General features: G+C 70.6%; 53 protein-coding genes, 1 tRNA gene and 2 pseudogenes (2 of these 56 only partly in view). 25 read left to right on the top strand and 31 right to left on the bottom strand.

From position 1 onward, the window contains the following. From D466_RS0106935 to D466_RS0106905, 7 genes are all read left to right on the top strand, one after another. On the top strand, positions 1 to 370 hold the 3' portion of the coding sequence (locus D466_RS0106935) for an SDR family NAD(P)-dependent oxidoreductase (protein ID WP_018912989.1). The gene continues 329 nt to the left of window position 1, outside the view; only the last 370 of its 699 coding nucleotides appear in the window; the start codon falls outside the window, past its left edge; it ends in the stop codon at positions 368 to 370. A gap of 148 nt (positions 371 to 518) precedes the next feature. Then, positions 519 to 1,493, top strand: coding sequence for a hypothetical protein (locus tag D466_RS22715; RefSeq protein WP_018912988.1), 975 nt, complete (start codon positions 519 to 521; stop codon positions 1,491 to 1,493). 82 nt (positions 1,494 to 1,575) lie between these two features. Beyond that, positions 1,576 to 2,667, top strand: a complete 1,092-nt coding sequence (locus D466_RS0106925; protein WP_018912987.1) for a low specificity L-threonine aldolase — start codon at positions 1,576 to 1,578, stop codon at positions 2,665 to 2,667. Between the two features lie 167 nt (positions 2,668 to 2,834). Then, positions 2,835 to 5,459, top strand: coding sequence for a hypothetical protein (locus D466_RS0106920; protein WP_018912986.1), 2,625 nt, complete (start codon positions 2,835 to 2,837; stop codon positions 5,457 to 5,459). Positions 5,460 to 5,594: 135 nt separating this feature from the next. Beyond that, positions 5,595 to 6,977, top strand: a complete 1,383-nt coding sequence (locus D466_RS0106915) for an L-serine ammonia-lyase (protein WP_018912985.1) — start codon at positions 5,595 to 5,597, stop codon at positions 6,975 to 6,977. Positions 6,978 to 7,083: 106 nt separating this feature from the next. Next, a complete protein-coding gene (locus D466_RS0106910; protein ID WP_018912984.1) occupies positions 7,084 to 8,325 on the top strand; it encodes an FAD-binding oxidoreductase in 1,242 nt (413 codons plus the stop codon). Between the two features lie 22 nt (positions 8,326 to 8,347). After that, positions 8,348 to 8,797: a GNAT family N-acetyltransferase gene (locus D466_RS0106905; protein WP_018912983.1), complete on the top strand. Its 450-nt coding sequence runs from the start codon at positions 8,348 to 8,350 to the stop codon at positions 8,795 to 8,797. A 25-nt stretch (positions 8,798 to 8,822) separates the two neighbouring features. On the opposite strand, the gene D466_RS0106900 is transcribed toward D466_RS0106905, so the two are convergent. From D466_RS0106900 to D466_RS0106890, 3 genes are all read right to left on the bottom strand, one after another. Next, entirely contained in the window at positions 8,823 to 9,653 is an 831-nt protein-coding gene (locus tag D466_RS0106900; protein WP_018912982.1) for an alpha/beta fold hydrolase, read from the bottom strand. Between the two features lie 41 nt (positions 9,654 to 9,694). Beyond that, on the bottom strand, positions 9,695 to 11,230 hold the full coding sequence (locus tag D466_RS0106895; protein WP_018912981.1) for an aldehyde dehydrogenase: 1,536 nt from the start codon (positions 11,228 to 11,230) through the stop codon (positions 9,695 to 9,697). A gap of 71 nt (positions 11,231 to 11,301) precedes the next feature. Further along, complete coding sequence (locus tag D466_RS0106890) at positions 11,302 to 11,988, bottom strand: GntR family transcriptional regulator (protein ID WP_018912980.1); 687 nt, start codon at positions 11,986 to 11,988, stop codon at positions 11,302 to 11,304. A gap of 262 nt (positions 11,989 to 12,250) precedes the next feature. On the opposite strand from D466_RS0106890, the gene D466_RS0106885 reads away from it, so the two are divergent. The 7 genes from D466_RS0106885 to D466_RS0106855 all read left to right on the top strand — a co-directional run bounded on the left by D466_RS0106885 (position 12,251) and on the right by D466_RS0106855 (position 17,561). Next, positions 12,251 to 13,498 (top strand): ABC transporter substrate-binding protein, encoded by a 1,248-nt coding sequence (locus D466_RS0106885; protein WP_018912979.1) that lies wholly within the window; start codon positions 12,251 to 12,253, stop codon positions 13,496 to 13,498. Between the two features lie 13 nt (positions 13,499 to 13,511). Next, positions 13,512 to 14,372 carry a branched-chain amino acid ABC transporter permease gene (locus D466_RS0106880; protein ID WP_018912978.1) on the top strand — a complete coding sequence of 287 codons (861 nt, stop codon included), beginning with the start codon at positions 13,512 to 13,514 and terminating at the stop codon, positions 14,370 to 14,372. Further along, positions 14,372 to 15,394 (top strand): branched-chain amino acid ABC transporter permease, encoded by a 1,023-nt coding sequence (locus D466_RS0106875; RefSeq protein WP_018912977.1) that lies wholly within the window; start codon positions 14,372 to 14,374, stop codon positions 15,392 to 15,394. The genes D466_RS0106880 and D466_RS0106875 overlap by 1 nt, the downstream gene beginning before the upstream one ends. Then, positions 15,391 to 16,131 carry an ABC transporter ATP-binding protein gene (locus D466_RS0106870; RefSeq protein ID WP_026284986.1) on the top strand — a complete coding sequence of 247 codons (741 nt, stop codon included), beginning with the start codon at positions 15,391 to 15,393 and terminating at the stop codon, positions 16,129 to 16,131. Before D466_RS0106875 ends, D466_RS0106870 begins: the two co-directional genes overlap by 4 nt. Further along, on the top strand, positions 16,121 to 16,840 hold the full coding sequence (locus D466_RS0106865; protein WP_038165512.1) for an ABC transporter ATP-binding protein: 720 nt from the start codon (positions 16,121 to 16,123) through the stop codon (positions 16,838 to 16,840). The genes D466_RS0106870 and D466_RS0106865 overlap by 11 nt, the downstream gene beginning before the upstream one ends. A gap of 183 nt (positions 16,841 to 17,023) precedes the next feature. Further along, positions 17,024 to 17,293, top strand: coding sequence for a type II toxin-antitoxin system RelB/DinJ family antitoxin (locus D466_RS0106860; RefSeq protein ID WP_018912974.1), 270 nt, complete (start codon positions 17,024 to 17,026; stop codon positions 17,291 to 17,293). Further along, positions 17,280 to 17,561 (top strand): type II toxin-antitoxin system YafQ family toxin, encoded by a 282-nt coding sequence (locus D466_RS0106855; RefSeq protein ID WP_018912973.1) that lies wholly within the window; start codon positions 17,280 to 17,282, stop codon positions 17,559 to 17,561. The genes D466_RS0106860 and D466_RS0106855 overlap by 14 nt, the downstream gene beginning before the upstream one ends. A gap of 38 nt (positions 17,562 to 17,599) precedes the next feature. On the opposite strand, the gene D466_RS0106850 is transcribed toward D466_RS0106855, so the two are convergent. Further along, on the bottom strand, positions 17,600 to 19,330 hold the full coding sequence (locus D466_RS0106850; protein WP_018912972.1) for a GMC family oxidoreductase: 1,731 nt from the start codon (positions 19,328 to 19,330) through the stop codon (positions 17,600 to 17,602). A 188-nt stretch (positions 19,331 to 19,518) separates the two neighbouring features. Next, a complete protein-coding gene (locus D466_RS0106845; RefSeq protein ID WP_156004095.1) occupies positions 19,519 to 21,075 on the bottom strand; it encodes a CoA-acylating methylmalonate-semialdehyde dehydrogenase in 1,557 nt (518 codons plus the stop codon). A gap of 148 nt (positions 21,076 to 21,223) precedes the next feature. On the opposite strand from D466_RS0106845, the gene D466_RS0106840 reads away from it, so the two are divergent. After that, positions 21,224 to 22,144: a LysR family transcriptional regulator gene (locus tag D466_RS0106840; RefSeq protein WP_196803439.1), complete on the top strand. Its 921-nt coding sequence runs from the start codon at positions 21,224 to 21,226 to the stop codon at positions 22,142 to 22,144. Positions 22,145 to 22,201: 57 nt separating this feature from the next. On the opposite strand, the gene D466_RS0106835 is transcribed toward D466_RS0106840, so the two are convergent. Beyond that, complete coding sequence (locus D466_RS0106835) at positions 22,202 to 23,377, bottom strand: acetyl-CoA C-acetyltransferase (protein WP_018912969.1); 1,176 nt, start codon at positions 23,375 to 23,377, stop codon at positions 22,202 to 22,204. Positions 23,378 to 23,399: 22 nt separating this feature from the next. Continuing rightward, entirely contained in the window at positions 23,400 to 24,194 is a 795-nt protein-coding gene (locus D466_RS0106830) for an enoyl-CoA hydratase/isomerase family protein (protein WP_018912968.1), read from the bottom strand. A gap of 279 nt (positions 24,195 to 24,473) precedes the next feature. On the opposite strand from D466_RS0106830, the gene D466_RS0106825 reads away from it, so the two are divergent. Both D466_RS0106825 and D466_RS0106820 read left to right on the top strand, forming a co-directional pair. Beyond that, the gene (locus tag D466_RS0106825) at positions 24,474 to 24,893 is read left to right on the top strand and encodes a VOC family protein (protein ID WP_018912967.1); all 420 of its coding nucleotides are present in this window, start codon (positions 24,474 to 24,476) and stop codon (positions 24,891 to 24,893) included. A 54-nt stretch (positions 24,894 to 24,947) separates the two neighbouring features. Then, a complete protein-coding gene (locus D466_RS0106820) occupies positions 24,948 to 25,835 on the top strand; it encodes an oxygenase MpaB family protein (RefSeq protein ID WP_018912966.1) in 888 nt (295 codons plus the stop codon). Positions 25,836 to 25,886: 51 nt separating this feature from the next. Here D466_RS0106820 and D466_RS0106815 read toward each other — a convergent pair whose 3' ends face one another. From D466_RS0106815 to D466_RS0106810, 3 genes are read right to left on the bottom strand one after another with little or no spacing between them, the layout of a single operon-like run. Then, a complete protein-coding gene (locus D466_RS0106815) occupies positions 25,887 to 26,261 on the bottom strand; it encodes a hypothetical protein (RefSeq protein ID WP_018912965.1) in 375 nt (124 codons plus the stop codon). Continuing rightward, positions 26,258 to 26,410 (bottom strand): hypothetical protein, encoded by a 153-nt coding sequence (locus tag D466_RS24430; RefSeq protein WP_196803438.1) that lies wholly within the window; start codon positions 26,408 to 26,410, stop codon positions 26,258 to 26,260. The genes D466_RS0106815 and D466_RS24430 overlap by 4 nt, the downstream gene beginning before the upstream one ends. Continuing rightward, positions 26,404 to 27,246, bottom strand: a complete 843-nt coding sequence (locus D466_RS0106810; RefSeq protein WP_018912964.1) for a hypothetical protein — start codon at positions 27,244 to 27,246, stop codon at positions 26,404 to 26,406. The genes D466_RS24430 and D466_RS0106810 overlap by 7 nt, the downstream gene beginning before the upstream one ends. A gap of 82 nt (positions 27,247 to 27,328) precedes the next feature. Between D466_RS0106810 and D466_RS25095 the strand changes: the two are divergent. Together D466_RS25095 and D466_RS24695 are read left to right on the top strand one after the other, a co-directional pair. After that, a pseudogene (locus D466_RS25095) lies at positions 27,329 to 27,565 on the top strand (type II toxin-antitoxin system Phd/YefM family antitoxin); the annotation flags it as partial. Between the two features lie 130 nt (positions 27,566 to 27,695). Then, entirely contained in the window at positions 27,696 to 27,986 is a 291-nt protein-coding gene (locus D466_RS24695) for a PIN domain-containing protein (RefSeq protein WP_018912963.1), read from the top strand. A gap of 70 nt (positions 27,987 to 28,056) precedes the next feature. Here the strand turns inward: D466_RS24695 and D466_RS0106800 are convergent, their stop codons facing one another. From D466_RS0106800 to D466_RS22705, 8 genes are all read right to left on the bottom strand, one after another. After that, positions 28,057 to 28,368, bottom strand: coding sequence for an MTH1187 family thiamine-binding protein (locus tag D466_RS0106800; protein ID WP_018912962.1), 312 nt, complete (start codon positions 28,366 to 28,368; stop codon positions 28,057 to 28,059). 95 nt (positions 28,369 to 28,463) lie between these two features. Beyond that, positions 28,464 to 28,979 (bottom strand): DsrE family protein, encoded by a 516-nt coding sequence (locus D466_RS0106795; RefSeq protein ID WP_018912961.1) that lies wholly within the window; start codon positions 28,977 to 28,979, stop codon positions 28,464 to 28,466. Positions 28,980 to 29,166: 187 nt separating this feature from the next. Then, positions 29,167 to 30,522, bottom strand: coding sequence for a hypothetical protein (locus tag D466_RS0106790; RefSeq protein WP_026284982.1), 1,356 nt, complete (start codon positions 30,520 to 30,522; stop codon positions 29,167 to 29,169). A 251-nt stretch (positions 30,523 to 30,773) separates the two neighbouring features. Beyond that, positions 30,774 to 34,169: a hypothetical protein gene (locus D466_RS20900; protein ID WP_156004091.1), complete on the bottom strand. Its 3,396-nt coding sequence runs from the start codon at positions 34,167 to 34,169 to the stop codon at positions 30,774 to 30,776. 21 nt (positions 34,170 to 34,190) lie between these two features. After that, complete coding sequence (locus D466_RS0106780; protein ID WP_018912958.1) at positions 34,191 to 34,733, bottom strand: hypothetical protein; 543 nt, start codon at positions 34,731 to 34,733, stop codon at positions 34,191 to 34,193. Further along, positions 34,733 to 35,926 (bottom strand): PilW family protein, encoded by a 1,194-nt coding sequence (locus tag D466_RS0106775; RefSeq protein ID WP_018912957.1) that lies wholly within the window; start codon positions 35,924 to 35,926, stop codon positions 34,733 to 34,735. The genes D466_RS0106780 and D466_RS0106775 overlap by 1 nt, the downstream gene beginning before the upstream one ends. Position 35,927: 1 nt before the next feature. Then, positions 35,928 to 36,425 carry a prepilin-type N-terminal cleavage/methylation domain-containing protein gene (locus D466_RS0106770; protein WP_018912956.1) on the bottom strand — a complete coding sequence of 166 codons (498 nt, stop codon included), beginning with the start codon at positions 36,423 to 36,425 and terminating at the stop codon, positions 35,928 to 35,930. Then, the gene (locus tag D466_RS22705) at positions 36,422 to 36,907 is read right to left on the bottom strand and encodes a Tfp pilus assembly protein FimT/FimU (RefSeq protein ID WP_018912955.1); all 486 of its coding nucleotides are present in this window, start codon (positions 36,905 to 36,907) and stop codon (positions 36,422 to 36,424) included. Before D466_RS22705 ends, D466_RS0106770 begins: the two co-directional genes overlap by 4 nt. A 186-nt stretch (positions 36,908 to 37,093) precedes the next feature. Here D466_RS22705 and D466_RS22700 point away from each other — a divergent pair, with 186 nt between their 5' ends. Beyond that, entirely contained in the window at positions 37,094 to 38,296 is a 1,203-nt protein-coding gene (locus D466_RS22700; protein WP_026284980.1) for a GGDEF domain-containing protein, read from the top strand. On the opposite strand, the gene D466_RS0106755 is transcribed toward D466_RS22700, so the two are convergent. The 3 genes from D466_RS0106755 to D466_RS0106745 are packed head-to-tail and all read right to left on the bottom strand — an operon-like array spanning position 38,253 to position 40,659. Beyond that, on the bottom strand, positions 38,253 to 39,497 hold the full coding sequence (locus tag D466_RS0106755; RefSeq protein ID WP_018912954.1) for a hypothetical protein: 1,245 nt from the start codon (positions 39,495 to 39,497) through the stop codon (positions 38,253 to 38,255). The two genes, D466_RS22700 and D466_RS0106755, sit on opposite strands and share 44 nt — an antisense overlap. 6 nt (positions 39,498 to 39,503) lie before the next feature. After that, a complete protein-coding gene (locus tag D466_RS0106750) occupies positions 39,504 to 40,142 on the bottom strand; it encodes a LysE family transporter (RefSeq protein ID WP_018912953.1) in 639 nt (212 codons plus the stop codon). 1 nt (position 40,143) lies between these two features. After that, the gene (locus D466_RS0106745) at positions 40,144 to 40,659 is read right to left on the bottom strand and encodes a DUF2889 domain-containing protein (RefSeq protein WP_369759406.1); all 516 of its coding nucleotides are present in this window, start codon (positions 40,657 to 40,659) and stop codon (positions 40,144 to 40,146) included. A gap of 215 nt (positions 40,660 to 40,874) precedes the next feature. On the opposite strand from D466_RS0106745, the gene D466_RS20885 reads away from it, so the two are divergent. Beyond that, a complete protein-coding gene (locus D466_RS20885; RefSeq protein WP_038165575.1) occupies positions 40,875 to 41,753 on the top strand; it encodes a DMT family transporter in 879 nt (292 codons plus the stop codon). Positions 41,754 to 41,806: 53 nt separating this feature from the next. Here the strand turns inward: D466_RS20885 and D466_RS24690 are convergent. Beyond that, positions 41,807 to 42,484: pseudogene (locus tag D466_RS24690) on the bottom strand (sulfite exporter TauE/SafE family protein); the annotation flags it as partial. A gap of 92 nt (positions 42,485 to 42,576) precedes the next feature. Between D466_RS24690 and D466_RS0106725 the strand changes: the two are divergent. Continuing rightward, on the top strand, positions 42,577 to 43,617 hold the full coding sequence (locus tag D466_RS0106725) for a zinc-dependent alcohol dehydrogenase family protein (RefSeq protein WP_018912950.1): 1,041 nt from the start codon (positions 42,577 to 42,579) through the stop codon (positions 43,615 to 43,617). Positions 43,618 to 43,666: 49 nt separating this feature from the next. Here the strand turns inward: D466_RS0106725 and D466_RS0106720 are convergent, their stop codons facing one another. The 3 genes from D466_RS0106720 to D466_RS0106710 all read right to left on the bottom strand — a co-directional run bounded on the left by D466_RS0106720 (position 43,667) and on the right by D466_RS0106710 (position 47,068). Beyond that, the gene (locus D466_RS0106720; protein WP_018912949.1) at positions 43,667 to 44,002 is read right to left on the bottom strand and encodes a hypothetical protein; all 336 of its coding nucleotides are present in this window, start codon (positions 44,000 to 44,002) and stop codon (positions 43,667 to 43,669) included. A 179-nt stretch (positions 44,003 to 44,181) separates the two neighbouring features. Beyond that, positions 44,182 to 45,393: a DUF1501 domain-containing protein gene (locus tag D466_RS0106715; protein WP_018912948.1), complete on the bottom strand. Its 1,212-nt coding sequence runs from the start codon at positions 45,391 to 45,393 to the stop codon at positions 44,182 to 44,184. 58 nt (positions 45,394 to 45,451) lie between these two features. Beyond that, positions 45,452 to 47,068, bottom strand: coding sequence for a DUF1800 domain-containing protein (locus D466_RS0106710; RefSeq protein ID WP_018912947.1), 1,617 nt, complete (start codon positions 47,066 to 47,068; stop codon positions 45,452 to 45,454). 189 nt (positions 47,069 to 47,257) lie between these two features. Between D466_RS0106710 and D466_RS20880 the strand changes: the two genes are divergently transcribed. Continuing rightward, positions 47,258 to 47,896, top strand: a complete 639-nt coding sequence (locus tag D466_RS20880) for a YecA family protein (protein WP_018912946.1) — start codon at positions 47,258 to 47,260, stop codon at positions 47,894 to 47,896. A gap of 34 nt (positions 47,897 to 47,930) precedes the next feature. On the opposite strand, the gene D466_RS0106700 is transcribed toward D466_RS20880, so the two are convergent. Further along, positions 47,931 to 48,989, bottom strand: a complete 1,059-nt coding sequence (locus D466_RS0106700; protein WP_026284975.1) for an asparaginase — start codon at positions 48,987 to 48,989, stop codon at positions 47,931 to 47,933. A 154-nt stretch (positions 48,990 to 49,143) separates the two neighbouring features. Between D466_RS0106700 and D466_RS0106695 the strand changes: the two genes are divergently transcribed. After that, positions 49,144 to 50,454, top strand: a complete 1,311-nt coding sequence (locus D466_RS0106695; protein WP_018912944.1) for a hypothetical protein — start codon at positions 49,144 to 49,146, stop codon at positions 50,452 to 50,454. Here the strand turns inward: D466_RS0106695 and istB are convergent. Both istB and istA read right to left on the bottom strand, forming a co-directional pair. Further along, entirely contained in the window at positions 50,432 to 51,199 is a 768-nt protein-coding gene (istB, locus tag D466_RS0106690; RefSeq protein ID WP_018912943.1) for an IS21-like element helper ATPase IstB, read from the bottom strand. The genes D466_RS0106695 and istB overlap by 23 nt on opposite strands. Beyond that, positions 51,186 to 52,775 (bottom strand): IS21 family transposase, encoded by a 1,590-nt coding sequence (gene istA / locus D466_RS0106685; protein ID WP_026284974.1) that lies wholly within the window; start codon positions 52,773 to 52,775, stop codon positions 51,186 to 51,188. Before istA ends, istB begins: the two co-directional genes overlap by 14 nt. Before the next feature lie 96 nt (positions 52,776 to 52,871). Here istA and D466_RS0106680 point away from each other — a divergent pair, with 96 nt between their 5' ends. Then, positions 52,872 to 53,234: a Fic family protein gene (locus D466_RS0106680; protein ID WP_231385673.1), complete on the top strand. Its 363-nt coding sequence runs from the start codon at positions 52,872 to 52,874 to the stop codon at positions 53,232 to 53,234. 184 nt (positions 53,235 to 53,418) lie between these two features. Here the strand turns inward: D466_RS0106680 and D466_RS0106675 are convergent. From D466_RS0106675 to D466_RS0106665, 3 genes are all read right to left on the bottom strand, one after another. After that, a tRNA-Asp gene (locus D466_RS0106675) sits at positions 53,419 to 53,495 on the bottom strand. Between the two features lie 43 nt (positions 53,496 to 53,538). After that, a complete protein-coding gene (locus tag D466_RS20875) occupies positions 53,539 to 54,816 on the bottom strand; it encodes a DUF4010 domain-containing protein (RefSeq protein ID WP_018912940.1) in 1,278 nt (425 codons plus the stop codon). 43 nt (positions 54,817 to 54,859) lie between these two features. Beyond that, on the bottom strand, positions 54,860 to 55,200 hold the 3' portion of the coding sequence (locus tag D466_RS0106665; RefSeq protein WP_018912939.1) for a DUF6691 family protein. 139 nt of this gene lie beyond the right edge of the window; the window shows 341 of its 480 coding nt (coding positions 140-480); its start codon lies off the right edge, out of view; it ends in the stop codon at positions 54,860 to 54,862.

The following is a 55,200-nucleotide window of genomic DNA, read 5'->3' as shown; positions in this document are numbered from 1 at the left end:
CCATGGCGCGATGCTGGTGGCGCAACAGGCGGCACGACGCATGCTGGCGCGCGGCCACGGCACGCTGCTGTTCACCGGAGCCTCGGCCAGCGTCAAGGGCTTCGCCGGCTCCAGCGCCTTCGCGATGGGCAAGTTCGCGCTTCGCGGCCTGGCGCAGGCGCTGGCGCGCGAACTCGCGCCGCAGGGCGTGCACGTGGCGCACGTGGTCATCGACGGCGGCATCGCCCACCCCGATCGCGCACCCGCCGCGCAACCCGACGGGCAACTCGACCCCGAATCCATCGCGCGCAACTATCTGCACCTGATCCGCCAGGAACGCAGCGCATGGAGTTGGGAAATCGAGCTGCGCCCGTGGGTGGAGAGGTTCTGATTCAGCTTCAAATGCAAGTTGTTGCATCCGGAATGCGACACAATCCGGATTTTCCCGATGCCTCGGACCCGGGGGCACCGTTAGGGTTTGCACCACGCTCCGGCCCAGGGGTCGGAGCCCGCCCCATCCCGCGACCGCCGGACACCGCATGCCCCAGACCTATCGCAAGACCGACAACGGACGCCAGGCCCTGAGCACCCGCCAGCCCCCGCTGAGCAGGCCGGTACGCAACCTTCTGCTGCTGATCGACGGCCAGCGCAGCGACGAAGCATTGCTGTCGATGCTCAGTTCCCCCGATCTCAAGCCGGACTCCTTCGGGCAACTGCTCGAACTCGGACTGATCGAGGCGGTGCCGGAAGGCGCGCCCGGCGCCACGGCGCCGGCGCCCGCCGCCCCGTTCGAGGCGCCGTCCGCGCCCCAGGCCGCGGCCCCGGCGGGCGACGCAGCCGCCACGCCGGCCGCACCCGGCGGCTCGGCGCAGGAGCGGCGGCCCTCGGCCTTCGCGCGCCTGGGCCAGGGCGTGCGTGCGATGCTGCAGGGCCAGCAGGAATCCCCGCGCGAGGTCTCGGCCGGACTGGCCGAGGTCATCAAGTGCGCGGCGGTGGGCGACGCCGAATTCTTCGCCTGGCTGGAAAACCAGCTCGACGCCTTGCGCGCGCGCGAGTCCGCCGCCGTGGCCCATGCGGTGCAGCGCTTCCCCGAGTTGCGCGCGCAGATCGAGGCCCAGGACCGCCAGCTGCAGCGCGCGCCCTCGCCGCTGAGCTTCGGCACGCGCCTGGGCGGGGTCATCGAATCCCTGGTCGGCTACGGCCAGTACCTGCACGGCGAGACGGTCGGGCTGGGCATGTGGCTGAGTACCGCGCTGGGCGAGGACCTCGGGGTGCAAAGCCCCGCCAGCGCCGCGCGCCTGCGCGACGTGCTGGTCCGCGCCGGCCTGCCCACGCGCCTGCCGCGGGTCGCCGCCGCGCGCTGGCTGGAACTGCTGCCGGTGGACCGCGACGGCCCGCAGGGCATGCTCGAACTCGTGCTGCTGGAGGAAGTGGGGCGCCCGCAGGTGCGCCGCGTACCGCCCAGCGCCGTGCTAGAGGCGCTGGACAAGGCCGGCGCGCTGAGCAGCGGTTGAACCCGCGGCCGAGGGCCGGCCGCAACGACAATACAGGGATTTGCCGCGTTGCATCGGGCAGCGCGGTCGTGACCACGAAGCCATGACCTCCTCCGCCTCCCCCGCCCAGATCCCCGAACCGCGCCAGCATTTCGCCAGCGACAACCTGGCGGGCATCTGCCCGCAGGCCCTGCAGTCCCTGCTCGACGCCAACGCCTGCGGGCATCAGCCCGGCTACGGCAACGACGTGTGGACCCAGCGCTCCACCGACATGCTGCGCGAGCTGTTCCAGACCGACTGCGACGTCTACTACGTGTTCAACGGCACCGCCGCCAATTCGCTGGCGCTGGCCGCCATGTGCCAGAGCTACCACAGCGTGGTGTGCTCGCCGTACGCGCACATCGAGACCGACGAATGCGGCGGCCCCGAGTTCTTCTCCAACGGCTCCAAGCTGATGGTGGGCGAAAGCGAGAGCCCCTCGGCGCGCCTGGGCAAGCTGACCCCGGATGCCATCGAGCACCTGGTGACCCGGCGCAGCGACATCCACTACCCCAAGCCCAAGGTCGTCTCGCTGACCCAGGCCACCGAACTGGGCACCGTCTACAGCGTGGAGGAAGTGCGCGCCATCGCCGCCATCGCCAAGCGCCGGCAGCTCAAGGTGCACATGGACGGCGCGCGCTTCGCCAACGCCGTGGCCACGCTGGACGTGCATCCGTCGGAGATCACCTGGCGCGCCGGCGTGGACGTGCTGTGCTTCGGCGGCACCAAGAATGGCCTGCCGGTGGGCGAGGCCGTGGTGTTCTTCGACCGCGAGCTCTCGCAGGACTTCGCCTGGCGCCTGAAGCAGGCCGGCCAGCTGGCCTCGAAGATGCGCTTCATCTCCGCGCCCTGGGTGGGCATGCTGGAGAACGACACCTGGCTGCACAACGCGCGCCACGCCAACGCCATGGCCCAGCGCCTGCACGCGGCCATCCGCGAACTGCCGGGCGTGCAGGTGCTGCACCCGCCGCAGGCCAACGCCGTGTTCGCGCAACTGCCGCGCCGGGTCATCGACACCATGCACGCGCGCGGCTGGCAGTTCTACGAGTTCATCGCCGGCGGCGGCTGCCGCCTGATGTGCGCCTGGGACACCGCGCCGCAGACCGTCGACGCCTTCGCCGCGGACCTCGCCGGGGCATGCGCCCAGGCCTCGTGAAGCCCGCGTGAGCGGCTCGTCGAAGCCGCCGTGAAACAGGCTCCGGAACGCCGCGCCGGGCTTCCGCACACGCCCGGCCGACCCTAGACTTCGCGCTTCCACAGAGGCCGAAGGCCCGTTCCGACAAGGGGGTGCAAGTTCCGCGACACGGCGGATGGAGACCTCTCATGAAACGGATCGTAGGCACCTGGCGTGCCCTGCGCGGCTTGCCGCGCGCCTTGCGCAGGATGTTCATCGCCTGCGCGCTGCTGGTGTCCAAGGCTGCCTCCGCGGCCTGGTTCCTGTTCAGCGCCGCGATGCTCGGCAGCAAGGCCTGGCTGAGCACCGCCGCCGGGAGCCTGGGCTCCAGCGTGCTGACCGGCGTGATGGTGGTCGGCGGCGCCTACGTCGGCTACAAGCTGCTGCACGCCGAGGACCCCGCCAGGCGCGCCGTCGAATTCGTGGCTCCGGCCCATGGCGGAGGCGTCACGAAAACCGTGGTGAAACTGGGCGCCTCCGGGGAGAACAACACGGCCCTGGCACACTACGAAGGACTTCCCGCAACTCCGTCGTCGCAGCCGGCCCCCGGCGTGGCCTCGATGCCCGCGGCGAACGCTTCGGCGCCCGCGGCATCGGCCCCCGGCGAGTCGGCCGGCGCGCTGCTTGCCTGCGGCGCGGCCTGCAAGAGTCCCGCGTCGCTGTACCAGCAGGCGCTGGCCCTGAGTGCCATGGTGCACTGGGACGACCGCGTGAACCGCCTGATGGGCTGGCCGGTGGTGAGCTACTGCCGCAAAGGCGTGCAATCGCTGAATTGCGGGCACAACGACCTGTGGTTGCGCAACGACGCCCCGGTGGCCATCCACGGCGCCCGCATCTGCGTGGCGCGGGACCAGAAGGTCGACTTCGTCATCGCCGGCGCGGGCGCCGGCGGCTGCCTGCGCGCCGACATCCCCGCCAGGCGCGACCTGCACATCGCCATCACGCAACGCTACAGGAACGACGACTATCCCTCCTACCCCGAGCTGTTCCTGGACTTGTCGCTGCCCGAATGGAACATGGGCGCCACGCTCAAGCGCCTGCCGCTGCCGGTGCTGCGACCGCTGAGCTTTTTTCCGCTGAGCGCGCCGACCCCCGGCGACAGCGAGCACGAGATCGGCGTGCAGGCGCGGCGCGTGAACCTGCTGGCGCAAATGATCGTGTTCACCTACCACGGCTCCGGCGACGGCTACCTGGAGATCGTCTCGCGCAAGCTCGGCGACCCGAAGCACGCGATGCACATCGTCGACGCGCGCGAGCATCCCGCCGCGTACCGGGCCTTGCATCTGACCGAATGCCTGCCCGGCGCCGGCATGACGGTGCTGTCGAGTTCCCGGCTCGCCGCCGGCGAGTCCTGCGGCGTGCTGGTGCACGCCGAGGACGTGCACCAGGCCCCCTACACCCAGGACACGGCCCGAAGCCTCGAGGCGCAACTGCGCATGAAGTTCCTGCAAAGCGGCCAGACGGGCACGAAGGCCGTCGTGCGCAAGCTGCGCATCGTCATGCAGCACGAATTCCTGGCCGGCGGGGACTTCCGTTCCGGAGGGTCCATGACGAATCCGCACCTGGTGGCACTTCCCCACGTGGCGCGCATTTCCGGCAGCATCCTGCAGCCGCTGCCGGGCCTGTTCCTCGCGGAGCAAGGTTCGGTGCGCGCGCTCGGCCTGACACCCGACGCCACCCGCCTGTGCATCGGCGGGCGCTTCGCCAGCTTCACCGGGGCCGGCGGGCAGGCGGCGCAGACCTACCTGGCCTGCCAGTCGGGCGGCGACACCTGGAGCTACGCCGAGCCGGAGAACGGCCCGGACGCCATGGTGCGGGCCTTGACCCCCGATGCGGCCAACGGCATGCTGTACGTGGGCGGGTCCTTCGAGCAGGCCGCCGGCATCGCGGCGCCGGGCATCGCCGCCTTGCAGGTGCCCGACGAGGACCACCCCGTGCTGGCGGCGGAGAACTGGCGGCCGCTCGGCGGCGGCGTGATGGACGATGCCGATCTGCACGCCGCGGGCACGGTCGACGCGATGCTGGTGCAGCCGGACGGACGCCTCGTGGTCGGCGGCTCGTTCTACGAAGTCGTACCCGGCGAGGCCCACGCACAGGCGCAGCAACAAGCCGAGCCGGAACCGCTGGAGAGCAGCATGCTGGCCTGGTGGAACCCGCAGACCCAGCTGTGGGAACCCGGCGGCGAGGTCGGCACGCTGGGCAACCTGCAGCATGCCCAGCCCGCGGTGCGCGCGCTGGCGTGGTACCACGGCGCGCTGATGGTGGGCGGACTGTTCAGCTTCGCCAACCACGCGCCGGAGGCCGGTGTGCCCCAGCATATCGCCGTGGCCGGCTGGGCCCGCTTCGACGCCCAGCAGCCCGAGCAGCCCTGGACCCGCGTGGCCCCCGCCACCCAGGGCAAGGTGCTGGCCTTCACGCATTTCGGGCAAGGCCTGGTCGCGGGCGGACAATTCCGCATCACCGGCGCCCCCCGCAGCACGCTGTTGCGCGTGGGGGACGACCTGGCGCACGAAGACCTCCAGCCCCAGCTGCTGCCGCCGCCGCCCGAGGTCCCGGCAAGCGCCCTGCAGGTTCGGGCTCTGGCGGCGTCCTATCCCATGCTGTGCATGGGGGGTCACTTCGCGTATACCAGCGGCGGCGTGCTGGGTGGGAACCTGGCCTGCCGCGACGTGCTCACCGGACAGGATCAGCTGGCCGGCCGCGCGGTGAACGGCGACGTGCGCGCGCTGCTGCCCTACTGGGAGATGGAGGTGGACACGCAGCCGGCGCCCTGAGCCCGGCGGCCGGGCCCGCGGCCCCAGGAGATTGCCCACACGCTCCACGCGGGCTCGGCGCCCCGGCTCCCTGAGCGCCTACCATGGAGACGCACGTGCCGAGCGCGGACACGCGCGCACGAGCAGGGAGCTGGCATGGTGGTCTCGGTATTCGAACTGTTCCGCATCGGCATCGGCCCTTCGAGTTCGCACACGGTGGGCCCGATGCGCGCTGCGCGCGCCTTCGCCTGCGCGCTCGCCGACCAGGGCCTGCTGGAGCGCACCGCGCGCGTGAGCTGCCGGCTCTACGGCTCGCTGTCGGCCACCGGCCGCGGCCACGGCAGCGACCGCGCGGTGCTGCTGGGCTTCATGGGCGAGACCCCGGACGGCATCGATCCCGACCGCATCCCCCAGCTGCTGCAGGCGCTGCAGGACTCCGGTTCGCTGCCGCTGCTGGGGCGCCACGCGGTGCCCTTCGACGCGCGCCGCGATCTGGTGCTCGAACGCGGCCGCGGCCTGTCGCTGCATCCCAACGGCATGCGCTTCGAAGCCCACGACGCGGCCGGCGCGCTGCTGCTGCAACAGGACATGTATTCCATCGGCGGCGGATTCGTGGTGGACGCGCGGACCCTGGCCGCCGGCCAGCATGCCGAGCCCGGCCCGGCGCTGCCGCTGCCCTTCCACAGCGCCGAGGAACTGCTGGGCCACTGCGCGCGGCTGCGCTGCTCCATCGGCGACGTGATGCGCCTGAACGAGCGCTGCTGGCGCGGCGACGAAGCCATCGACTCCGGCCTGCTGGGCATCTGGCACGCGATGCGCGACTGCGCCGCGCGCGGCTGCCGCGCCGACGAAGGCGAGCTTCCCGGGGGATTTCGCGTGCGCCTGCGCGCGCCGGCGCTGTGGCGCTCGCTGCAGCAGCACGGCAGCGCGGGGCAGCAGGACCCGCTGCGCGCCCTCGACTGGGTGAACCTGTGGGCGCTGGCCGTCAACGAACAGAACGCCAGCGGCGGCCGCGTGGTCACCGCGCCGACCAACGGCGCCGCCGGCATCGTGCCGGCCGTGCTGCACTACTACGTCGAGCTGTGCCCCGGCGCCGACGAGGCCGGCGTGGTCGAGTTCCTGCTCACCGCCGGCGCCATCGGCGTGCTGTACAAGGAGAACGCGTCGATCTCCGGCGCCGAGGTGGGTTGCCAGGGGGAGGTCGGCGTGGCCTGCAGCATGGCCGCCGCCGGCCTGTGCGCGGTGCTCGGCGGCAGCCCCGCGCAAGTGGAGAACGCGGCCGAGATCGGCATGGAACACCACCTCGGCCTGACCTGCGACCCGGTGGGCGGGCTGGTGCAGGTGCCTTGCATCGAGCGCAACGCCATGGGCGCGGTGCAGGCCATCAACTCCGCGCGCATGGCCCTGCACGGCAGCGGGCACCACCTGGTCTCGCTGGACCAGGTCATCAAGACCATGCGCGAGACCGGCGCCGACATGCGCAGCAAGTACAAGGAAACCTCGCGCGGCGGCCTGGCGGTGAACATCATCGAGTGCTGAGGGCGACGCGCGGCGCCGCGCGTGGCGCCGGCGAACCGAGGCCGGCAGCAGCGTTTATGCTGTGCGCTGGCGCCGGCATGGCGCCGCCCGTCCCCTCGCGCACCCGATGCAAAACCGTTTCGATGTCCTCGTGCTCGGCGCCGGCATGGTCGGCGTGTGCGTGGCCCTGCACCTGCAGCAGCGCGGGCGCGCGGTGGCGCTGATCGACCGGCGCGAACCCGGCGGCGAGACCTCGATGGGCAACGCCGGGCTGATCCAGCGCGAAGGCGCCGTGCCCTACGCCTTTCCGCGCGACGCCGGCACGCTGCTGCGCTACGCGCGCAATACGGCGCCGGAACTACGCTACCACCCGCGCGACCTTCCCGCGCTGCTGCCTTTCCTGTGGCGCTACTGGCGCAACTCCGCGCCCGCGCGCCACCAGGCCATCGCGCGCCGCTACGAGCCGCTGATCCGGCATTGCCTGGACGAACACCAGGCACTGGCCGCGCAGGCCGGCGCGCAGGACCTGTTGCGCCCCGCGGGCTGGATGCGCATTTACCGCAGCGAGGCGAAGTGGCAGGCCGAGATCCGCGCAGCCGAGGCCTGCCAGCGCGAGTTCGACGTACCCTTCGAGGCGCTGGACGCCGCGGCGCTGCGCCGCGCCGAGCCCGCCCTGAACCCGCACCTGGCCGGCGCCGTGCGCTACCCGCAGCCGGTCCCCTGCTCGGACCCGCAAGGCCTGGTGCAGGCCTACGCGGCGCTGTTCCAGCGCCTGGGCGGCACGCTGCTGCGCGGCGATGCCGCCAGCCTGCGCGAAGCCTGGCGGGTGCAGGGCGAGAGCGGCGAGATCCAGGCCCCGCAGGCCGTGGTCGCGCTGGGCCCGTGGGCCCAGCCGCTGACCCGGCGCCTGGGCCTGCGCCTGCCGCTGGCGGTCAAGCGGGGCTACCACATGCACTACGCGCCGCGCGCCGAGGCCGCGCTGGGCCAGCCGGTGCTGGACGCCGAGGTGGGCTACCTGCTCGCGCCCATGCGCCGCGGCATCCGCCTGACCACGGGTGCCGAACTCGCGCACCTGGACGCCCCACCCACGCCGCGCCAGCTCGACGCCGTGGAGCCGCGCGCGCGCGAACTGCTCGACTTCGGCCAGCGCCTGGACCCCGTGCCGTGGATGGGCCAGCGCCCCTGCACCCCGGACATGATGCCCCTCATCGGCCCCGCGCCGCGCCTGCCCGGGCTGTGGCTGGCCCACGGCCACGCCCACCACGGATTCACGCTGGGCCCGGTCACCGGACGCCTGCTGGCCGAGATGATGTGCGGCCAGCAGCCGCTGCTGGACCCCGCCCCCTTCGCCCCTTCGCGCTTCGCCTGAACGCCGCCCGGCCCCTTCCCGCATGAACGACGCTTCCACCCCCGCCCCGCGCGACGCCGTCGACATCCGCATCAACGCGCCCGTCAGCGTCGAGCAGTTCCTCGGCGTGCTGCGCGCCTCCACGCTGGCCGAGCGCCGCCCGGTGGACGATCGCGCGTGCATCGAAGGCATGCTGCGCCACGCCAATCTCACGGTCAGCGCCTGGCAGGGCGAGCGCCTGGTGGGCATCGCCCGCAGCGTGACGGATTTCCACTATGCCTGCTACCTCAGCGACCTGGCGGTGGAACGCGCGTTGCAGGGCCAGGGCATCGGCCGCGCGCTGATCGAGGCCACGCGCGCGCAGCTCGGCCCCAAGGCCAAGCTGATCCTGCTGGCCGCGCCGGCCGCCGACCGCTACTACGAGCGCATCGGCATGACCCGCCACCCCCGCGCCTGGCTGCTCGACCGCGAGCAGCCGCTGGCCGGCGCCTGAGGCAGCGCGCCGCGCGCTCGGGGTCTCAGCCCGCGGCCACCGGCTCGCGCAGGAAGGCCAGCACCTCGGCGAGAAAGGCCTCCGGCGCCTGCAATTGCGGCACATGGGCACAGCCCTCGAGCACGTGCAGGCGCGCATGGGGAAGCAAGGCGGCGAGCTCGTGCGCCATGGGCGGCGGCGTGGCCTCGTCGCGCTCGCCCACGAGCACCAGCGCGGGCAGCTTCAGGCTTGCCGCGCCCGCCCGCAGATCCAGCGTGGACAGCGCCGCGCAAGCTTCCTGGAAGGTCTGCGCCGGGGTGGCGAGGAAGCGGCCCTTGCAGGCCTCGATGAGATCCGGATGGCGCGCCTGGAAGTCCGGCGCGAACAAGCGGCGCATGGCCACGTCGGCCACGGCCGCCAGGCCCGAGGCCGATGCGGCGCGCGCCATGCCCACGAAGGCCGCGCGCCCCGGTTCGTCGAAGGCCGCGCCACAGTCGGCCAGCACCAGGCGCGAGAACTGCCCGGGATGGCGGATGGCCATGAGCAGCGTGACAAAGCCCCCATAGCCATTGCCCAGCAAAGCCGGACGCACATCGCCCAGGGCCTGCAGCAGCCCTGCCGCGACACGATCCGCGACCGCGTGCAAGCCGCCGGGCGCCGGATCGGAGGCGCCGAAGCCGGGCAGGTCGACCAGCACCACGCGGAACTCCCGCGCCAGGGGCTGCACGACGCGCTCGAAGCTGGCGCGGTCCGCCAGCAGAGAGTGCAGCAGCACGAGGGGCGGCCCGTCGCCGCAGACGTGCAGGCACAAAGCCGCGCCGTCGGCGCCGATGCGGAAGGTCTGCAGGCTGCAGCCGCCGAAGGTGGTTTGGGACATTGCGTGGACCTTTCGCAAGTTCTCGCGGGGACGCGCCGGATTCAGTTCAGGCGCGCCTGACCGGCCGTGTCGCGGTACCAGTCGAAGGGCGCGTCGCTCAAGCGCAGCATCACGCTCTTGGTTTCGAAGTGCTGGTCGAAGGACTCCGTGCCGCATTCACGCCCGATGCCCGAATCCTTCACCCCGCCCCAGGGCGAGGCCGGGTCCAGGCGGTGGTGGTCGTTGATCCAGACGATGCCGCAGTGCAGCCTGGCCGCCACGCGATGCGCGCGCACCACGTCGCGCGTGCGTACCGCACCGGCCAGCCCGAAGGCCGAATCGTTGGCCATGCGCAAGCCCTCCTCCTCGGTCTCGAAGCGACTGACCGACACGAAGGGTCCGAACACCTCCTCCTGGAAGATGCGCATGGAGGGGGTGACGTCGGCGAACACCGTGGGCTCGACGAAAAAGCCTCCGGCCAGCGCGGGGTCCGGGGGCACGCGCCCGCCGGCGACCAGGCGGGCGCCGTCCTCTTCCAGCCCGATGCGGATGTAGCGCAGCACCCGTTCCTGCTGGCGCCTGGAGATGACCGGGCCGAGCTGCACGGATGCGTCCGCCGGGTTCCCGATGCGAATGCTGCGTGCCTTCGCCGCCAGGCGCTCGACGAATTCGTCGTAGATGCTCGCCTGCACGATCTGGCGGCTGCCGCAGATGCAGGTCTGCCCGGCGCCGATGAAGGCGCCGAAGGCCGCGTAGTTGACCGCCTGCTCGAGGTCGAAGTCCTCGAACACGAGCACCGGTGTCTTGCCCCCCAGCTCCAGGGTCTGGTGCGCGAAATTGCGCCCTGCCGCCGAACCCGTGATGCGCCCGGCCTCGGTGCCGCCCGTGAGCACCCACTTGGCCAGGCCCGGATGCTCGGCCAGCGCCTTGCCGGTGGTCGGGCCCAGGCCCGTGACCACGTTGAACACCCCCGGCGGCAATCCGGCCTCGGCGAACATCTGCGCCAGGCGCAAGGTGGTCAACGGCGTGTACTCCGAGGGTTTGACCACGGTGGTGCACCCCGAAGCCAGCGTCGGCGCGAGGCTTTTGATCATGATCATCAGCGGGTGGTTGAAGGGCGTGGAATTGCCCACCACGCCGATCGGGGTGCGGATGGTGTAGTTCAGGTAGTCGCCCTCCACCGGGATCACCGAATCCCGGCGCGCGATCGCCAGCCCGGCGTTGTAGCGAAGAAAGTCGGGCAGCCGGGAGATCTGGGCGCGGGTCTCGTTCACGGAGCGGCCGTTGTTCATGGTCTCCAGCTGGTACAACTCGTCCAGGTTGGCCTCGAACACGTCGGCCAGCTTGTTGATCAGCCGGGCGCGGGTGCGATTGGACATGCCGCTCCAATCCGGGCCGTGGAACGCGGCGGATGCGCTCATCACCGCGCGATCCACGTCCGAGTCGTCGGCGTGGGCGATGCGCGCGATCACCGCGCCGGTGGCGGGATTGAGCACGTCCAGCAGCTCGGGCTGCGAGGCCGGCACCTGCCGCCCGTCGATGAACAAGCCGTGGACCGGGATCACACCGGTGGCGGATGGAACGGCAACGCTGGCCATGGGTTCTGCTCCTTGGTAGGGGCCGCCGCGCGGCGGCGGAGAATGGATCGGAAGAACTCGGGACTTCCTGTTCAGGGAGCGATCACCGCGTGGGTCATCGCCCGCAACACGCGCTTGCCGGCGCTTTGCACGTGGCGCGCGCTGATGCGCTGCGCCACGGCGGTCTGGCGCGCCTGCAGCGCATCGATCAATGCGTTGTGTTCGTCGATCACGGTTTGCGGATTGCCCCGCTTGAGGCTGTTGACGCTGAGCTGCACGGCGCGCTCCATCTGGTCCATCAGATCGAACAGATGGTCTCGCATGCGGGCGTTGCCCGAGATCGCGGCCAGTTCGCGGTGGAAGCTGCGGTTGTAGGCCACGAAGCCGCCTTCCCACGCGCCCGGATCGAAGCGGCGGAAGCGCTCCAGCGACGCCAGCTGCGTGTCGCTGGCGCGACGCGTGATGCGTTCGATGCACGCGCGCTCGAGCACCTCGCGCAGCTGGAACATGTCCTGCACGTCGTTGAGCGAAACCGGGGCCACGCGATAGCCCTGCCGCGGCAGCGTGATCACCAGGTTCTCGCGCTCCAGGCGCATCAGGGCATCGCGCACCGGCGACTTGCTGACCCCGAAGCGCTCGGCGAGTTCGCTCTCGCGGATTTCCGCGCCCGGCGCCAGCCGGCAACTGATCAGGTCGGCGCGCAACTGGTCGTAGACCTGTTCCCGCAACAGCTTGGCGCTGGCGTTCTCCGGGGCGTGGGCAGGCAGGGTCTGGCTCATGGCGCAAAGAATATCACTTCGCCTTTTCCCGCACAATCGTGATACATCACGAACCCAAAGGCCAGAAGCACCAGGACTTCCGGACAGCTTGTTTTTAACGTTTCATATCAACGTCTTATAAACCTTCAAGCGCATGAATCGCTGAAGAATCCGCCCCGCTCCAGGCCGTTCTTACGAAATTTATGTTTGACTTCGCATCTGATGTGATACATCATGCCATCCACAATTCGACAGTCTGAACAGACCGCAGGAGGAGACAAGCATGGACACAACCCGTCGTTCGTTCACCCTCGGGCTCGCCGCCCTGGCAGCGGGCTCATCCCTGCCCCGCACGGCCGGCGCCGCCGAGCCCATCCGCGTGGGCTTTCTCACCGTGAAGTCCGGCGCGCTGGCCGCCGGCGGTCTGCAGATGGAGCAGGGCCTGCGCTATTTCCTGCAGCAGAACCACAACACCATCGCCGGGCGCCCGGTGCAGCTGTTCGTGGCGGACACCGCGGGGCAGCCGGCGCTGACCAAGGCCAAGGCCCAGGAACTGGTGGAAAAGGACAAGGTGCAGGTGATCATCGGCCCGCTCGCGGCCTTCGAGGCCCTCGCCATCAACGACTACATCCGCCAGGCCCAGGTGCCGATCATCTCCCCGTCGGCGGCGGCCGAGGACCTGACCCAGCGCAAGGACAACCCGTGGTTCGTGCGCGCCGTGGGCACCTCCGCGCAGCCCATGCATCCGCTGGGGGACTACGCCGCGAAGGTGCTCAAGTACAAGCGCATCGCGATCATCGCCGACGACTTCGCCTTCGGCTACGAGATCTCGGCCGGATTCCAGCGAGCCTTCGAGGACGGCGGAGGCGAGATCGTGCAAAAGCTGTGGTCGCCGCTGAACGTGGCCGACTACGGCTCCTACATCGGCCAGCTCGACACCAAGGTGGACGCGGTGTTCGCCGCCTTCGCCGGCGGCAACGGCATCAAGTTCATCAAGCAGTACAGCGACTACGGCCTCAAGGGCAAGATCCCGCTGCTGGGCTCGATGACCACGGTCGACGAGGGCGTGCTGCCGGCCATGGGCGACGACGCGCTGGGCATCATCTCGGGCGGCTGGTACACGGCGGAACTCGACAACCCCTACAACAAGGCCTTCGTCGCCGGCATCGAGCACGACTACCACCGCCGGCCGGGCTACTACACGGTGGGCGCCTACGGGGCGGCGTTGATGCTCAAGCATGCCCTCGAGGCCGTGCATGGCAACATCGAGAACCGCGACGCCTTCATGCAGGCGCTGCGCCACGTCGTCGTCCCGGACGACCCGCGCGGCCCGATCCGGCTGGACGATCTCGGCAACCCGATCATGAACGTCTACATCCGCAAGGTCGAGCGCAAGCACGGCCAGCTGGTGAACTCCGTGCTCAAGGTCTACCCGAACGTGTCGCAGTTCTGGACCTACAACGAGAAGGCCTTCCTGGCCGAGCCCGTGTATTCGCGCGACTACCCGCCCGCGCGCTTCCTGGGACGCTGAGCCGGAGCGCGGCATGCACTTCTGGATGGTCCAGAGCCTGAACAGCCTGGCGCTGGGCGCCGTGCTGTTCACGCTCGCCGCCGGGTTCTCGCTGATCTTCGGCCTCATGCGCGTGGCCAACCTCTCGCACGGCGCGTATTTCATGCTGGGGGCCTACCTCGGCTACAGCGCGCTTGAGCACGGCTGGGGTTTCGGCGGGGCGCTGCTGCTGTCGGCCGGCGTGGTCGGCGTGCTCGGCGTGGTGGTCGAGCGCTTCGTGTTGCGCCGCCTGGAGGGCAACAGCCTGGCCCAGGTCCTGGCCACGCTGGGCGTGGCCTTCATCGTCGACGACGCCAGCCTGTGGCTGTGGGGCGGCGACCCCCAGTCCGTGTCGCCGCCGCACTTCCTGCGCGGCGCCAGTTCGCTGGCCGGGCTGATCTTCCCGACCTACCGGCTGGCGGTCATCGCGTTCAGCGTCCTTCTGTTCCTCGCGCTGTGGCTGCTGCTCGAGCGCACCCGTGTCGGCGTGATGATCCGCGCCAGCGTCGACGACATGGCGATGGCGCGCGCCATCGGCATTCCGGCATCGCGCCTGTACACGCTGGTGTTCTTCCTGGGCACCGCCCTGGCCGGCCTGGGGGGCACCGTCGCGGCGCCGATCCTCTCCGTCTATCCGGGCATGGACGCCGACATGCTGCCTCTTGCGCTGGTGGTCGTGATCCTCGGCGGCCTGGGCAGCCTGGGCGGCGCCTTCCTGGGCAGCGTGCTCATCGGCTTCATCTACAGCTTCGGACAGTCGTGGCTGCCCAACCTGTCCTACATCATCCTGTTCCTGCCGATGGTGATCATTCTCGCCGTGCGTCCGCGCGGCCTGCTGGGGAGGATCAGCGGGTGATGCGCAAACTCGCCGTGGCCGCGGCCGTGCTGCTGGCGCTGAGCCTGCCGGCATGGGTCGGCGGCATCTACTACGTCAACCTGGCCAGCCAGGTCCTGATCGCGGCCTTGTTCGCGCTGAGCCTGAACCTGCTGGTGGGCTACGCCGGACTGATCTCCCTGGGGCAGGCCGGCTACCTGGGACTGTCGGCCTACATCGCCGCATGGCTGATGCTGAACCTGGGATGGTCGCACGCCGGTGCCGACGCCGCGGCGCTGCTGGGCACCGCCGCGGTCGGCGCCGTGTTCGGCATCATCGCATTGCGCGCAAGCGGCATCGGCTTTCTCATGATCACGCTGGCGCTGGGGCAGATCCTGTGGGGACTTTGCTTCCGCTGGAGCGATGTGACGGGCGGCGACAACGGCCTGTCGGGCATCACCCGCCCGCAAATCGCCGGCGTGCGCCTGGACAGCCCGGTGCACTTCTACTACTACGCGCTGGGCGTTTTCATGCTGTGCTGGGTGCTCATGGTGGCCTGGATCCGCTCGCCCTTCGGCGCCAGCATCCGCGGCACGCGCGATCAGCCGCGCCGCATGGCGGCGCTCGGCTACAACGTGTTCCTGATCCGCTGGATCACCTTCACGGTCAGCGTGCTGTTCACGGCGGTCGCCGGCATCCTGTTCCTCGATTACAACCAGTTCATCAGTCCGCAGAGCATGACCTTGTCCACGTCCGCCGAGACCCTGCTCATGGTCATCGCCGGCGGCCCGGGCACCAGTCTGGGTCCGGTCGTCGGGGCCTTGCTGGTCGTCCTGCTCAAGGAGGTGGCGAGCGACTTCACCACGCACTGGGTGATGCTGCTGGGCGTGGTGTACGTGCTGATCGTGATGTACGTTCCCGGCGGACTCGTGGCCGGCGCATCGCGCCTGGCGCGGCGCCTGCGCCGCGCCGACGATCGGGCGGCACCCGCCGCGCAGGAACTCGCCGAGGACACGCCATGCAGCTCCGGGGATTCGACCGCCGCGGGAGGCAGCGCGTCATGAGCCCGGCCCTCGAAGTACGCGGCCTGTGCAAGGCCTTCGGCGGGCTGCAGGTCACCCGCGGCGTGGATCTGCACGTGGCCCAGGGCGAACGGCATCTGCTCATCGGGCCGAACGGCGCCGGCAAGACCACGCTGTTCAACCTCATCGCGGGCGACCTGCGCGGCGACGCCGGCAGCATCGTCGTGCACGGCCAGGACCTCACCCGCATGCCCGCCGCGGCACGGGCGCAGCGCGGCGTGGCGCGCACCTACCAGATCATCACCCTGTTCCCGCACGATACCCTGCTGCACAACGTCAAGCTCGCCTTGCTCGGGCGCTCCCGCAAGCGCTGGCTGCCCTGGGGAGACTTCGCCCGCGAGGCCGCGCTGCAGGCCCGGGCGCTCGAGGCGCTGACGGCTGTGGGCCTGGCGGACAAGGCCGAGCTGCCGCTGCGCCAGACCTCCTACGGAGACAAGCGCCGGCTGGAGATCGCCATGGCGCTGGCCCAGCGTCCCAGGCTGCTGCTGCTCGACGAGCCCCTGGCCGGGCTGTCCGCCCAGGAGCGCGAGGGCATCGGCACGATGCTCGCGGGCATCGGACGCGCGGTGACCATCGTGCTCATCGAGCACGACATGCGCGCGGCACTGGCGCTGGCCGATCGCGTGACCCTGCTCAACCAGGGTCAGATCGTGCTCAGCGGCGATCGCGACGAAGTCGTGCAGGACCCCCGCACCCGGCAGATCTATCTTGGACACTGACAACGCTCTCGTAGTCGACGGCCTCGACGTGTACTACGGCGAGAGCCATGTCCTGCACGGTGTTTCCTGGAACACGCAACCGGCACGCGTGACGGCGCTGCTGGGCAGGAACGGGGCCGGCAAGTCCACCACGGTGCAGTCCATCGTCGGGCTGCTCGGCGCGCGCCGCGGACGCATCGTCTACCGCGGCCGCGAACTGCAGCGCGCCAGCCCCGAGGCCATCTCCCACAGCGGTGTGGCCTTGGTGCCGCAGGGACGCCGCGTGTTCGGCAGCCTCAGTGTGCGCGAGAACCTCGACGTGGCCGCGCGCCGGCGCGTGCCGCCCGGCCGGCACCCCTGGCGCCGCGAGGACGTGCTGCGCATCTTTCCCCGGCTGGGCGAACGCCTCGGCCACGCCGCGCAGAATCTTTCCGGCGGCGAACAGCAGATGCTGGCCATCGGCCGCGCTCTCATGACCTGCCCCAGCCTGCTCCTGCTCGACGAGCCCTCGGAGGGGCTGGCACCGCAGATCGTGCACGAACTCCAGGGCGTGATCGGCAAGCTGCGCGAACACATGGCGGTGGTTCTGGTGGAACAGAACCTCGGCCTGGCCCTGGCTCTGGCCGACGACGTGGTGGTGCTCGACACCGGCCGCGTGGTATTCGCCGGCACGCGGGCGCAGTTCGAGGCCGCCCAGGCGCAGCTGCAGGTCCACCTCAGCGTCGGCTGAGCCCCGGGTCGCCTTCCAGCCGCCCCGCGCGAAGGGGCTACACCCCCGCGCGGATCCAGCGCGCCGCCTTCTCGGCGATCATCAGGGTCGGGCTGTTGGTGTTGCCGCTGGTGATCAGCGGCAGCCAAACTTCGTAGTCACAACAAGACTACAATTGGCGCACTTCTCTGTTCCGAGTTCACCATGCGCCCAACAGCCGACACCTACGTCCGTGCCCGTATCGACACGGTCACCAAGGAACGCGCCGCGCGTGCTCTCGATGCGATGGGGTTGTCCATTTCCGACGCGATCCGCCTGTTGATGCTGCGGATTGCCGACGAACGCCGACTGCCCTTCGACGTCAGGACACCCAACGCCGCGACTCGAGAGGCGATTGCGGAACTGGAGTCCGGGCGGGGACGCGGATTCACCAGCGTCGACGACCTGATGGCGGACTTGCATGAGGAACCTTGAACGCGCCTCCGCGTTCAAGCGCGATTACAAGAGGGAAGCCAAGGGCCTTCACCGGGGCAGCCTCGATCGCGCGCTAAAACCCGTGCTGATCGCATTGGCAAACGATGAGTCCCTCGACACGCGTCACCGCGACCATGAACTTTCCGGGAATTGGACCGGGTATCGCGAGTGTCACGTCAAGCCCGACCTGCTGCTGATCTACAGGAAGTCCGACCCCGACACGCTACGGCTTGCCCGACTAGGTTCCCATGCCGAGCTGTTCGAGTGACGCCGAGCCCGGCCCGGCGCGCCGGGTCGCATCCCTGATCAGTGCCCCGCGCGGATCCAGCGCGCCGCCTTCTCGGCGATCATCAGGGTCGGGCTGTTGGTGTTGCCGCTGGTGATCAGCGGCATCACGCTGGCGTCGACCACGCGCAGGCCGCGCACCCCCTGCACCCGGAGGTGCGGGTCCACCACCGCCTGCGGGTCGCCCTCGCGCCCCATGCGGGCCGTGCCCACCGGGTGGAAGATGGTGCTGGCGATGTCGCCGGCGGCAAGCGCCAGTTGCTCGTCGCTGGCGCACTGCGGCCCCGGCTTGAGTTCCTGCGGGCGGTACCGGGCCAGCGCGGGCTGCTGCACGATGCGCCGGGTCACGCGCAGCGAGTCGGCCGCCACCTTGCGGTCCTCCTCGGTGCTCAGGTAGTTGGGGTCGATGGCCGGGGCGTCCCGGAAATCCGCGCTGCGGATGCGCACACTGCCGCGGCTGGTCGGGTTCAGGTTGCACACGCTGGCGGTGAAAGCCGGGAAGGCATCCAGCGGCTGCCCGAAGGCCGGCAGCGACAACGGCTGCACGTGGTATTCGATGTTCGGATAGGGGCGCAGGGGATCACTGCGCGTGAAGGCACCCAGCTGCGACGGCGCCATGCTCATCGGGCCGCTGCGGCTGATCGCGTATTCCAGCGCGATGCGCGCCTTGCCCCACAGGGTGGAGGCCAGGGTGTTCAGGGTCACGGCACCCTCCACCCCGTAGACCGCGCGGATCTGCAGGTGGTCCTGCAGGTTGGCGCCCACCCCGGGCGCGTCGCGCAGCGCCTCGATGCCGTGGCTGCGCAGCAGCTCCCCCGGGCCGATGCCCGAGAGCTGCAGCAGCTGCGCCGAGCCGATCGAGCCGGCGCTGAGGATCAGCTCGCGCATGGCCCGCAGTTCCAGCCGCCGGCCGTCGCGCAGCACGGTGCAGCCTTCGCAGCGCAAGGCCCCCGAGTCCTCGCGCACGATGCGCAGGCGCTCCACCTGCGCGTGGGTCCAGATGCTCAGGTTCGGACGCTGGCGCACCGGCCGCAGGAAGGCCTTCGAGGCGTTCCAGCGCCAGCCGCGGCGCTGGTTGACCTCGAAGTAGCCCACTCCTTCGTTGTCGCCGCGGTTGAAGTCCTCGCTGGCCGGCACGCCGGCCTCGCGCGCGGCCTGCGCGAAGGCCTCCAGGATGTCCCAGCGCAGGCGCTGGCGCTCCACCCGCCATTCGCCGCCGCCGCCATGCCAGCGCGCGCTCTCGCGCAGCGCCGGCGTCGCAGCCCCGGTGTCGCCGGCCACGAATCCGGCCGCGGGCACCGCCGCCGGAACCCCGGCCGGCAGCGTGGCGCCGGCGGCACGCGCGTCCTGGCTGTAGTGGCTTTCGTGGGCCATGAAATCCGGCAGCGAGGATTCCCAGTTCCATGCGTCCTCGCCGGTCAGGCTGGCCCAGGCGTCGTAGTCGCGCGCCTGGCCGCGCATGTAGATCATGCCGTTGATGCTCGAGCAACCGCCCAGCGTGCGCCCGCGCGGGTACAGCAGGCTGCGCCCGTTGAGCCCTTCGCAGGGCTCGGTGCGGTAGCGCCAGTCGGTACGCGGGTTGTCGATGCAGTAGAGGTAGCCCACCGGAATGTGGATCCAGTGGTAGTTGTCGCGCCCGCCCGCCTCCAGCAGCAGCACCCGCTTGTCCGGATCCGCGCTCAGCCGGTTCGCCAGCAGCGAACCCGCCGTGCCGGCGCCCACCACCACATAATCGAACTCAAGTTCCGACATGTCTCAACTCCCAAACGCAAAGGCCCCGCCGCAAGGCACGGCGGCTTTCCCACCCCGCCCGACGCGGCCCCTTCCTGCACCACGCCCCGCTGCCAAGAGCACACCCGCCGCAGGGCCGTCCCAAGGCGGGGTGCGTCCCCCTCGGGGGGACGGAGCCGGGGCCGCCCCCGGCGACGGAGGGGGCAACCTCACGCCCTTGCGTTGGGCATCGCGAATTCGGCGCCCTTGGCGATGGAATCCGGCCAGCGCTGCATCACACTCTTCTGGCGGGTGTAGAAGCGCACGCCCTCCTCGCCGTAGACATGCGTGTCGCCGAACAGGCTGCGCTTCCAGCCGCCGAAACCGTGCCAGGACATGGGCACCGGAATCGGCACGTTCACCCCCACCATGCCCACCTGCACGCGGCGCGCGAACTCGCGCGCCACGCCGCCATCGCTGGTGTAGAGCGACACGCCGTTGCCGAACTCGTGGGCGTTGATCAGCTCCAGCGCCTGCTCGAAGCTGTCCACGCGTACGCAGGCCAGCACGGGCCCGAAGATCTCCTCGCGGTACAGCGCCATGTCGGGACGCACCTGGTCGAACACCGTGGCCCCCAGGAAAAAGCCCTTCTCGTGCCCCGGCGCGCGGAAACCCCGCCCGTCCACCACCAGCCTGGCGCCGGCCGCCTCGCCGGCGTCGATGGCGCCGAGGATGCGCTGGCGCGCAGCGGCGGTGACGATCGGCCCCATCTCGCTGGCCGCGTCGGTCCCCGGGCCGATGCGCAAGGCGCGCGCGCGCTCGATCAGCTGCGGCATCACCCGCTCCGCCGCCGAGCCCACCAGCACCGCCACCGAGATGGCCATGCAGCGCTCGCCGGCCGAGCCGAAGGCGGCGCCGATCAGCGCGTCCACCGCCTTGTCCACGTCGGCATCGGGCATCACGATCAGGTGATTCTTCGCGCCGCCCAGGGCCTGCACCCGCTTGCCGTGGCGCGCGCCCGTCTCGTAGATGGACTGCGCCACCGGCGTGGAGCCCACGAAGGACAGAGCCTGCACGTCCGGGTGGTGCAGCAGCGCCTCCACCGCCTCCTTGTCGCCTTGCACCACGTTGAACACACCGTCCGGGAAACCCGCCTCGCGGACCAGCTCGGCCATCATCAGCGACGGCGACGGGTCCAGCGGACTGGGCTTGAGCACGAAGGTGTTGCCCGTGGCCAGCGCCACCGGGTACATCCACGCCGGCACCATCACCGGGAAGTTGAAGGGCGTCACCCCCGCCACCACGCCCAGCGGCTGGCGCATGGTCCAGTTGTCGATGCCGCCGGCCACCTGCTCGGTGTAGTCGCCCTTGAGCAACTGCGGGATGCCACAGGCGAACTCAATGATCTCGATACCGCGCTCGACCTCGCCCACGGCGTCCGACAGCACCTTGCCGTGCTCGCGGGTGATGGCGGCGCCGAGCTCCTGCTTGTGCTCGTTGAACAGCGCCAGCAGGCGGTTCATGAGCCGCGCACGGCGCAGCGGCGGCGTGGCCGCCCAGGCCGGGAAGGCGGCGCGCGCGGCCGCCACCGCGGCATCCACGTCGGCGGCGCCGGACAGCACCACCTCGGCGCAGGCCTCGCCCAGCGCCGGGTTGCTCACAGCCTGGCGGCGCCCGCCGGCCGGCGCCACGATCTTGCCGCCGATGTGGTTGGCCACCAGGGGCAGGCCTCCGGCCTGGGTGCTGGAGGCAGCGTCGGCGACGCCGGGTTCGCGGGCTTTGTTCATGGTCATGGACTCCTGATCGGCTGGGTAGGGCAACTCTCCCAAGCCTAGTGCTCGCTGCGCTGGACTTCCAATGAGGATGCCACGCCAGTGTTATAAGCTCCGCTAATAATGCTCCGCCTCCGGGCGCCCCGCATCCATGAGCCGCTCCATCGACCCCCGCCTGCTGCAGGCCTTCGTCGCGGTCGCGCGCGAAGGCCACGTCTCGCGCGCCGCCGAGCGCCTGCACCGCAGCCAGCCGGCGGTCAGCCTGCAACTGCGCGAACTCGGCGAGCGCCTGGGCGTGGAACTGTTCCAGCGCACCGCCAGCGGCATGCTGCTCACCCGCGAGGGCGCCTCGCTGCTCAGCCACGCCGAGCGCGCGCTCGAAGGCCTGGCCGAGTTCGAGCAGGCGGCCCAGCGGGTCAAGGGCGCGGTGCGCGGCCCGCTGCGCATCGGCACCATCCTCGACCCCGAGTTCACCCGCCTGGGCGCCTTCCTGCGCGAACTCGTCGCGCTGGCCCCCGAGCTCGAGCCCGAGCTCCAGCATGGGGTCAGCGGCGAGGTGCTGGAGCGCCTGCAGGCCCGCAGCATCGACGTGGGCTACTACCTGGGCGACCCCAACGAAGGGGCCTCCGGCGCCGCGCGCCGCCAGCCCGGGCCCTTCCGCGACGAGGTGCTGGCCCGCTTCGCCTACCGCGTGATCGCCCCTGCCGGCTGGGGGCCGCAGGTACAGGGCCGCGGCTGGGCCGACCTGGTGCGCCTGCCCTGGGTGCTCACGCCGCAGCACTCGGTGCATTCGCGCCTGCTGCAGGCGGCCCTGGAACCGCTGGGGCTGCAGCAGAACCGCGTGGCGCTGGTGGACCAGGAGGCCTCCATGCTGGCGCTGGTGCGCTCCGGGGTCGGGCTCTCGCTGGCGCGCGACGCGGTGGCCATGCGCGAAAGCCAGCGCGAAGGCCTGGTCATCGCCGACCGCGTGGAACTGCCCTGCGACCTGCGCTTCGTCTGCCTCGAAGCCCAGCGCGAGCGCGCCGCGGTGGAACTGGCCTGGCAGGCCATCCGCCGCGCCTGGCGCCGCCCGGCAAGCCCCTGAACCCCATCCTTCACGATCCCTGCGCGGTCCCTGCGCGGCCCCCGCCCGGGGCTCGCTTCAAAGGCGCTCCACGAGGGTCACGTTGGCCATGCCCCCGCCCTCGCACATGGTCTGCAGCCCGTAGCGCGCGCCGTGCCGGCGCAGCCCGTGCACCAGCGTGCTCATCAGGCGCGCGCCCGAGGCCCCCAGCGGGTGTCCCAGCGCGATCGCGCCGCCGTGCGCGTTCAGGCGCGCCGGGTCGGCGTCCAGCTCGCGCGCCCAGGCCAGCGGCACCGGCGCGAAGGCCTCGTTGACCTCGTACAGCCCGATGTCCTCCAGCGCCAGGCCGCTGCGCCGCAGGGCGCGGCGCGTGGCCTCCAGCGGCGCCAGCAGCATGACCACCGGGTCGCCGCCCAGCACGCTCATGTGGTGGATGCGCGCCAGCGGCTCGGCCCCCAGCGCGCGCAGGCCCTGCTCGTTGGCCACCAGCACCGCGGCCGCGCCGTCGCAGATCTGGCTGGCGTTGCCGGCGGTGATCACCCCGCCATCGCGCAGGGCCTTCAGGCCCGCCAGCGCCTGCGCGCTGGCGTCGGCGCGCACGCCCTCGTCGCGCGTGTGCGCGGGTCCCTCGGTGCCGTCGGGCAGGCGCCCCGGCAGCGGCAGGATCTCGGCGTCGAAGGCTCCGCCGGCCGCCGCCCGCGCCGCGCGCACGTGGCTTTGCAACGCGTAGGCGTCGAGCTGCTCGCGGGTGAAGCCGTAGCGCTGCGCGATGGCCTCGGCGCCGCGGAACTGGCTGAACTCGTCCACGCCGTAGCGCTGCCGGATGCGCGGGCTGAGATAGCTGCCCAGGCCCTCGCGCGCCGGCAGGCTGTGCGGCAGGCCCATGGGCACCCGGCTCATGCTTTCCACGCCGGCGGCCACCACCACGTCCATGGCGCCGGACATCACCGCCTGCGCCGCGAAATGGATCGCCTGCTGCGAGGAGCCGCACTGGCGGTCCACCGTGGTGCCCGGCACGGTCTCGGGAAGCCTGGACGCCAGCACCACGTTGCGCCCCACGTTGGTGGACTGCTCGCCCGCCTGCGACACGCAGCCCACGATCACGTCGTCGATGCAGCCGGGGTCCGCCCCGCTGCGCTCGACCAGCGCGTCCACCACGGCCGCCGCCAGATCCACCGGGTGCCAGCCCGAAAGGCGCCCGCCGCGCCGGCCTCCGGCGGTGCGCAGCGCGTGAACGATGTAGGCCTGGGGCATGGTTCGGCTCCTTGGCAAGCTGCTAGCACCCTTCGAAGCCGGGCGGGCGCTTGTCCAGGAAGGCCGCCACGCCCTGCGCGAAATCCTGCGTGCGCGTGCCCTGCAGGAAGGCCTGGCGCTCGCGCTCGAGCTGGCCGCCCAGCGAATGCTCCAGGGATTCGCGCATCAGGCGCTTGAGCCGCCCGTAGGCCAGCGTCGGCCCCTGGGCCAGCTGTTGCGCCAGCGCCAGGGCCTGCTCGCGCAGCTGCGCCGCCGGTACCACGCGGTTGACCAGACCCAGCTGCAGCGCCTGCGCTGCGTCCAGGCGTTCGCCCAGCAGCGCGATCTGCAGCGCCCTGCGCAGGCCGACCATGCGCGGCAGAGCCCACGAGGCGTTCACGTCGCAACTGGCGCCGATCTGCGCGTAGGCCAGCGTGAACACCGCGTCGTCGGAGGCCACGGCCAGGTCCGCCGCCAGCGCCAGGCTCCAGCTGCCGCCGGCCACCACGCCCTGCAGCGCGGCCACCACCGGCGCGTCCAGCGCGGCCAGGCGCTGCACCGATTCGTGCAGCGCGTCGATCAGTTCCCCCGCCACCGTGGCGGCGTCGCCGGCAGCCATCGCGCGCAAGTCGCCGCCGACCCCGAAACTGCGCCCGGCGCCGCACAGCAGCACCGCGCGCACCGAGGCGTCGGCGGAGAGTTCGCGGCAGGCCGCCAGGAAGGCGCGCGCGGTGGGCAGGTCCACCACGTTCAGCGCCTGTGGACGGTTCAGTTCCAGCACGGCCACGGCGCCCTCGCGCTGCAGGCGGACCGGAGAAGAAGAAGCTTCGGAGCTCATCGGAAGGTACGGGAGTTCGATGCGCCCCAGCGTACGGGACGGCGGGCTCGCCCCGCAAGTCTCGGAGCCCTGCGGGTGTGGCCCCAGGCCTGCCCACTCGGCGTTGCAGGTCTTCGCCGGGTGCCCGGACCCGGCTGTGCCCTGCGCCTTGATTGGGCAGGCCTGGGGCCACACGGGGGGTGCCATTTCCCTGACGCAGTGGACTAGGATTTCCTCCCGGAACCCGATCCCGCCCGCGCGCCCTGCGCACGGGCCTCCCCCCACCCTTCGAGACTCCCGATGAAATACCTGCACACGATGGTCCGCGTGGCCGACCTCGACGTCTCCCTGGCCTTCTACCGCGACGCGCTGGGCCTGCACGAAATTCGGCGCATGGAAAGCCAGCAGGGCCGCTTCACCCTGGTCTACCTGGCCGCGCCCGGCGACGAGGACGCGCAGGTCGAGCTGACCTACAACTGGGACCCGGAGACCTACACCGGCGGGCGCAACTTCGGCCACATCGCCTACGCGGTGGACGACATCTACGAAACCTGCGCGCGCCTGCAATCCCACGGCGTGACCATCCTGCGTCCGCCGCGCGACGGCCGCATGGCCTTCGTGCGCTCGCCCGACCAGATTTCCATCGAGCTGCTGCAAAAGGGCGAGGCCCTGGCCCCCGCCAAGCCCTGGACCGACATGCCCAACGTGGGCAGCTGGTAAGCCCGCGGCACGCCAGGCCCCCCTGCCCCTTGCACGTCCCGGTCCCCGCGCGCCATGTTGCGTGAAGCCTTGCGGCGCCGCGTGCGCATCGTCGCCGGCGGCGACGGGCGCGCGCCGCTGCAGTACCTGCAACCCCCGGGCGACCCGGGCCTGTTCGGGCCCGATTCCCAGACCTGGAAGGTGCACGCGGATTTCCCTGCGATGATGGTCGGGGGCATCGGCGCGCTGCTGCTGCAGGCGCTGCACCCGCTGGCCCTGGCCGGCGTGTGGGACCACTCCAGCTTCCGCCAGGACCTGCGCGGCCGCCTGGCGCGCACCGCGCGCTTCATCGCCGAGACCAGCTACGGCTCCACGGCCATGGCCGAGCAGGCGCTGGCCAGGGTGCGCGCGATCCACGAACAGGTGCGCGGGCAGCACCCCGACGGCCGCGCCTACCGTGCCGACGACCCGCGCCTGCTGTACTGGGTGCACCTGAGCGAGACCTGGAGTTTCCTGCAGGCCCACCGCGTGTTCGTCGACCCCGGCATGGAGCCGGCACGGCGCGACCGCTACTTCGAGGAAATGGCCCGCATTCCCCTGGCGCTGGGCTGCGCGGAAGGGGAACTGCCCCAGGCGCGCATCGCCCGCAGCGAGCGGCAGGCGCGCGAGGACCTGCTCGCCTACCGCGGAGAACTCGAGTTCTCCGAGCGCTCCCGCTTCGTGCTGGACCTGCTGCGCGACATGCCGGCGGCCAACGCCCCGCCCGGGATGCAGCAGCTGTTCGTGCAGGCCGCGCTGCACGAACTGCCCGACTGGGCCTACCCGATGATGCAGCTTCCCGCCCCCTCGCCGCTGCGCCGCGAGGCGCTGCGCGCCGGCATCCGCGTACTCGCCCAGCCGCTGCGCTGGGCGCTGAAGGACGGCGTGGCCGCGCACGCCCGCCGGCGCATGGGACGCGGTTGAGGGGAACTGCGCAGGCCTGGACGCAGGGCTCGCCCCTCGACCCGCGAATGTTCAGGCGAGGTAACGCATCGCAGTCAGGACCGCCAACACCACGGCGGTGACATGGAGAACCACAAAGCAAGCCCGCCCGAGGCAACGATCGAACAGGTTCGTGTGGGCGTACAGAGCGTCGCAATCGGCGAACAGATCGCTCACCGGCCCCCTGCGGCCCCAACGCGTGAAGGCCCGCGGCATGGTCATGGCTCCCGCGACGTTCACGAGCGCCCCTCCCGGAAGCACGGACATGCCCAGCCGTGATCGCGTCTGAGGGTTGTTCCACAGCTTTCGCACCGTGAGCAACGCGAACATGCTGAACAAGACCAAACTGAGCACCAGCCCCGCCAAAACCAGGACGAGCAGATAGAAGGCCCATGCATCGCGGCTCATGGCAGAGTTCTCGGAAATGCCACGATCTGGTCGTAATGCTCGCGGACCAGCCCTTCCAGCGCGTTGCCACCAGCGATACTTCCTGCCGCGACAACGCCAGCGACGGCCAGGCCCGCGACGATCAGTACCCATCCCGCGGGGGTCAGCATCGCGACCGTGGTGAGCACACTGGCGCCGATCTCGACACCCACGCTGCTCGCGACCAGGGCCCCACCAAACCCGGCCGCCTCGATTGCCGCTTGCCGATGCCAGTCCCCCCACTGTCGCTCACCGCATTGACCCTCTGCACGCGGATGCCCAGATCGATGACCAGGAACCCTCGGCTCAGGTACTTGGCACTGGTCCCCAGCTTGGTCAGCATCCAGGCCTCCGTTCGTGAGCGCACGTCCAGACGCGAGATCTTCGGCTTCTGGCGCACACGATCCGGCACCACGACGCGACCGGACACCAGCATCGTGGTGCGCGGAGACCAGGTTTTTGTCAGTTGCCCAAGCTCCTGCCGGAACATCTGGTTGAGTTCATCGCCCGTACGCTGCAGTGCTGCGCGCGCCGCGTTTCGCGGCGGCCCCTCTGGCGCCCCCCTGCGTGTGGCGCGGTGATACGCGTCAATGGCCTCCTGGTGACTCCGCATCGCGCCGAGGAACCGCCCAACGCGCTTGCGGTACACGTCGGCGACAGAGCCGCCACCGGCCAATCCGGTCGATGCGTAGCGTTGAAAGTCAGAGGTAAGCTCAGCCAGGGCCACCGTCGCGGGACTCCCGAAGTCCTGGCACATGTCGCACAGCAGGCCGCCGTACGGGGCAAGCGTGCTGCAGTAATCCCTCTCATCCTCACCGTGGTCGGAACCGAGCAGGTACGGAAGCTTCGGCGACAGCAAACGGGGCTCGAGGCCCCAGGAATCACGCAGGCTGCCCTCGGGCACATCGTGCCAGCGCCTGAGGGATTGCACGTCGGAACCATAGGGGCACATCAGTAGCGTAGGCATGGCAGATGGTTGCGTTGCGCGGCTCGGTCTGCCGCTGACTCATCCAGCCTAGAACGGGTGAGTTTCCCGAATTCCCCTTGCAATGCAATGGCAAGAACCGCCTGGGGATTCCGGCCCTGGTGGCCCTCCCACCCGGTACACGCCAGGACCGGCGTGCTCCAACCTGGCCAGCTTGGGCCTAAAGTCCAGCCGGACAAGGAGGCCAGCCATGCAAGTCAACATCCTCGAATCCAAGATTCGCCTCTCCGAACTGGTGCGACGCGCAGTTCAGGGTGAGGAGGTCGTGATCGCGATCCGGGGAGTTCCGACCGTTCGCCTGGTACCCGTGGAATCTCCCGCGCAATCCCGACGCGACGTACTGGCGTGGCTGCGCAAACATCCCCCCCCCCCCGCCACGCAAGGCGCGACGCCGAGCAGATCGAATCGGGGATTGAACACGAGCGTCAGGCATGGGATCGATCATCGTCGACTCGTGTCTCGTGACGTACGTTCTCGAGCATCACCCCCGACACGGCGAGCGCGTACGGCAAGCCTTCGCTCAGGAGAACCCGGAAGGCCTTGCCATGCCCGAGGAGGTGTATCTGCAGGCGGCGCAGCTGCGAGCACGCTTCGGCTTGAAGTCACCCGACGCCTTGCACCTGGCTACCGCGATCACCCATGACTGTCGCGCCCTGTGGACAGCGGACGGTCGCCTGCAGCGCGCCGCCGGCGCCCTCGCAGTGAACGTTCTGGCGAACTGACAACGGCTCCGGCTCGCGATCGTCCTGCCGTACGGGCTAGCTAGGGCGCTATCGCCGGCAGCCAGCGCCCTCAACCCGTGCTGAGCGAACGCCCCAGCTTGCGCTCGACGGCGTCGATCTTCGAGGCCATGCGGCTTTGCTCGCCCTGGCGGTAGTCCATCTTGAGGTTCATGGAAATGCGCGGGCAGTCGCGTTCGAGTTCCTCGAAGCAGGCCTTGACCACGCCGAACACGCCATCCCAGTCGCCTTCCAGGATGGTGCCCATGGGCGTGAGTTGATAAGGCACCCCGCTGCGGTCGATGACGTCGAGGATGCGGGCGACGTAGGGGCTGACGCTCTCGCCCTTGCCGCCGGGGGCCATCGCGAATTCCAGCAAAACCATTTCAGCTGTCTCCGGGCTTGCCGCGCACCAGCGCGCGGCCCGGCCCATGCTAGCGCGCCCGGGTTTTCCGGGCGCGCGCGATGGAATGCGCGGGCTCAGGGCTGGATCTGCACGTAACCCTGCTGCTGCAGCTCGATCAGGCGCGCCACCGCGCCGCCGTTGACCAGCACCCCGGGAAGCAGGTCGGCGTTGCCCCAGTGGTGGGCCATCATGGACACGCGGCATTCCTCGATCTGCACGCCCTGCTTGCGCAGCGAGGCGATGATGGGCGCGTAGGGGTTGCCGGTCTTCACGTGGCGGGCCGCGTCGTAGGCCTTGTCGTTGAGCACCATGTAGGCGCCGGCGCCGTGGAACACGCCGATGATCTTGCCGGTGACGTGATCCTTGGCGTAGCGCATCGCCAGCAGATGCATGTAGTTCATGCCCACCGGCAGGTCGCCGACGAAGGCGCGGTGGTCCATGTTGAACACCACGTCCGCGTGCTTCAGCGGCACGGGGATGTCGACGTGGATGGGGTCGGCCGGCGCCGGGGCGGCCATGGCGTGGCCGGCGAGCGCGAGCGCGGCGCAGCCCAGCATCGAGGACAAGCTCTTGCGAAACAGGGAATTCATCGTGGGGTTCCTGGTGGAAGCTTGGGTGGAGACGATCGCGGAGGCGATCGCGGGGGGATCAGCGCGGCACGTACCGTGCCACGCCGCATGCCCGGAGGGCATGAGCTCTCAAGAAAACGCCGGGCCGCCCCAAGTTTTCTTGACCCCCACGGGGGGCGGGCTGGGCGCAGCCCGGCCCTGGGGGCGCTCAGAAGCTGACGATGGCGTACATGTCCAGTTCGTTGCCCATGGCCGCCGCCGTGCTCTGCGCGAGCAGCCGCGCGGGGCTGTTCGCGGGGCCGATGGCCTCGGGGTGCGCGATGTCCACGCGGCGCGAGAAGTAGTCCAGCACCACGCGGGTCAGCGGCGAGAAGTGGTATTGCACGCCGACCCCGAGGTTCTTGAACACACGCTCCTGCGCGGCGAGGTTGGGCAGCCGGTCGTAGTAGTCGTAGCGCGCGTCGACCTCGATGTTGCGGGTGAGGAACAACCCGGCGCTCAGGTAGTAGCCGTGCGCGGTGTTGTTGCTGCCGGGGTAGACGATGGTGTCGACCTGCGCGGGCAGCAGGCCCGGCGCCTGCACGAAGGGCGACGGCGCCGCGATGTCTCCGCTGCCCTGCATGGCCTCGACCTTGAGGCTGCGGCCCCCCGGGACCATGTAGCCCTGGCGCAGCGTGACGCCCAGGCCGCTGCGCCGCAGGGTGCTGGCGCTGCCGTTGAGCTCGGGACGCGCCTGCTGGTACCAGACGAAGCCGGTGAGGTCGTTGCGGAAGGCCCCGCGCCCGCCGCCGAACAGCCAGGAGGCCTGCGCGCGCCCGGCCAGGATGGGCCCGTTGCCGGTGTCGGCCTCGAACTGCTTGCCGTATTCGCCGAGCATCAGCCCGTAGGCCAGTTCCAGCCTGGGCCGCGGGCGGAACCAGTCGGTCGCCTCGACGCCGGGGTAGCGAAAGCCATTGTTGCTCGACATGGACGCCGAGGGAATCAGGTAGCCGCCGGCGCCGGCGCTCGCGTAATGCTGGCCACGGGCGTAGAAGCTGGGCTGCATCAGCTGCCCGATCACGGTCGGGAACAGGGCGATGAAACTGTAGGCGGGGTAGCCGTCCATCGCGGCCTCCGGCCCGGGTGCGCGCAGGATGCCGGCCTCCACGCGCACGCCGGGCACGTAGCCGCTGAGCAGCACGTGGCCGTCGATCAGCTTGGGCGCATAGCCGTTGCCGCCGTGGGTGTAGCCGTTGTCGCCGAATTCACCGGCGACGTAGTAGTCCACATGCGGGTTCAGGCGTCCGCCCACGACCAGTTGGGCGCGCTGGATGGACAGCTCCTGGCTGTGCTCGAAGCCGGGGCCGACCAGGTTGCTCCTGGGCACCTTGCCGTTGCGGGCGGTACCGGCCTGCTTGGCGGTGTAGTCGGGCTCCACCCAGCCGCTGAAATGCGCCTTGCCCCAGCCCGGCGGCGAGACGCCCTGGATCTCGAACCAGTTGGCGGCGTGCGCGCCCGCGCACCACAACATGGCCCCGGCGGCCAAGGCCGCCCCGCGGGCACGCATGGTCCCTCGTTTGTTCATGTCCCCTCCCCCTTGGTTGTCGCATTCGGCTCTCTGGCCGGTGGGCCGATGCCCAGTAGGGCATCGGCATGGCGGCGCCGCTTCGAGTGGCATCCGCGCATCTTTCATACATGTACATGTATGAATATCAGGGGGCGATGATTTTTCAGATCAGGGGCTGTGTCAACGTGATTTGTTCGCTAGGTCTTAGCAGTTTTTCCGATGAATGCTGATTGTTGATGACTATTTTCTGGTAAACCCTGTCCGGGAAATCACGGCTGGGTCATCCACAGCGGCTGCCAGCCGACCACGCCGGGGCCCACGTGCAGGCCGCTGGTGGCGGCGACCTGGAAGCCGATCTTGCCCTGGGTGTTCTGCGACGCGGTGCCGTAGACGATGGCCGCGCCGTTTCCGTTCTGGGACAGTGCCGGGGCGAAGGCCGTGCCCAGCCCGATCACCGGGTTGGAGCTCAGGTAGTTGCGGTTCGCGTCGTAGAACTTGTTCTGCGGGAACGTGCCCGCGGCGAGGTCGAAGAAGTCGTATTGCGCGGTGGAGATGCCACAGGAGGCCTGCGGGGTGATGGTGACCGGGACAATGAGCGTGGAAGCCTCCACCGCCGAGCTGTCGGTGATGGTGCTGCCGCTGTCCAGCCAATAGGGTGCATTGGTCGAGCTCACGCCGGGGTTGCTGGTGGTGCTGGTCAGCGCCGTGCTCGCGAAATAGCCCGAGCCGGCGGTGGAGGACCACCACCAGGTGGTCCAGCCGGTGGTGCTGGTGCTGATGGCGCCGCCGGTGAACTTGAACACCGTCACCTGGTGGTCGTTGGTGGCCCACAGGTAGATGCCGCTGGAGGTCTGCGCCAGGCCGAGGTAGCGAATGGCCCCGGCGCCGGTCTCGTTGGGCACGGTGCCGACCAGCGTGGGCCCGGTGACCTTGCTCGCGGTGCTGCCCGTGGTGAGATCGAAGGACCAGACCTTGCCGGCGGTGTCACCCACGTAGAGCTTGCCGCCGGCGACGTCGACGTAGCTGGTCGACGAGGGCGTGAAACTCAGCTTGGCGCTGCTGGTGGAGCCGTCGTACAGGCGCTTGACGTTGAGATACGAGCTCGAGCCCGAGGTGGTGAAGTAGTAGGCGTAGGCGACGTTGTTGGCGTCCCACCAGATGGCCGGCGCCTGGGGCGCGGCCTGCGGCGGCGAGGTGTAACCGCTTTGCTGGTCGAACCACACCTTGGTGATGGCGGGCGTGCAGGCGGCGGTGGACGAGCTGCAGCTGCTGAGTTGCAGGTCGTAGTGCAGCGCGCCGTTCTGCGCGGTGCCGACCACGTAGGTGGCCCAGTTGCCGCTGGCGTCGGCGCTGTCCACGGTGGCGAAGCCGCCGCTCATCGGGTTGGTGGACTGGAAGGTGCTGTAGTTCTGCAGTTGCGGCAGCAGCACCGAGGGCATCCAGCCCCACTGCAAGGTTCCGGCGGCGGAGATGGCGTACAGGAAACCGTCGTTGGTCGTGAACAGCACCAGCGGCGAGCGCGCGGAGTTGAGCTGCGCGAAGCTGCGGTAGGTCGAACTTCCGATGAAGTTCGGGTTGTTCGGCCGGCTGAGGATCACCGGCTTGTCCGCCTGGGAGCTGACGGTGCCCAGGAAACTGCCGCTGACCCGCCCGGCCAGGTACTGTCCGCTGCTGGTCGAGGGGTCGACGGTGTAGTCGATGATGGTCTGCGCCGTCGGGCTGCTCGGGTTTCCGAAGGCCGAGGCCGCCTGGTTGGCCAGCAGCGACACCCCGGTGCCGCTGCCCTGGTCGGTCAGCAGGCCGGTCTGGCGCTGCGCCTTGGTCATCTGCAGTTGCCAGGCCGGATTGGTCGAGACGTTGCCGTTGGCGTCGGTGGAGAAGGCGTCCAGATAGCCCTGCTCGCTGCCGTAGACGTTGTTCGAGGCCAGCAGGTAGGCCAGCGAGCCGCTTTGCACGTAGCCGGGCACCGCCGGCGCGGCCGCGATGACGTCGCCGAAGATGGAGGCGGCGATGCTGCTCAGCGCCGAGCTGAAGGCCGGCACGTTGCTGGCCGGATACTCGTGCGCGGTGCCGCCGGCCAGGGCCATGGCGTTGAGCGCGTAGTAGGCGGCCGGGTTGGCGGTGGAGTCGACGCCCGCGCCGAGGCCGATGACGTAGGTCTTGATGCCTTTGTTGGCCAGCGCCTGGATGGCCGTGATGGTGTCGATCAGCGCCTGGTCGTTGGTGTTGGCGGTGTCCAGCGCGCCGATCGCGCCGCCGCCGTTGGAGGAGTCGTCGACGATGCCGTAGGAGGAATTGCCGGCCACGCCGTAGAAGGCCGCCTTCACGCCGTAGCCCTGGCCGGCGGCGCTGCCCAGCGGCGGCCAGTTGTTGCCGCTCAGGTCCATGGTCGGAAGCCCGTCGGTGACCAGGATCACGTACTGCCCGGCGCAAGAGGCGGTGAGCGAGCCCAGCAGCTTGCCGGCGCCCTGGATCAGCCCGGCGGTGGTGGCCTGCCCGGCCGAGGCCTTGATCTCCCCGGTGCCGGTGCTGTTGGTCTCGGCCGCCAGCGCGGTCTGGAACAGCGAGGTGTCGGAGTTCAGCGTGGTGGTGAAGCTCGACGAGCCCGGCGTGAGGCTGTCCAGGTTGCTGCTCATCGCCACCACGGTCTTGCCGGTGGTCGCGCTCTGGCTGGCGCCGTAGCCAAAGCCGCGCTGCGCGTACATCACCTGCGGGGAGAAGGGGATGTAGCCGGCGTTGGTCGGGGTGGTGGTGCGCGCCACGGCCGAGGGATAGGAATTGGAATATGTCGACTGGATGTTGTTCAGGCTCGCGTTGTATTGCGACAGGCTGTAGTAGGTGAAGGGGTTCGACGGCGAAGGCCCGCCGTAGGCCACGCCCACGCCCGCCAGGCCGCCGGCGTACAGCACGTCGTTGACGCTGGGGTCGTCGCTGGAGGCGGCGATCTGCATGTAGGCGTTGTCCGACAGCGTGTCCGCGCCATAGAGATTGGCGATGGACGTGCAGTAGGTGTTCACCGACGACGAGGCGTTGGCGTAGTTGTTGCAGGGGTTGTTCACCCAGCGCGTCGGCGCGGGGCTGGGCGTCGTGCCGGCCGCCTGGTTGGCGGCCACGAAGGACTGGTAGGCAGCGTAGGAGGTGAAACCGTTGGCGGGCAACGCGTTGGCGAAGCCGAAGCCCCCGCTGGGCGACATGTAGTACACCCAGGTGGTGTAGCGGGACAGGCCCGAGGTGCTGTAGCTCTCCAGCGCGAAGTCCATGCTGGGCAGGTACTGGTTCAGCACGGTCAGGATGCCGGCCTTGGCCACGTTGAGCCGGCTGGCGCTGTTGTCGTACAGCAGGCCGCCGGAGGACACGGTGTACGGGGCCGAGGCGGTCTGCGTGGGGGTCACCGGCGGCGTGAAGCCCGAAGGCACCACGTAGTTCACCGGCGAGCTGCTGTTGTACAGGCTGCTCAGGCCGTCGGGCAGTTGCCCCGAGCCGGTCATGATGGCGCCGCTGAGGTCGCCGTCCATCGATTCCGAGTTGCCCAGCGCGATCACCACCTGCGGGCGCTGCGTGGCGCTCGCGGCCAGCGCGACGGGAACCGACCATGGCCCCGCGGCCAGCGCCGCGCTGAGCGCCCCCGCGAGGACCGCGCGCAGGATGGCTTGCGGCTGCTTCATCATCGGCTCCATGGGTTGGCGCTAGGACTGGATGCAGGCGCGGTACACGGCCTGCGTGGTGGCCGCGCCCGCGGCGGGGTTCGCACTCGCCGTGGCCTGCACCCAGATGTTGTAGAAGACGGCGATGTAGCCGGGGTTGCACAGGGTGCTGTCGATCACGCCGGTGGGCGTGACCAGCTGCAGCACCTGGAACTGCTGGCGCCCCGTGCCGTTGGCCAGGGTCACGGTGGTGGCCTGGCACAGCTGCTTGCTCTGGCAGCCGGTCCAGAAACTGGCCGAGCCCGGCTGCACGTTCTGCGTGTTTCCGACGTACCAGGTCGGCGGCGAGGCCTGGTACTCGAGCAGCCCGCCGGTGCCGATGGTCTGGCTCACGGTGGAGCGCAGCGCGGCCATCTGCTGGTTGGCGGCGTCGCGCGCCTGCGCGCGCCACAGGTAGGAGCCGGAGAAGCTGTCGTTCTGCAGGCTGCGCTGGAAGATCGCCAGCAGCGCGATGGGCAGGATGATCAGGAACAGCGCGATCACGACCAGCAGCGCCGCGCCCTTCTGTGCGTGCCTGGGGCTCATCATTGGTTCCATGCGACGTTGCGCAGATAGGCCGTCTGCGTGAACACCTGGTATTGCCATGCGTTGCCGGCCGGCGGCGTGTAGGTCTCGTCCAGAACCGACAGGCTCGCCGGGTTGCCGGTGTGCCGCGCCGTGTTGGGCTTGCGCAGCACGTAGGCGAGTTCCACGGCGCCGACCTGGCCCTGCTGGTTGGCGCTGGAAATGCCCGACCAGGGCACGAAGCCCTGCAGCTGGCCGTTGACCACCGGCGCGTACAGCGCGTGCAGCATCACCACGTTGCTGGCGACGGGGCTGTCGCTGACCACCGTGCCCAGCGCGTTGACCACGGTGCGCCACAGGTCCGGCGTGCTGGAGGAGTTCGGGTCCGGCCGGATGCTGTAGCTGACCTGGATCGGGCCGCTGGCGCCGGAGATCTGCCCGAAGTCCTGCACGTAGGCCTGCGCCAGGTCGGCCGTGGTGATGGCCGGGCTGACGGCCGGGTTGGCCAGGCTGGACACCCCGGTGAAACCGTTGGGCGGGTTGATCACCGTGCTGCTGCCGGAGTTGTGCACGATCTGGCTGGCCGCGCCGCCGGTGCCGGTGATCTGGAAGCGGATGCAGATGTTGCGCGCCGGCAGCACCACGATGTCGACGTCGCCGGTCTGGAAGGCGGAGCTGTTGGCCACGAACAGCGCCGCGTTGCTGAGGCTGCCGTTGGTGGCCTTGACCACGCGCACGCTGCCGGGGGTGGCGCTTCCGCCCTGCCCGAAGTTCACCGCGTAGAACATGGTGATGGCGTCGGTGGCGGCGCCGCCCGGGTTGGCGTAATTGAAGGCGGTGGAGGCCGTGCCGGGCACGGTGCCGGAGGTGGTCTGCACCACCGCGGACACCGGCCACTGGTTGCTCATCTGGGTGGTGCTGAAGTTGCTGTTGTAGGTCAGCAGGCGTGCGCAGCGCCCCTGGCCGGAGGGGCCGTTCATCATGAAGCCGGCGCGCGCCACGTCGTCGGACAGCAGGGTCATGCTCACGCGGGCGTGGTCCTGCAGCCTGGCGGTATCGCTGGCGCGGATGCCGCTGGACTCCAGGCTGGTGAAGGAGACGAACACGAGCAGGCCCAGCATGGCGGCCACGGCCAGCGCGACCAGGGTCTCGATGAGCGTGAAGCCGCGCGCCGCGGCGCGGCCCGGGTTTCGGCTTGAGCAAGAGGGCTTCATCTCAGAATCCGTCCTGCAGGACAAAGCTGCGTTGCACGCTGCCGCCGAAGGCCGAGCGCACGGTGATGACGGCGCTGAGCTGGCACGGCGCGGTGGCGCTGCAGGTGCCCGGGCTGGCGCTGCCGCTGGGAAGCGTGGATACCGAGAGGGATTGCAGGTCGGGGTATTGCACGACCTGCGCCTGCCACCAGCTGAGCACCGGGTTGAGCGCCGCGTTGCTCACCGAGGGGTTGCTCGCGCTGAGCTGCAGGCCGTTGAGCGCGGACAGTGCCGAGGAGTTGCCCTCCACCACCGCCAGCAGGCTTTGCGCGGTGCTGGTGGCGGCGAAGGTGCGCAGGGCCTGGGCGTTGGCCACGTAGGCCTGGTTGGTCAGCAGCACCAGGCCGCTGGCGGCGGCCAGGAACAGCAGCATGGCCACCAGCACTTCCAGCAGGCTCAGGCCGCGCTGCCTGCCTCGCGCGCGCGCGCCGCGCAGCGGCTTGAAGGAACCCGGGTTCATGATCCGCTCGTGGTGACCACGCCTCCAGGGGACAGCACGATCTGCCAGTTGCTCCCGCCGCCGCTGACGGTGGCGGTGCTGTTGGCGCCGGCCGGGCTGCAGCTCAGCCCCTGGGCGCCTTGCGTGCACAGCGCCACGCTGCCGTCGCCCAGGAAGGAGACGGTCTGCGACAGCGCCTGGCAGCTCACGCCGCTGGAGGCGCCCGAGGAGGCGCTGAGCAGCTGGGTGCCGGCGGTAGTGGCCACGGTATAGCCGCAGCCGCTGGGGGTGAAGGTGACCAGGGTGGAGGTGTTCAACGCGTACTGGCGCGCGTAGCGCAGTGCGTCGGCGAGCTGGCTGGCGGTGGATTTGGCATGCGCCGCGGCCACCTGCGGGCGCAGGTTGGGCACGGCCACGGCCAGCAGCACCGCAGCCAAGGCCATGACCACCAGTGTCTCGATCAGGGTGAAGCCTCTTGCGCCCCCGGCGCCTCGCGCGTGCATCGCCGTGCCCGTCCCCGGCCCTCGACGTGGGCCGCCATGGACGCATCCTGCCGAGGCCCCGCGGCAGGGGCAAGGGCTTTCCGGCGAAAGGTAGCAAGCGCCCGACGAGCGGTAGGCGCGTGTTCGCGCCGGGCCACGCTAGGATGCGAAAGCTCCTCCTCCCGCGCCAGAACCAGCTCCGATTCGATGGACGGCTCTTCCCCCGACACTCCCGCGCAGGCCGGCGCCGCCGCCGGGCCGCCGCCCGACACCTCGATCGACCAGGCGCGGGTGCTGCTGAAGTCCATCCCGGTGGGCTTCGCGGGCAGCGTGGTGCCGGCCGCGGTGGTGAGCTGGCTGCTGCGCCAGCATGTGGCGCACGGCCGGCTGGCCGCCTGGTTCGCCGTGCTGTTCGTGGCGCATCTGGGGCGCGTGGCCGTGTGGGGCCTCGGGCGCGAAGACGTGGCCGCCGGGCGCAACGGACCCTCGTGGCTGCGCTGGCTGCGCCTGAGCGTGCTGGCGCTGGGCCTGGTCTGGGCCGCGCTGCCCCTGATCCTTCCCGCCGCCCTCCCCTTCGACGAGATACTGGTCACCGCGGTGATCATCGCCGTGTGCGGCGCCGGCGTGGCGCAGCAGTCCTCGGACGCGTGGTCGGCGCTGCTGTTCATGCTGCCGCCGGCGCTCGCCATGAGCGCGCGCCTGCTGCTGTCGGAGGACACCACCCTGCGCACGGTGGGCGGGCTGATCTTCATCTATTTCGCCTACCTGACCCTGGCCACGCACCGCATCCAGTCCTCCTTCGTGGAGCTTTCGCGCCTGCACGCCGCGGCGGCGCGTCTTTCCATGCACGATTCCCTGACCGGCCTGCCCAACCGCCTGGCGCTGCACGCGCGCCTGCAGGACGCGCTCGAACGCGCTCGGCGCAACGGCACCGAGGTCGCGGTGGGCTACATGGACCTGGACGATTTCAAGCAGATCAACGACCGGCTCGGGCATGCCGCTGGCGACAAGCTGCTGCGCGAGGTGGCGCGGCGCTGGACGGCGCGCCTGCGCAGCAACGACCTGCTGGCGCGCCTGGGCGGCGACGAGTTCGTCATGGTGATCGCCGACATCGACCCGGACAACGCGCATGCCGAACTCGCCGCCGTGATCGCGCGCATCGAGAGCGCCGCGGCCGAGCCGCTGCGCCTGACCCCGACGCGCCAGGTGCGCATCCAGCTCAGCATGGGCGTGGCGCGTTTTCCAGCGGACGGCACCGACATGCAGGATCTGCTGCGCAAGGCCGACGCCGCCATGTACCAGCTCAAGCAGCGCAAGGGGCGGCGGGAAAGCTGGTGGCAGCTGGGTCTGCGCACGGACGACGCGCTCAACCTGGCGACCGACTCGCGCCCAGCACCAGCCACAGATTGACGGCGGCGTAGGCGGCGTAGCTCAGCAGCCAGGCCGCGGCGATCCAGGCCAGCCCCGCGCGGGCTGCGCCCGCGGCCAGCAGAACCGCGAACAGGGGCAGCGACGCGAACTCCCCCAGCGCGATGGCATGCCCCCTGCCCTGCGCATACAGCGCGAACAGGGGCACCCAGGCGGCCACGCGCAACAGGCTTCCGCCGAAGAACAGCGCCGTCGCCCGCGCACCGGGCACGAAGCCCGGGCCGTACAGCGCCTCGAACACCGGCACGCGCAGCCACAGCAGCCCGAGCAGGGCCAGCGCGCTGGCGGGCAGCACGGCCCAGGCCGCCGCGCGCAGTTCGCCAGCCCATTGCGCGCTGCCCCAGGCGCGGCCCAGGCGCGGCAGGTACAGCACGGACAGCACGCTGGCGGCGATCGACGTCACCCAGTCCGACACCCGCCACAGCGCCTGCAGGGTGCCGGCGGCCTGCCAGGACAGGCCTTGCGCGGTGAGCGCGCGCGCGGCCAGCATCGAGGCCGGGCCGAGCACGCCCAGCGCCAGGCCCGCCGGCAGGTAGCGCAGCAATTGCGCGCGCGCCCCGCGCTCGCCCCCCGGCCCGGCGGGCGCCACGCGCAGGGTCCACGCGGCGACGCCCAGCGACAGCAAGGCCTGCGCGCCGGCCAGCAGTTGCACCGCCCGCCCCGGGGGCGCCAGACCGGCGACCAGCGTGGCCAGCGCGGCGGCGAGCAGGGCCAGCAGGCCCTGCAGGCGCAGGCGCTGGGCGCCGAGCCAATAGCTGCCCGCCAGCGAGCCGAGGCTGATCGCCACGCCCGCCACGCCGCCCAGCACCAGGTCGTCGCGCGGCAGCCCGAGCGCCGCGGCCCAGGGTGCGCGCCACGCCGCGACCGCGCACAGCAGCGCCGCCACCAGCGCGCTCAGGGCGCCGCCCAGGCGCAACGCGCTGCGCAGCAAGGCCGCGCGACGCGGCGGCTCCGCGCCCGCCACCAGCACCGCCAGGCCGCTGCCGATGCCGGCCGCCACCACGCCGGTCACCAGGTCCAGCAGCGAAGCCATCTGGCCCCAGGCCACGACGCCGCCGGCGCCGGCGCGCAGGGCCAGCAGCTTGTCCACCGCCGAGCGTCCGGCCAGCCCGGCCACCGCGATGCCCAGCGGCGCCAGCAGGCGCCGCGCCCGGGAGCCGGGGTGGCGCAGGGACGCAGCCACGCCCGCTCAGCGCCCCGCCGCCGCCTGCCAGACCAGGCGCAGCCCGAAACCGCCGAGGAGCAGCGAGGTGCCGCGCAGCAGCACGCGGCGCATGCGGGCGTAGGCCGCGCGCACCGAGGCTCGGGTGAACAGGGTGGCCAGGCTGAGGTGCCAGGACATCGAGCAGCAGAAGATGGTGGCCACTGCCGCCGCGCGCACGCTCCATGGCGCGCCGGCGCCCAGCAGGCCGGCGAAGATGGTGGAAAAGAACACCAGCGCCTTCGGGTTGCTCAGGTTGGTCAGCAGGCCGCGCCGATAGCTGGCGCGCACGGTGCCCTGCGCGGCCGGGGCGGCCGGCGCCGGTTGCGCGCTGCGCGACTGGCGCCAGATCGAACGCGCCAGGTACACCAGGTAGGCACCGCCCAGCAGGGCCGCCACGCGCTGCGCCGGCCCCGCATGGGTCAGCAACAGGCCGGCACCGGCGGCGGCCAGGCTGGCCAGCAGTGTGCTGCCGCTGGCCACGCCCAGCGCGGTGGCCACGCCGTGGCGCCGCGACACGTCCAGCGAGGCCTGCGTGACGGCCAGGAAATTGGGCCCGGGAATGGCCAGCGCGGGCAGGTACACCGCGACCAGCGCGGCCAGCAGGCTCCACAGGCTCGGGCTCATCTCAGCTCCGGTGGAAACGCGGCCAGTTGCGCAGCACCACCTCGCCCTCGGCGCGGTAGGCGTAGCAGGTGCCGATCTGGAGCGGCCGGCCCTTCGCGTCCGCCGCCTCGGTGCGCTCCGGGAACTCCGTCACCAGCGACTGAAAGGCGGTGGTGGCGATGGGCCCGAGCAGTTCCTTCAGGTGCGTGCAGTTGGCGGCGTTGGCCAGGCGCTCGCGCACCGCCTTGTTCCAGCCGGCGACCATGCGCAGGCCCACCAGCGCCTGCAGCGCGGCCCCGGCCTGCGGGCATTCGGTGTAGGGGGCGGCGTCGGCGAAGGCCTGGACCGCGCGCACCGTGTAGTCGCCATCGAACACCAGGCGCATGCCGAGGTCGTGGATGGGCTCGCCGGCCGGCACGACGCGCCCGGCCCGCGCCAGCTCCTGGTCGAAGGGCTTGGAGTCGCGCAGCCGGGCCTCGATCTCGTACAGACCGTCGCTGCGGCGGAAACCGCGCATCTCGATGCGCCGCAGATGCAGTTCTTCGCGGGTGACGGAGGCATCGAACGCTACGGACGATGCGGGGGATGCGGGGGATGCGGGGATCGAGGAGGAGTCGGGATGGGGGTTCACGGCAGGAATCCGGGCTTGCGGGCGGCGTGCCCGCAGCCAGCATATCCGCTTTGCCCGCCGGGCCGCCGGCGGGGCGGCGCCGGCGCCGGCGGCAAAGGACCTACCATGGGCCGATGCTCGGCATGGACCCCATCGCTCTGGCCCTGGTGCTCGGCGGCGCCTCGCTGCATGCCACCTGGAACCTGTTCGCCAAGAAGGCCTCGGCCGGCCTGCCCTTCATCTGGTTGTACGACCTGGTCAGCGTGCTCGTGTTCGCGCCCTTCGCGCTGCTGGCCTGGCGCGGGGGCGCCGCCGCCCTGCCGCCCGCCGGCTGGGCCGCCGTCGCCTGCAGCAGCATGGCCCACCAGTTGTACGCACTGGCCTTGCAGCGCGGCTACCGCGCGGGCGATTTCTCGGTGGTCTACCCGGTGGCGCGGGGCACCGGCCCGCTGATCAGCGTGCTGGTGGCGGTGGCCGTGCTGGGCGAACGGCCGCCGCTGGCGGCGTGGGCGGGCATCGCGGCCATCCTGGGGGGCATCGTGCTGGTGTCCGGCCTGCGGCTGCGCGGCCGTGCCGGCCCCGGGCGCGCCGGCCGCAACGGGCCGGGGCTGCTGTGGGGCCTGCTGACCGGCTCGATGATCGCCACCTACACGGTGATCGACGGCTGGACCATGCACAGCCTGCGGCTGGAACCCGTCACCTACTACGTGATCGGCCTGGCGCTGCGCGCGGCGATGATCGCGCCAATGGCGCTGCGCGACCCGCCGGCGCTGGGCGAGCAGTGGCGGCGCAACGCGCTTGCCATCGTGACCGTGGGGGTGCTGTCGCCGCTGGCCTACCTGATGGTGCTGTACGCGATGGGGCGGGCGCCGCTGGCCTACGTGGCTCCGGCGCGCGAACTCTCGCTGCTCATCGGCATGGTGCTCGGCGCGCTGGTCCTGCGCGAGACGGTCGGCGCCGTGCGCCTGCTCGGCGGGGGCTCGATGCTGGCGGGTGTGGTGCTGCTGGCGCTGGCGCGCTGAGGCGCGGCGGCCGCGCGGCCCGGCAAGGCCTGCGCCAGCAGGCCCAGGCCGATGGCCAGCAGCCCGGCGTGCACGTAGCGCGCGAAGCCCTGCGGGTGCATGCGCCGGTTGAGCCAGCGGCCGAGCACGATGGCCGGAATCGCCGCCGGCAGGCAGATCAGGTAGTCGTGCGTCACCTCGGGCACCCACAGGCCGCTGAGCCGGTAGCCCAGCAGCGCCAGCAGGCTGGCCGGCAGGAAATAGCCCTGCAAGGTGGCGCGGAACTGCTGCGAGCTCCAGCGGCGCATGGTTCCGTACACCACCAGCGGGGGTCCGTTCATGCCGTAGGCCGCGCCCAGCACGCCCGCGCAGAAGCCGCAGCCCAGCAACCAGGCCGGGCGGTCGCTGCGCAGGTGGGGAGGTTTGCGGCCCAGCAGGCTGTAGGCGGCGAAGGCGATGATCAGCAGCGCCAGCGCGATCTTCAGCGGTGGCTGATAGCGGCTGCCCAGCAGCAGCAGGCCGCAGGGAATGCCCGCCAGCGAGGGCAGCAGCAGCCCGAGGCTGCCGCGCAGGTGCACGTGGCGCCAGTCCTGCGCCACCACGGCGGCCGCGATGGTGGTGGACAGCAGGACCACCAGCGGCGTCACCAGGCGCAGCGGCAGGACCAGCGCCAGCAGGGGCACCGCGAACAAGGCCTCGCCGAACCCGAAGGTGGAGCGGATCAGGGTGGCGGCGAACACGATGCCGAGCATGTACAAGGAGGCGTGGTCCATACCCCCATTCTGCGGGAAGCTCAGGCACACTACCGGGCAGTTGGCACTTCGAACGATTTCCGGAACCTTCCATGAAAGCCGTGATCTACGAATCCTTCGGCGCCCGTCCGCAGTTGCGCTCGGCGCCCGACCCAACCCCCGAGTCGCACGGCGTGGTGATCCGCGTGATGGCCACCGGCGTGTGCCGCAGCGACTGGCACGGCTGGATGGGGCACGACCCCGACATCCGCCTGCCGCATGTGCCGGGGCACGAGTTCGCGGGGCTGGTGGTGGCCGTGGGCAGCGACGTGCGGCGCTGGAAGGCCGGGGACCGGGTCACCGTGCCTTTCGTCGCGGGCTGCGGCGCCTGCCCCGAATGCCACGCAGGCCACCAGCAGGTATGCGACCACCAGTTCCAGCCCGGCTTCACGCACTGGGGCTCCTTCGCCGAGTACGTGTCGGTGCACCAGGCCGACCTCAACCTGGTGCGCCTGCCCGAAGCCATGGACTTCGCCACCGCGGCCAGCCTGGGCTGCCGCTTCGTCACCTCCTACCGCGCCGTCGTGGACCAGGGCCGGGTCTCGCCGGGCCAATGGGTGGCGGTGCACGGCTGCGGCGGCGTGGGGCTGTCGGCGGTGATGATCGCCAGCGCCTCGGGCGCCCGCGTGGTGGCGGTGGACATCGGCGACGACAAGCTGGAGCTGGCGCGCGCGCTGGGGGCCGACGCCACCGTCAATGCCTCGCGCACGGCCGACGTGGTGGAGGCGGTGCGCGAGATCACCGGCGGCGGCGCCCACGTCTCGCTGGACGCGCTGGGCCATCCGGCCACCTGTTTCAACTCCATCGCCAACCTGCGCAAGCGCGGGCGCCACGTGCAGGTCGGGCTGATGCTGGGCGAACATGCCGAGCCGGCCGTGCCGATGAGCCGGGTCATCGCCCACGAACTGGAAATCGTCGGCAGCCACGGCATGCAGGCGCACCGCTACGGCACGATGTTCGCGATGATGGATTCGGGAAAGCTGGACCCCGCGCGCCTGGTCGGCCGCACCGTGAGCCTGGAACAGTCCATCGACGTGCTCACGTCGATGGACGCCTTTCCGGGGGTCGGGGTGACGGTGGTCACCGAATTCTGAACCCCGCCGGACGGGAGCCGCATGGCGGCCCCCGCCGGATGCTCGGGTCTTACATCGACATCTTGATGTCGCCGCAGGCGACGTACTTCTTGATGTCCTTCGCGCTCTCGTGCACGTTGATGGCCATCGGGCTGGCCAGCAGGGTCTTGATGGACACCGGCACCACGGTGCTGGACATGCCGTCCTTCACCGGCTTCAGGCCGAACTTGGGCTTGGGATCGAGCTTGGCGCAGGTGCCGGGGTGGATGTGGGCCGGCTGGGCCACGCCCGCGGGGCCGCCCTGCAGGTGGATTTCCACCAGCGTGCCGTCACCGTGCGGGGTCAGCGTGGCGTACCCGGTCTCACCGGAGCCGTTCTGCGCCGCGAGTTCGATTTTCGTGCCCATGTCGGCCGCCGAGGCCGAAGATTGCGCAACCAAGCCTACACCTGCAGCAAATGCCAGGCCAATAAGGAGTTTGTTCATGGGAAATCCCCTGGGGTAGTCGAACATACGACCGAGTCGGATAGTAGAAACGGCGTTACAACCCCACGATCGTAGTGGTCATCCCGCGTTCCGCGGACGCCTCAGACCAGGCGAAGATCGGCCGGGCGGCTGTCCGGGAACACCGCCGCCAGGCGCCCGGCATCGAGGCCCCACAGGCGCGAGAACAGGCCGCCCAGCAGGTCGCGGTCGTTGGTGAGCACGGGGTAGTCCCGGTTCTGGTTCAGGGTCGCCGGGCTGAGGGCGACCTGCTCGCCCACGACGCGCCCGCCGCGCACACCACCGCCCAGCACCCAGTACACGGTGCCGTGCCCGTGGTCGGTTCCCCGGTTGCCGTTCTCGCGGAAGGTGCGGCCGAATTCGCTGAGCACCACCACGGTGGTGTCGCGCCACGCCGGGCCCAGGCTGCGCGACAGCGCCGCCAGGCCCTCGCCCAGCGCCCCGAGCTTGTCGGCGAGCTGGCCGTGGGCGCCGTTGGCGGAAGCCTCGTAGACATGGGTGTCCCAGCCGCCGACGTCGATGAAGCCGACGTCGAAACTCTCGCGCATGAGCGCGCCGATGCGCGCCGCCTCGGCCACGAATCCGCGCGGCGCCACCGCGCCGCGGCTGGCCGCGCGCATCTCGGCGTTCCAGTCCGCGGCCTGCATGTCGCGCGCCACCGTGGCCTGCACGGCGAAGCCCTCGCGCACCGAGGCGCTCTGCGCGGTGCCGCCCCACATGCGCTCGAGCAAGGCCTGCTGCCCCGGCGCGATGCCCGGGCGCCCGGCGCTGGCGATGGCCAGGTTGGGCACCCGCCGCGGCCCGCGCAGGGACAGCGGCAGTTGCGCGCTGAAGGCCATGGGGCGCGTGCCGCCGCCCAGTTGCTGCAGCAGCCGGTTCAGGAAGCCGTCGTCGTAGCTGCGGGTCTGTCCGCCCTGGCCGAGTTCGATGTGGTCCTGGGTCTCGAAGTGGCTGCGGCTGAGGTCGCGCGTGCCGGCGAAGGGCACGAAGGCCAGCTGGCCGGCCTGCCACAGGGGCAGCAGGCTGGCGCGCAGCGCGGGATGCAGCGCCCAGTCGGCGTCCAGCGCGACGGCGGCGTCGGCGCCGCTGCCCGGGCGCGGCACGGCGATGTGCGGGCGCGACTCGTAATAGAACTCGCTGGTGTAGGGCACCAGTACGTTGGCCGCGTCGTAGGCGCCGCGCAGGAACACCAGGATGAACTTCGGCCTGCCCGCGACGGGCGCGGCCCACAGCGTGGCGCCCGGCAGCGCGAGCGTGGCCGCGGCGGCGGCCTGGAGTACGTGACGTCGTTGCATGATCCTGGCTCCGTGCGAAGGCGGCGTGCGAAGGCTGCGTGAAAAGAGTCCGGCCCGGCTACTGGTTCATGAACTCGGGCGAGGCCAGCCACAGCGCGTTCCAGCGCACGCGCGGCCCGGCCTGCGCCAGCACCTGCCGGGTCGCGCCGCTCAGGCCGGGCTCGGCGGCCAGGTACACCGGGCTGCGCGCCAGTTCGGGCGCCGGTCCGCGCGGCCCCTTCGGCTGCGCCTCGGCCGGCAGGAGGCCGTCCTCGCGCAGGTAGGGCGGCGGCTCGCCGAACAGCGCGGGCGCCCCGGCGCCGAATTGCTGCGCAATGCGAAAACGCGTGGTCATGGCACCCGAGCCGTCCCAGGCCGCGGCGCCCACCGGGTATCCGTCGGGCGTGCTGCGCCCGAACAGCGGCTCGCCCAGCGCGGCCAGCGCTCCGAGCATGGGCTGGGGATTGCGGATCAGCCGCGGCCCGGCCAGGCCGGCGCGCACGCTGGAGATCACGTAGCGCATCGGGTCCTTGAACTGCGGGCTGGCCAGGCTGGCGGCGAACTGCGGGCTCCTGTACATGGTGCGCAGCACGGCGGCGATGTCGCCATCGCTGCGCTGCCAGCTGCGCACCATCGCCGCCACCATCGCGGGGTCGGGATGGTCGGCCACGAAATACCGCGCGAGCTCCAGGCACAGGTGTTTCGCGGTGGCCGGGTCGTCGGCCAGCAGGTCGACCACCTGTTCCATCTCGTCCACCGAATCGCCCTGCAGCGTGTGGCCCAGCACGAGCTGCGGGGAGCTGTCGTGGCGCGCCGGGTTGAACACCACCAGCCCGCGCTGCCACAGCAGCCCGCGCCAGGCCGGGCGCACGCGCACCGGGCGCCCGGCCAGGTCCACGCCCAGCCCGGTGAGCGCGTGCGCCAGGTGGGTGACGTCGGCCTGGGTGTAGCCGGAGCCCACGCCGAGGGTGTGCAGCTCCATGAGTTCGCGCGCGTAGTTCTCGTTGATGTGGCCGCGCGCGTTTTGCGCATTGTTCAGGTACAGCAGCATCTGCGGCGAGAACATGGTGGCCCGCAGCAGGTCGCGGAAATGACCCAGCGCGTGCGGTTCGATCACCCGCATCTGGTAGTCGGCCATCATCGGGCCGACGAGGAAGCCGTGGAACACGTTGAAGTGGTTCATCCAGAACCAGCTCAGGCGCTGCTGCAACTGGTTGGGCGCGTAGACCGCCAGCAGCAGTTGCTGCGCCATGGCCTGACGGGTGAGCGCGTTCATGCGCTGGCGCAAGTCCTTGAGCCGGGCCTGCGCGTCCCCGGCGTCCGCGGAGCCCGCCGCGCCGCCGGACATGCGGATCTGGCGGCGCTGCTCGACCAGCGGCGCGATGAGCTGCTCCAGCGGCGCGTTGACCGGCAGCGCCGCCAGGCTGCGCGCGAGTTGCGGCGGCAGGGTGGGGTCGGGGTCGGGGCGCAACTGGGCGTCCAGCAGGCGCGTCGCTCCCTGTTCCCGCAGCTGGCGCAGCTGCGCGGGGTCGGCCCCCCAGCCGATGCGGTCGAGAAAGGCCAGCGGGTGGGCCCGGGCGCCCGCGTCCAGATCCGCGGCCGTGGAAGCCTGGGCAGCGCAGGCGCATCCCGCGAGCAGCAGCATCGGCGCCCCCAGACGCAGGACGCGCGGCACCCGGCACCTGAAACGGAACATGGCCAGCCCTTTGCTCGAAGCCCGGCTTGCGGGAAGCACGCCCGGCGGAGTTCGAGGCCGGGGACGATGACGGCCATAACGGAGGCTGACATGCCTTCGGCGACACCGCCGGGATACGCATCTGTGACCAATTGCATCCGTGCCGCGGGCGGTGGGCGGCGCTTGGCGCTTGCATTACAGTGCTGGCCCATGCCACGTCCCGCCCCCCCATCCCCGCTGAGCGACGCCGAGGTCGACGAACTCGATCAGTTCCTGCTGTATGCCGGCATCGAGGAAAGCATGACCCTCGACATGCTCGACGGCTATCTGCACGCACTGGCCATCGGCCCGGAACGCATTCCCCCACGCCGCTGGATGCCCAGGATCTGGGGCGAGGATCACGCCGACATGGCGCCTCCGGTGCGCGACGCCGCGAAGGCCCGGCGCGTGGTCGGGCTCGTCACGCGCCTGTACGACAGCATCTGCGCGCGCCTGCAGAACCCGCGGGGCGCGGTGATCGAACCCCTGTGGTCCAGCTTCGAGGATGCGGGCGTGGAGCGCGACGATGCCCGCATCTGGGCCTGCGGCTTCCTGGAAGCCGTGGAGATGTGCGGGGAGGCCTGGCAGCCGCTGCTGGATACCCGGGAGGGCCAGGAGTGGCTGCGTCCGCTGCACCTGCTCGGCGACGAGGACCCGGGCCCGCGCGAGCGGGCCCTGACCGCCACGCCGGCGGCCCGCGAGCAGCTGACCCACGAGATTGCGCAGGCCGTGCTGTCCATGCACGCCTACTGGGCGGCCAGCCGCGAAGCGGCGGACGAGGGGGACGAGGCCGACGGCCCCTCCTCCTGAATCCGCCCCGACCGGGGGCGGACGCAGGCCCGACTCAGGCCGGGCGCAGCTCGAAGGGGAAACTGCGGTGGCCGACCTCGACGCCGCGGGTGTTGCGCAGCGGCGGCTCGTGGAAAGCGGCCAGCCGCTCGCGCTGTGCCTGGCTGCCCAGGCCCAGGCGCGCGAGCACCTCGGACACGATCATGTAGAGCATGTCGACGCGGCCGTCCTCGATTTTCACCGCGAGCCCCAAGGCTCCGTCGGCGCCGAGTTCACGGGTGCGCGCCGAGGCTCGCACCCCGATGCCGTAGCAGCCGTCGGCGCCGAGCTTGCCCACGAGCGCGCCCTCGTAGGCGCGCATCAGCTCGGTGCAGTAGCGGCCCTCGCCCGCGACGAGTTCCGGGTGGCGGGTCATCGCGTGGTAGATGCGCGCCAGCGTGGAGCCGGACGTGGAGCCTGGCGCGGCGTCCGCGGCATCCGCGGCGTCGGCCAGCCCGGCATAGAGCCTGGCGAGCCGGTCGAGCGCGAAGGCCGGCGTCGGCAGGTTGCAGCCGTCGATACCCCACAGCACCTGTTCGGGCGGCAGTTCGCACAGGGCGGCGACGGTGCGGCGCACGCGCTGCTGCATCGGGTGGCCGGCCTCGTGGTAGTCGGCGGCGTCGCCGCCGAGCAGCATGGCGCCGGCGAGCATGCCGACATGCTTGCCCGAGCAGTTGCTGCACGCCGGGGTCGGCACGAAATCGTGGCGGATCCAGTCGCGCTGCACCGCGTCGGACAGCGACGGGTGGGGCCCGCAGCGCAGCGCCGACTCGTCGGCGTGCAGCCTGGCGAGCATGTTCCGGGTACGCTCGATGTGGCGCTGCTCGCTGCTGTGCGAGGCGCACATGAGCGCCAGATCGGCCTCGTCGAATCCGAAATGCTCGAGCGCGCCGGTTTCGACGATCGCCGCGGCCTGCGCCGGCTTGGCCGCGGAACGCGCCAACGTGACCCGCTCGGGGTCGCCGAAACCGTACAGCAGACGCCCGCCCGCATCGACCACCGCGATGTGCGCGAGATGCCGGTTCTCGATCGCTGCACCGCGGTAGCTCACCGCGGCGACACCTTGCATGTCCATGGGCTCCATCCAGGTTCGGGTTTGCGTCGGACGAGGGATCGGACCCGCCCGCTCCGCTCGTGCGCCTCACTATACCTAGAGATCTCTTGACATAAAAACCTAAAAAATGTACAACATAAAAACCTAAATAAAACAAGACAGGATTCCCTGGACGATGGCAACGCCCACCGACAAACTCGCTCAGTCGCTCGATGCCCTGAAGGCGCTTCAGGACGCAAAGGCTGTCGCGATCCGGGCGTCCTACCTGTCACGCGTCCATCGCGAACGCCTGCTCAAGAACGGCTTCATCCGCGAGGTCATGAAGGGCTGGTACATCCCTGTCCGGCCCTCTGGCCCTGCGGGCGAGAGTACTGACTGGTACGCGTGCTTCTGGCCGTTCTGCGCGGCCTACCTGAGCGAGCGCTTCGGACAAGACTGGTGCCTTGGTGCAGAGCATTCCATCGCCTTGCACACTGGCAACTGGAACGTTCCGCGCCAACTTCTCGTCCGCGCAACACGCGGGGGCAACAAACCGACCGGGCTGCTGCACGACACGTCGATTTTTGATCTCCGCCTTGAGGTCCCAAAGCCAGGGGACATCCAGATCATCGACGGCTTACGGGTGATGCGCTTGCCTGCTGCGCTGGTTGCCTGCGCGCCGGGACACTTCGCGGCGCACCCCATCGAAATGCGCGCTGCGCTTGCCATGGTGGCCGACGGCTCCGATGTGCTTGGCCGCCTGCTCGATGGCGGCCATAGCAGCATTGCGGGACGACTTGCCGGGGCTTTCCGCAACATCGGGCGCGACCAGATCGCGGAGTCGATCACCGCGACCATGAAGGCGGCGGGCTATACCGTCAACGAGACCGATCCCTTCGCCGACCGACCGCCCATCGCTATCGGACAGCGGGAGACATCGCCCGTTGTCAACCGCCTGCGCATGTCGTGGGCCGAGATGCGAGGAACCGTGCTGGAGCGCTTCCCCCCCGCGCCGGGTCTGCCTGGAGATGTCGCAGCCTATCTGAACAAGGTCGAAGATGCCTATGCGACCGATGCCTACAACTCCCTCTCGATTGAGGGATACAGGGTCAGCGCTGAACTGATCGAGCGCGTGCGATCCGGCAACTGGAACCCTGACAAGGACACAGACCGCGAGCATCAGGACGCGCTTGCGGCGCGCGGTTACTGGCAGGCCTTCCAGAAAGTCAAGGACACGCTCAACCGGATATTGCAGGGAGGAAACGCAGGCGAAGCAGCGCAAGCCGACCACGGCACCTGGTATCGGGAGATGTTCGGTCCCAGCGTGACAGCGGGTCTTCTGAAACCTGCCGACCTTGCGGGCTATCGCAACGGCCCGGTATTCATCCGTCAGTCGATGCACGTGCCGCCGCGTAGCGCCCCGATGGCCACCTCAAACTGCTCCACCTATGGCCACCCAAACTGCTCCAGGCAGGACGTGTGGATTATGCGTCGGCGGTGGGGCTGAGGGCGATGCGTGAGGCGGCCTCCTTGAGCCTGTAGCTCTTGCCCTCGAACTCGAGCATGGCGGCGCGGTGCATGAGGCGGTCGAGGATGGTGGTGGCCATGGTGGCGTCGCCGAGGTACTTGCCCCAGTCCTGCACGACGCGGTTGGAGGTGACGACGATGGAGCGACGATGCTTGTAGCGCTGGTGGACCACGGTCTGCAGCAACTCGGCGGCGGCGTCGCAGATGCGGCGGGCCAGGAACAGGTCGTCGAGCACGAGCAGGTCGGGCTCGACCCAGGCGCGCAGCAGCGAGGCCTGCTCGGCCGGACTGGCCAGGGTGAAGTGGGCGAACTCGGTGTCGGCCTCGACGTAGCGCACGTCGTAGCCCTGCAGCGTGGCCTGGTAAGCCACGGCCTTGGCGACGTGGCTCTTGCCGGTGCCCGGCCTGCCGATGATCATGGCGTTGGCGCCCTCGGCGATGAACTTCAGTGCGTGCAGCTCGAAGCAGGCCTGGCGCGGCAGCTTGGGGTTGAAGCGCCAGTCGAAGTCGGCCAGGCCCAGGCGCTCGTCCAGGCGCGAGTGCTTGAAGCGGCGCTCAAGCAGGCGCGAGCGGCGGCGGTCGAGCTCGTCCTGCAGCATGCAGGCGAAGGTCTCCAGGAACGGTTCCTGATTGCACTGGGCCTGCATCAGCCGGGTGCTCAGCGTGTCGGCGATGCCCGAGAGGCGCAGCTCGCGCAGCGCGCGTTCGATCTCATTCATGGTCATGGGTGAAGCTCCTTGAGGGGGTCGGGTCGTGGGCCTGCGCGGCGCCGCGCGCGAACAGCTCGGCGTAGTCGTCGCCGGGGCGGATCAGGGGGTGTTCCTGGGCCAGGTCCAACTCGGCCTGCGGCGGCATATCCAGGGCCGCCAGCGCGGCGGCAACGAGCCGCTCGGTCAGCGCCTTGACGTGGCGGTAGCTGTACAGGCCATCGTCGATGGCGGTGGCACAGGCGGTGTCGATGAGGCGCTTGGGATAGCGCCCGGCCAGGCCGACGATGCCCCAGAGCTTGCGCTGACCGACCCGGCCCTCAATGGCGAACAGCAACTCGCACAGGCGCGAGGTGTCGGGGCCGATGGCGCGGGCCTGGACGAGGATGCGGCGGGTCTCGCGCGAGGGGTTAAACACGCGCTCGTCAGCCGGCAGCACGACGGTGCCTGGACGCTCGGCCTTCGCGTGGCTGCGCAGCAGCACCTGGGTGGCCAGCTCGCGGATCTCGATGCGGCGCGCAAAGATGCGCACCAGGACCTTGGAGCCGATCGGCGCCGGGCGCGCCGCGTAGCTGCTGTGGTCGACGCGCACACAGGAGTCGTCGTAGACGGTGCGCTCCTCGTCCTTGAAGTACTGCATGCCCAGGACCGGCAGCGGCTGCAACAGGGGCCGCTCCTGCTCGAACATGGCCTGCACCTGGCGGCGCTCGGTGCCGTGGATGCGCGTGGCCGCCCACGTGCGCTCCCAGTGATCGAGGAAAGTGTTCTGCTCCTCGATCGAGGCGAAGTGGCGGCCCTTCAGGGCCGTGGCCTGGGTGTGGCCGATGGCGTGTTCGACCGTGCCTTTGCGGTTGGGATCGCGCACGCGCGCCGGGTCGGCGACGACGCCGTAATGCGCCAGGGTGGCCGCGTACACCGCGTTGAGCTGGGGCTCGTACAGGTCGGGCTTGATGACGCCTTCCTTGAGGTTGTCGAGCACGGCGTAGCGGCACGAGCCGCCGAAGTACCGCCATGCCTGCTCGTGCAGCTCGGCCCAGACCTGCTGGCTGGACTTCCACACCACGCGCCGGAAGCTGGCGCGCGAGTAGCGCAGCGTGGCCACGAACAGCCGAGGCCGGCGATAGCGGTCGGTGCCGGGTACGAGCGTGGGGGCGCCCTCGCCGTAGTCGACCTGCATCTCCTCGCCGGGCTGGAAGCTCAGGCGGTCGAACTGCTCGGGTGCGCGGTGCCTCAGCCGGGCGACGAAGCGCTTGACCGAGTTGTACGCGCCGGCGAAGGCGAACTGGTCAACCAGGTCCTGGTAGATCGCCATGGCGTTGCGCTGCAGGCGCAGCTGCGCCTCGATGAAGGTGCGGTGCGGCTCACACGCCGAGACCGTGGCGGGCGCCGGAGTCGGTGGCCGCGGTGGAGCAGTTTGTTCCTCTGGGTCGGTGGCCAGGGTGGAGCAGTTTGGCGGCTCGGCGGCAAAGCGCTGCTGGTAGGCGCGGATCGTGTGGCGCGAGATGCCGGTGATGCGCGCTATCTCTCGCTGCGTCGCGCCCTTGCCCAGCAAGGTCCAGATCGTGGTTTGGAGATGTGGCTTCAAGACGTTCACCTGTGGGTCCCCGAGACGTGCAAGGGGACAGAAAGTAACGTCCTGCCGGTGTGACCTCCGGCTACGGCGACGCCGCGCTCAACGCGTCAGATCGCCGTGGCCAGGGTGGAGCAGTTTGACCTGGCCACAGGTGGAGCAGTTTGGGTGGCCATCAGGGGTAGCGAAGCCGTGCGCGAGCTGATGCCCGCCTTTTTCGATCTCCTGCGCGAGGAAAGCGAGCCGTCCGTGCGCGTGGTTCTCGGACACTTCTTCTTCGTGAATATCCACCCGTACTTTGACGGCAATGGACGGATGGGGCGCTTCTTGATGAATGCGATGCTCGCCTCGGGCGGTTATCCATGGACCGTCGTTCCCCTCGCGCAGCGGACTCGCTACATGAACGCCCTGGAAGCGGCGAGCGTCGAACGAGATATCAGGCCTTTTGCGGAGCTCCTCGCGGAACTTGTCGGCCACGGGTAGCTGAGCATCCCGCTCCACGTCTGCTCCACTCGCGATGACATTTCAAGTCTCGCCATGTCCCGCGCCGACCGCCCTTGCTGCTCTGCCACTCCAAGGCGCGCCTTCCAGGACGAAAAAGGACGAAAAAAAGCCCGACTGCGATCGTCGGGCTTTTTTTGCAAGCGGTTGATTTCGCTTGAATCTCTGGCGGAGTGGACGGGACTCGAACCCGCGACCCCCGGCGTGACAGGCCGGTATTCTAACCAACTGAACTACCACTCCATTCGCTTTGCAGTATTCCGCGAGCGAAAGCAGAGATTGTGCGTCATGCGCCGCCGCCTGTCAATACGCGCGGGAACCACAGCGCCGAGGCGAGCCCCACCCAGAAACCCAGCACCATCGCCAGCTGCGAGGCGGCCAGCAGCCAGGTGAAGCGGGCGCTGCCCCCCGAGGCCGCGGCCACCGTCTTGCTCAGCGCGTTGGTGCTGAAGGCGGCGCCCACGCAGACGGCTGCCAGCCCGGCCGAGAGGGCGCCGCCGGCGTGCAGTTGCAGCGCCGAGACCGACGAGGAATGGGCATCGGCCAGGCCGGCCAGCGCGGTCGCCACCAGCACCCCGCTGCCGCCGAAGCGCCGGTAGGCCTGCTCGGCCACGAACAGCATGGCGCCGACCGCGGCGGCGAACAACAGCGCGGCACGCGGGCTGAAGGGGCGCCCGGCCACGGCCGCCGCCGCCGGCGCGGCCTGGCCGCCGCGCCGCGCCAGGCGCGCGCTCCACCACCCCGCGGCGAGGGTGACGGCTCCGGCCAGCAGCAGCGCCGGCGCCAGCCGGGCCAGCAGGCCGGGCGCCACCACGGCGGTCATGACGCCGAGTTGCACCACGGTGGACACGTTGGACCACAAGGCGCCCGCCAGGCAGGCCTCGAACCAGCCGGGATGTTCGCGCGCGCGCCGCGCCATCGCCGCGATGGTGGCGGTGCTGGAGACGAAGCCGCCCAGAAGCCCCGTCAGCGCCAGGCCGCGTACGGGGCCCAGCCAGCGCAAGGCGACGTGCCCGAGGGTCTGGATGGCCATCAACAGCACGGCCAGGGTCCACAGCACATGGGGGTTGAGCCCGCCCAGCGCGGGCAGCGCACGGTTGGGCAGCAGCGGAAGCACCACCAGCGCCGAGGCCGCCAGCAGCAGGCCGTGCTGCAGTTCCTGCTCGCTGAGCACGGAGCGCACGAAACCGTGCAGGCGTGCCTTGGCGGCCAGCAGCACGGCGACCAGCACGGCCAGCGCCGAGGACAGCGCCGCCTGGCGCATGGCCAGGGCGCCCAGCAGCACGCACAGCAGCAAGGCGATCTCGGTGGTGATGCCGGGGTCGTTGTCGCGGCTGCGCAGGTAGCCGGCCACGGCCAGCGCCGCCACCGCCAGCACGACGGCGACCAGCGCGGCCGCGCCCAGGCTGGCCGCCGCCGCGCCGGCCAGCGCGGCCAGCGCGAAACTGCGCAGGCCGGCGCTGGCCTGCTCGTCCGGGTGGCTGCGCTCGCGTTCGACGCCGATCAGCAGGCCGGCCCCGAGGGCCGCCACCCAATGCAGGAGATCGCCGAGACTCGAATCCATGGCACATTCTCGCCGCGCCGCGCGCGGCGGCAAGCCCCGCGGATCAAGGTCGCACCCGAGCGCCCGCGCCGCCCGTGGCGCCGGCTCCGCGCCGGTTCCAGAGGTCGAACAGCGCCATGCCGGCGAGCATGCAGGCGAAAAAGCCCCAGCGGTCGGCGCGCAGGCTCAGCAGGTTGAGCAAGGCGGGGCCGGGACAGACTCCGCACAGGCCCCAGCCGACTCCGAACATCACGCTGCCCGCGACCAGGCGCGGGGTGATCGCGCGCTGGCTCGGAAACTCCAGCATGCCGCCCAGCAGCGGCCTGCCCCGGCGCATGGCCAGGCGGATCGGCACCGCCGCGGCGCACACCGCCCCGCCCATGACCAGCAGCAGGGTCGGGTCCC

Source organism: Thiomonas sp. FB-6, from assembly GCF_000377645.1.
GTDB lineage: Bacteria > Pseudomonadota > Gammaproteobacteria > Burkholderiales > Burkholderiaceae_C > Thiomonas_A.
Note: the sequence above shows the minus strand (reverse complement) of the source record. Positions and strands in the feature narration are given on the sequence as shown.

Bases quoted from the DNA above. Each gene is read 5' to 3' on its own strand.
- D466_RS22715 (WP_018912988.1), top strand. From the start codon at position 519: ATGCCCCAGACCTATCGCAAGACCGACAACGGACGCCAGGCCCTGAGC.
- D466_RS0106925 (WP_018912987.1), top strand. From the start codon at position 1,576: ATGACCTCCTCCGCCTCCCCCGCCCAGATCCCCGAACCGCGCCAGCAT.
- D466_RS0106920 (WP_018912986.1), top strand. From the start codon at position 2,835: ATGAAACGGATCGTAGGCACCTGGCGTGCCCTGCGCGGCTTGCCGCGC.
- D466_RS0106915 (WP_018912985.1), top strand. From the start codon at position 5,595: ATGGTGGTCTCGGTATTCGAACTGTTCCGCATCGGCATCGGCCCTTCG.
- D466_RS0106910 (WP_018912984.1), top strand. From the start codon at position 7,084: ATGCAAAACCGTTTCGATGTCCTCGTGCTCGGCGCCGGCATGGTCGGC.
- D466_RS0106905 (WP_018912983.1), top strand. From the start codon at position 8,348: ATGAACGACGCTTCCACCCCCGCCCCGCGCGACGCCGTCGACATCCGC.
- D466_RS0106900 (WP_018912982.1), bottom strand. From the start codon at position 9,653: ATGTCCCAAACCACCTTCGGCGGCTGCAGCCTGCAGACCTTCCGCATC.
- D466_RS0106895 (WP_018912981.1), bottom strand. From the start codon at position 11,230: ATGGCCAGCGTTGCCGTTCCATCCGCCACCGGTGTGATCCCGGTCCAC.
- D466_RS0106890 (WP_018912980.1), bottom strand. From the start codon at position 11,988: ATGAGCCAGACCCTGCCTGCCCACGCCCCGGAGAACGCCAGCGCCAAG.
- D466_RS0106885 (WP_018912979.1), top strand. From the start codon at position 12,251: ATGGACACAACCCGTCGTTCGTTCACCCTCGGGCTCGCCGCCCTGGCA.
- D466_RS0106880 (WP_018912978.1), top strand. From the start codon at position 13,512: ATGCACTTCTGGATGGTCCAGAGCCTGAACAGCCTGGCGCTGGGCGCC.
- D466_RS0106875 (WP_018912977.1), top strand. From the start codon at position 14,372: ATGCGCAAACTCGCCGTGGCCGCGGCCGTGCTGCTGGCGCTGAGCCTG.
- D466_RS0106870 (WP_026284986.1), top strand. From the start codon at position 15,391: ATGAGCCCGGCCCTCGAAGTACGCGGCCTGTGCAAGGCCTTCGGCGGG.
- D466_RS0106860 (WP_018912974.1), top strand. From the start codon at position 17,024: ATGCGCCCAACAGCCGACACCTACGTCCGTGCCCGTATCGACACGGTC.
- D466_RS0106855 (WP_018912973.1), top strand. From the start codon at position 17,280: ATGAGGAACCTTGAACGCGCCTCCGCGTTCAAGCGCGATTACAAGAGG.
- D466_RS0106850 (WP_018912972.1), bottom strand. From the start codon at position 19,330: ATGTCGGAACTTGAGTTCGATTATGTGGTGGTGGGCGCCGGCACGGCG.
- D466_RS0106845 (WP_156004095.1), bottom strand. From the start codon at position 21,075: ATGAACAAAGCCCGCGAACCCGGCGTCGCCGACGCTGCCTCCAGCACC.
- D466_RS0106835 (WP_018912969.1), bottom strand. From the start codon at position 23,377: ATGCCCCAGGCCTACATCGTTCACGCGCTGCGCACCGCCGGAGGCCGG.
- D466_RS0106830 (WP_018912968.1), bottom strand. From the start codon at position 24,194: ATGAGCTCCGAAGCTTCTTCTTCTCCGGTCCGCCTGCAGCGCGAGGGC.
- D466_RS0106825 (WP_018912967.1), top strand. From the start codon at position 24,474: ATGAAATACCTGCACACGATGGTCCGCGTGGCCGACCTCGACGTCTCC.
- D466_RS0106820 (WP_018912966.1), top strand. From the start codon at position 24,948: ATGTTGCGTGAAGCCTTGCGGCGCCGCGTGCGCATCGTCGCCGGCGGC.
- D466_RS0106815 (WP_018912965.1), bottom strand. From the start codon at position 26,261: ATGAGCCGCGATGCATGGGCCTTCTATCTGCTCGTCCTGGTTTTGGCG.
- D466_RS24430 (WP_196803438.1), bottom strand. From the start codon at position 26,410: ATGCTGACCCCCGCGGGATGGGTACTGATCGTCGCGGGCCTGGCCGTC.
- D466_RS0106810 (WP_018912964.1), bottom strand. From the start codon at position 27,246: ATGCCTACGCTACTGATGTGCCCCTATGGTTCCGACGTGCAATCCCTC.
- D466_RS24695 (WP_018912963.1), top strand. From the start codon at position 27,696: ATGGGATCGATCATCGTCGACTCGTGTCTCGTGACGTACGTTCTCGAG.
- D466_RS0106800 (WP_018912962.1), bottom strand. From the start codon at position 28,368: ATGGTTTTGCTGGAATTCGCGATGGCCCCCGGCGGCAAGGGCGAGAGC.
- D466_RS0106795 (WP_018912961.1), bottom strand. From the start codon at position 28,979: ATGAATTCCCTGTTTCGCAAGAGCTTGTCCTCGATGCTGGGCTGCGCC.
- D466_RS0106790 (WP_026284982.1), bottom strand. From the start codon at position 30,522: ATGAACAAACGAGGGACCATGCGTGCCCGCGGGGCGGCCTTGGCCGCC.
- D466_RS20900 (WP_156004091.1), bottom strand. From the start codon at position 34,169: ATGAAGCAGCCGCAAGCCATCCTGCGCGCGGTCCTCGCGGGGGCGCTC.
- D466_RS0106780 (WP_018912958.1), bottom strand. From the start codon at position 34,733: ATGAGCCCCAGGCACGCACAGAAGGGCGCGGCGCTGCTGGTCGTGATC.
- D466_RS0106775 (WP_018912957.1), bottom strand. From the start codon at position 35,926: ATGAAGCCCTCTTGCTCAAGCCGAAACCCGGGCCGCGCCGCGGCGCGC.
- D466_RS0106770 (WP_018912956.1), bottom strand. From the start codon at position 36,425: ATGAACCCGGGTTCCTTCAAGCCGCTGCGCGGCGCGCGCGCGCGAGGC.
- D466_RS22705 (WP_018912955.1), bottom strand. From the start codon at position 36,907: ATGCACGCGCGAGGCGCCGGGGGCGCAAGAGGCTTCACCCTGATCGAG.
- D466_RS22700 (WP_026284980.1), top strand. From the start codon at position 37,094: ATGGACGGCTCTTCCCCCGACACTCCCGCGCAGGCCGGCGCCGCCGCC.
- D466_RS0106750 (WP_018912953.1), bottom strand. From the start codon at position 40,142: ATGAGCCCGAGCCTGTGGAGCCTGCTGGCCGCGCTGGTCGCGGTGTAC.
- D466_RS20885 (WP_038165575.1), top strand. From the start codon at position 40,875: ATGGACCCCATCGCTCTGGCCCTGGTGCTCGGCGGCGCCTCGCTGCAT.
- D466_RS0106725 (WP_018912950.1), top strand. From the start codon at position 42,577: ATGAAAGCCGTGATCTACGAATCCTTCGGCGCCCGTCCGCAGTTGCGC.
- D466_RS0106720 (WP_018912949.1), bottom strand. From the start codon at position 44,002: ATGGGCACGAAAATCGAACTCGCGGCGCAGAACGGCTCCGGTGAGACC.
- D466_RS0106715 (WP_018912948.1), bottom strand. From the start codon at position 45,393: ATGCAACGACGTCACGTACTCCAGGCCGCCGCCGCGGCCACGCTCGCG.
- D466_RS0106710 (WP_018912947.1), bottom strand. From the start codon at position 47,068: ATGTTCCGTTTCAGGTGCCGGGTGCCGCGCGTCCTGCGTCTGGGGGCG.
- D466_RS20880 (WP_018912946.1), top strand. From the start codon at position 47,258: ATGCCACGTCCCGCCCCCCCATCCCCGCTGAGCGACGCCGAGGTCGAC.
- D466_RS0106700 (WP_026284975.1), bottom strand. From the start codon at position 48,989: ATGGACATGCAAGGTGTCGCCGCGGTGAGCTACCGCGGTGCAGCGATC.
- D466_RS0106695 (WP_018912944.1), top strand. From the start codon at position 49,144: ATGGCAACGCCCACCGACAAACTCGCTCAGTCGCTCGATGCCCTGAAG.
- istB (WP_018912943.1), bottom strand. From the start codon at position 51,199: ATGACCATGAATGAGATCGAACGCGCGCTGCGCGAGCTGCGCCTCTCG.
- D466_RS20875 (WP_018912940.1), bottom strand. From the start codon at position 54,816: ATGGATTCGAGTCTCGGCGATCTCCTGCATTGGGTGGCGGCCCTCGGG.